The 57671-nt window shown below is 36.6% G+C and carries 49 protein-coding genes and 1 pseudogene (2 of these 50 cut by a window edge); 6 read left to right on the forward strand and 44 right to left on the reverse strand.

Annotation, left to right across the window (positions count from 1 at the left end; genetic code table 11):
* Positions 1–405 carry the 5' portion of a phosphate/phosphite/phosphonate ABC transporter substrate-binding protein gene (locus tag ACIQ38_RS18895; protein ID WP_402826711.1) on the reverse strand. The gene continues 486 nt to the left of window position 1, outside the view, so the window shows 405 of its 891 coding nt (coding positions 1–405); it begins with the start codon at positions 403–405; its stop codon lies off the left edge, out of view.
* Between the two features lie 174 nt (positions 406–579).
* Between ACIQ38_RS18895 and ACIQ38_RS18900 the strand changes: the two genes are divergently transcribed.
* Positions 580–876 (forward strand): phospholipase, encoded by a 297-nt coding sequence (locus ACIQ38_RS18900; RefSeq protein ID WP_402826714.1) that lies wholly within the window; start codon positions 580–582, stop codon positions 874–876.
* Positions 877–926: 50 nt separating this feature from the next.
* Here the strand turns inward: ACIQ38_RS18900 and ACIQ38_RS18905 are convergent, their stop codons facing one another.
* From ACIQ38_RS18905 to ACIQ38_RS18920, 4 genes are all read right to left on the reverse strand, one after another.
* Positions 927–1124 carry a cysteine-rich CWC family protein gene (locus ACIQ38_RS18905; protein WP_402826717.1) on the reverse strand — a complete coding sequence of 66 codons (198 nt, stop codon included), beginning with the start codon at positions 1122–1124 and terminating at the stop codon, positions 927–929.
* A 10-nt stretch (positions 1125–1134) separates the two neighbouring features.
* Positions 1135–2775 (reverse strand): diguanylate cyclase domain-containing protein, encoded by a 1641-nt coding sequence (locus ACIQ38_RS18910; RefSeq protein ID WP_402826720.1) that lies wholly within the window; start codon positions 2773–2775, stop codon positions 1135–1137.
* A 215-nt stretch (positions 2776–2990) separates the two neighbouring features.
* Positions 2991–3899, reverse strand: coding sequence for a hypothetical protein (locus ACIQ38_RS18915; protein WP_402826723.1), 909 nt, complete (start codon positions 3897–3899; stop codon positions 2991–2993).
* Positions 3900–4083: 184 nt separating this feature from the next.
* Entirely contained in the window at positions 4084–4377 is a 294-nt protein-coding gene (locus ACIQ38_RS18920) for an RNA polymerase alpha subunit C-terminal domain-containing protein (RefSeq protein ID WP_402826726.1), read from the reverse strand.
* Between the two features lie 292 nt (positions 4378–4669).
* Here ACIQ38_RS18920 and ACIQ38_RS18925 point away from each other — a divergent pair, with 292 nt between their 5' ends.
* Entirely contained in the window at positions 4670–5044 is a 375-nt protein-coding gene (locus ACIQ38_RS18925) for a helix-turn-helix domain-containing protein (RefSeq protein WP_402826729.1), read from the forward strand.
* Between the two features lie 50 nt (positions 5045–5094).
* Here the strand turns inward: ACIQ38_RS18925 and ACIQ38_RS18930 are convergent, their stop codons facing one another.
* Positions 5095–5601: a GNAT family N-acetyltransferase gene (locus ACIQ38_RS18930; protein WP_402826732.1), complete on the reverse strand. Its 507-nt coding sequence runs from the start codon at positions 5599–5601 to the stop codon at positions 5095–5097.
* 19 nt (positions 5602–5620) lie between these two features.
* Positions 5621–6634, reverse strand: a complete 1014-nt coding sequence (locus ACIQ38_RS18935) for a glutathione S-transferase family protein (protein WP_402826735.1) — start codon at positions 6632–6634, stop codon at positions 5621–5623.
* Positions 6635–6859: 225 nt separating this feature from the next.
* Between ACIQ38_RS18935 and ACIQ38_RS18940 the strand changes: the two genes are divergently transcribed.
* A complete protein-coding gene (locus tag ACIQ38_RS18940) occupies positions 6860–8239 on the forward strand; it encodes a PepSY-associated TM helix domain-containing protein (RefSeq protein WP_402826739.1) in 1380 nt (459 codons plus the stop codon).
* A gap of 94 nt (positions 8240–8333) precedes the next feature.
* Here ACIQ38_RS18940 and ACIQ38_RS18945 read toward each other — a convergent pair whose 3' ends face one another.
* From ACIQ38_RS18945 to ACIQ38_RS19030, 18 genes are all read right to left on the reverse strand, one after another.
* The gene (locus ACIQ38_RS18945; protein ID WP_402826742.1) at positions 8334–9044 is read right to left on the reverse strand and encodes a DUF421 domain-containing protein; all 711 of its coding nucleotides are present in this window, start codon (positions 9042–9044) and stop codon (positions 8334–8336) included.
* A 268-nt stretch (positions 9045–9312) separates the two neighbouring features.
* On the reverse strand, positions 9313–10767 hold the full coding sequence (locus tag ACIQ38_RS18950) for a GntP family permease (protein WP_402826745.1): 1455 nt from the start codon (positions 10765–10767) through the stop codon (positions 9313–9315).
* 16 nt (positions 10768–10783) lie between these two features.
* Positions 10784–11224 (reverse strand): MaoC/PaaZ C-terminal domain-containing protein, encoded by a 441-nt coding sequence (locus tag ACIQ38_RS18955; RefSeq protein WP_402826748.1) that lies wholly within the window; start codon positions 11222–11224, stop codon positions 10784–10786.
* A 159-nt stretch (positions 11225–11383) separates the two neighbouring features.
* Positions 11384–12922 (reverse strand): acyl-CoA carboxylase subunit beta, encoded by a 1539-nt coding sequence (locus ACIQ38_RS18960; RefSeq protein WP_402826751.1) that lies wholly within the window; start codon positions 12920–12922, stop codon positions 11384–11386.
* A 12-nt stretch (positions 12923–12934) separates the two neighbouring features.
* Entirely contained in the window at positions 12935–13729 is a 795-nt protein-coding gene (locus ACIQ38_RS18965) for an enoyl-CoA hydratase (protein ID WP_402826754.1), read from the reverse strand.
* The gene (locus tag ACIQ38_RS18970; protein WP_402826757.1) at positions 13722–14642 is read right to left on the reverse strand and encodes a hydroxymethylglutaryl-CoA lyase; all 921 of its coding nucleotides are present in this window, start codon (positions 14640–14642) and stop codon (positions 13722–13724) included. The genes ACIQ38_RS18965 and ACIQ38_RS18970 overlap by 8 nt, the downstream gene beginning before the upstream one ends.
* A gap of 12 nt (positions 14643–14654) precedes the next feature.
* Positions 14655–14867 carry an acetyl-CoA carboxylase biotin carboxyl carrier protein subunit gene (locus ACIQ38_RS18975; RefSeq protein ID WP_402826760.1) on the reverse strand — a complete coding sequence of 71 codons (213 nt, stop codon included), beginning with the start codon at positions 14865–14867 and terminating at the stop codon, positions 14655–14657.
* 13 nt (positions 14868–14880) lie between these two features.
* Positions 14881–16236 carry an acetyl-CoA carboxylase biotin carboxylase subunit gene (locus ACIQ38_RS18980; RefSeq protein ID WP_402826762.1) on the reverse strand — a complete coding sequence of 452 codons (1356 nt, stop codon included), beginning with the start codon at positions 16234–16236 and terminating at the stop codon, positions 14881–14883.
* 31 nt (positions 16237–16267) lie between these two features.
* Positions 16268–17059: an enoyl-CoA hydratase gene (locus ACIQ38_RS18985; protein WP_402826765.1), complete on the reverse strand. Its 792-nt coding sequence runs from the start codon at positions 17057–17059 to the stop codon at positions 16268–16270.
* Between the two features lie 18 nt (positions 17060–17077).
* Positions 17078–18634, reverse strand: coding sequence for an acyl-CoA synthetase (locus tag ACIQ38_RS18990; RefSeq protein ID WP_402826768.1), 1557 nt, complete (start codon positions 18632–18634; stop codon positions 17078–17080).
* Positions 18635–19602: 968 nt separating this feature from the next.
* Positions 19603–20967: a sigma-54 interaction domain-containing protein gene (locus ACIQ38_RS18995; protein ID WP_402826771.1), complete on the reverse strand. Its 1365-nt coding sequence runs from the start codon at positions 20965–20967 to the stop codon at positions 19603–19605.
* Positions 20968–21058: 91 nt separating this feature from the next.
* Positions 21059–23425: a polyprenyl synthetase family protein gene (locus tag ACIQ38_RS19000; protein WP_402826774.1), complete on the reverse strand. Its 2367-nt coding sequence runs from the start codon at positions 23423–23425 to the stop codon at positions 21059–21061.
* A 172-nt stretch (positions 23426–23597) separates the two neighbouring features.
* Positions 23598–24659 carry an LLM class flavin-dependent oxidoreductase gene (locus ACIQ38_RS19005; protein WP_402826777.1) on the reverse strand — a complete coding sequence of 354 codons (1062 nt, stop codon included), beginning with the start codon at positions 24657–24659 and terminating at the stop codon, positions 23598–23600.
* Between the two features lie 175 nt (positions 24660–24834).
* Positions 24835–25341, reverse strand: coding sequence for a YehS family protein (locus ACIQ38_RS19010; protein WP_402826780.1), 507 nt, complete (start codon positions 25339–25341; stop codon positions 24835–24837).
* Positions 25342–26258: 917 nt separating this feature from the next.
* The gene (gene pstB / locus ACIQ38_RS19015) at positions 26259–27029 is read right to left on the reverse strand and encodes a phosphate ABC transporter ATP-binding protein PstB (RefSeq protein WP_402826783.1); all 771 of its coding nucleotides are present in this window, start codon (positions 27027–27029) and stop codon (positions 26259–26261) included.
* A gap of 62 nt (positions 27030–27091) precedes the next feature.
* A complete protein-coding gene (gene pstA / locus ACIQ38_RS19020; RefSeq protein ID WP_402826786.1) occupies positions 27092–27919 on the reverse strand; it encodes a phosphate ABC transporter permease PstA in 828 nt (275 codons plus the stop codon).
* Between the two features lies 1 nt (position 27920).
* Positions 27921–28835 (reverse strand): phosphate ABC transporter permease subunit PstC, encoded by a 915-nt coding sequence (gene pstC, locus ACIQ38_RS19025; protein ID WP_402826789.1) that lies wholly within the window; start codon positions 28833–28835, stop codon positions 27921–27923.
* Positions 28836–28881: 46 nt separating this feature from the next.
* Positions 28882–29715, reverse strand: coding sequence for a phosphate ABC transporter substrate-binding protein (locus ACIQ38_RS19030; protein WP_402826792.1), 834 nt, complete (start codon positions 29713–29715; stop codon positions 28882–28884).
* 469 nt (positions 29716–30184) lie between these two features.
* On the opposite strand from ACIQ38_RS19030, the gene ACIQ38_RS19035 reads away from it, so the two are divergent.
* Positions 30185–31867, forward strand: a complete 1683-nt coding sequence (locus tag ACIQ38_RS19035) for a methyl-accepting chemotaxis protein (protein WP_402826795.1) — start codon at positions 30185–30187, stop codon at positions 31865–31867.
* Between the two features lie 79 nt (positions 31868–31946).
* On the opposite strand, the gene ACIQ38_RS19040 is transcribed toward ACIQ38_RS19035, so the two are convergent.
* The 8 genes from ACIQ38_RS19040 to ACIQ38_RS19075 form a co-directional block, all read right to left on the reverse strand.
* Positions 31947–33233, reverse strand: coding sequence for a glycosyltransferase family 2 protein (locus ACIQ38_RS19040; RefSeq protein ID WP_402826798.1), 1287 nt, complete (start codon positions 33231–33233; stop codon positions 31947–31949).
* A 1089-nt stretch (positions 33234–34322) separates the two neighbouring features.
* On the reverse strand, positions 34323–34991 hold the full coding sequence (locus tag ACIQ38_RS19045) for a vWA domain-containing protein (protein WP_402826801.1): 669 nt from the start codon (positions 34989–34991) through the stop codon (positions 34323–34325).
* A gap of 351 nt (positions 34992–35342) precedes the next feature.
* Positions 35343–36518, reverse strand: coding sequence for a DHH family phosphoesterase (locus ACIQ38_RS19050; RefSeq protein WP_402826804.1), 1176 nt, complete (start codon positions 36516–36518; stop codon positions 35343–35345).
* Positions 36519–36795: 277 nt separating this feature from the next.
* Entirely contained in the window at positions 36796–38160 is a 1365-nt protein-coding gene (locus tag ACIQ38_RS19055; protein ID WP_402826807.1) for an MFS transporter, read from the reverse strand.
* Between the two features lie 110 nt (positions 38161–38270).
* Positions 38271–39188: a LysR family transcriptional regulator gene (locus ACIQ38_RS19060; RefSeq protein WP_402826810.1), complete on the reverse strand. Its 918-nt coding sequence runs from the start codon at positions 39186–39188 to the stop codon at positions 38271–38273.
* Between the two features lie 1106 nt (positions 39189–40294).
* On the reverse strand, positions 40295–43354 hold the full coding sequence (locus tag ACIQ38_RS19065) for an MMPL family transporter (RefSeq protein ID WP_402826813.1): 3060 nt from the start codon (positions 43352–43354) through the stop codon (positions 40295–40297).
* Positions 43355–43377: 23 nt separating this feature from the next.
* Complete coding sequence (locus ACIQ38_RS19070) at positions 43378–43881, reverse strand: MarR family winged helix-turn-helix transcriptional regulator (protein WP_402826816.1); 504 nt, start codon at positions 43879–43881, stop codon at positions 43378–43380.
* Positions 43882–44074: 193 nt separating this feature from the next.
* On the reverse strand, positions 44075–44350 hold the full coding sequence (locus tag ACIQ38_RS19075; protein WP_402826819.1) for a DUF1450 domain-containing protein: 276 nt from the start codon (positions 44348–44350) through the stop codon (positions 44075–44077).
* 191 nt (positions 44351–44541) lie between these two features.
* Between ACIQ38_RS19075 and ACIQ38_RS19080 the strand changes: the two are divergent.
* A pseudogene (locus tag ACIQ38_RS19080) lies at positions 44542–44863 on the forward strand (transposase); the annotation flags it as partial.
* Positions 44864–44871: 8 nt separating this feature from the next.
* On the opposite strand, the gene ACIQ38_RS19085 reads toward ACIQ38_RS19080, so the two are convergent.
* Together ACIQ38_RS19085 and ACIQ38_RS19090 are read right to left on the reverse strand one after the other, a co-directional pair.
* Positions 44872–45525, reverse strand: a complete 654-nt coding sequence (locus ACIQ38_RS19085; protein ID WP_402826822.1) for a M48 family metallopeptidase — start codon at positions 45523–45525, stop codon at positions 44872–44874.
* A gap of 161 nt (positions 45526–45686) precedes the next feature.
* Positions 45687–46655, reverse strand: a complete 969-nt coding sequence (locus ACIQ38_RS19090) for a tRNA dihydrouridine synthase (protein ID WP_402826825.1) — start codon at positions 46653–46655, stop codon at positions 45687–45689.
* 360 nt (positions 46656–47015) lie between these two features.
* Here ACIQ38_RS19090 and ACIQ38_RS19095 point away from each other — a divergent pair, with 360 nt between their 5' ends.
* On the forward strand, positions 47016–47456 hold the full coding sequence (locus ACIQ38_RS19095; protein WP_402826828.1) for a YtoQ family protein: 441 nt from the start codon (positions 47016–47018) through the stop codon (positions 47454–47456).
* 85 nt (positions 47457–47541) lie between these two features.
* On the opposite strand, the gene ltaS is transcribed toward ACIQ38_RS19095, so the two are convergent.
* The 9 genes from ltaS to ACIQ38_RS19140 form a co-directional block, all read right to left on the reverse strand.
* Entirely contained in the window at positions 47542–49509 is a 1968-nt protein-coding gene (gene ltaS / locus ACIQ38_RS19100; RefSeq protein ID WP_402826830.1) for a lipoteichoic acid synthase, read from the reverse strand.
* Between the two features lie 351 nt (positions 49510–49860).
* Complete coding sequence (locus ACIQ38_RS19105; RefSeq protein WP_402826833.1) at positions 49861–50370, reverse strand: YfiT family bacillithiol transferase; 510 nt, start codon at positions 50368–50370, stop codon at positions 49861–49863.
* A gap of 247 nt (positions 50371–50617) precedes the next feature.
* Entirely contained in the window at positions 50618–51370 is a 753-nt protein-coding gene (locus ACIQ38_RS19110; RefSeq protein WP_402826835.1) for an iron ABC transporter ATP-binding protein, read from the reverse strand.
* Complete coding sequence (locus tag ACIQ38_RS19115) at positions 51367–52431, reverse strand: iron chelate uptake ABC transporter family permease subunit (RefSeq protein WP_402826838.1); 1065 nt, start codon at positions 52429–52431, stop codon at positions 51367–51369. Before ACIQ38_RS19115 ends, ACIQ38_RS19110 begins: the two co-directional genes overlap by 4 nt.
* Positions 52428–53444, reverse strand: coding sequence for an ABC transporter permease (locus ACIQ38_RS19120; protein ID WP_402826841.1), 1017 nt, complete (start codon positions 53442–53444; stop codon positions 52428–52430). The genes ACIQ38_RS19115 and ACIQ38_RS19120 overlap by 4 nt, the downstream gene beginning before the upstream one ends.
* Positions 53445–53463: 19 nt before the next feature.
* Complete coding sequence (locus ACIQ38_RS19125; RefSeq protein WP_402826844.1) at positions 53464–54525, reverse strand: siderophore ABC transporter substrate-binding protein; 1062 nt, start codon at positions 54523–54525, stop codon at positions 53464–53466.
* Positions 54526–55041: 516 nt separating this feature from the next.
* Positions 55042–55923, reverse strand: a complete 882-nt coding sequence (locus ACIQ38_RS19130; RefSeq protein WP_402826847.1) for a nicotianamine synthase family protein — start codon at positions 55921–55923, stop codon at positions 55042–55044.
* 201 nt (positions 55924–56124) lie between these two features.
* Positions 56125–56952, reverse strand: coding sequence for an exodeoxyribonuclease III (locus tag ACIQ38_RS19135; protein ID WP_402826850.1), 828 nt, complete (start codon positions 56950–56952; stop codon positions 56125–56127).
* Positions 56953–57039: 87 nt separating this feature from the next.
* On the reverse strand, positions 57040–57671 hold the end of the coding sequence (locus ACIQ38_RS19140; protein WP_402826853.1) for an MDR family MFS transporter. Its footprint extends 739 nt past the window's final position; 632 of the gene's 1371 nt are visible here — the last part of the coding sequence; the start codon falls outside the window, past its right edge; its stop codon occupies positions 57040–57042.

The raw sequence follows: 57671 nt of genomic DNA on the forward strand, positions 1-57671 counted from the left end.
ATCTTCTAATTCCTCAATTGTATGAATACCAGAATCTTTAAGTGTAATGATAAGAGAATTATAGTAAATACCAGTGTCTTTTCTTTGTTGTACGATTAAAGGAGTCAACTCCATTTCACTCTCAGCGGCTATATAAGAAAAAGCACCGTACCAACCAATATCGATCGTTTCATTCTTCATTCCTTCAATCAAACTAATGTAACTATCAGTAGCGTCCATTTCAATTGGAATGCCTAATTGTTCTTCTAAGTAAAGACGAATAGGTTCAAATTCCTTTTCCATTTCTGTTGCATCTTTTACCGGTATCATACCGATTGTCAATTTTTTAGGTGCTGTATTGCAACTTGTTAATATTAAGCTTACTAAAAAGACACTCCACAAGAACGTGAATTTTCTACTATTCACCTATTCATACACCTCACCTAATAGCCTATTATTATTAGTTACTATTATACTACACGTTTGTTAAGTGTTTGTTAATTTCTTATGTTTTTCCATCAACTGATAGGTAGTAGTTTATACATTTACGTATTTTATTGAATAAATTATAAGAAGTTAAAAGATATATTAAGGGAGGTTATGAATTTGTCACGTAGAAGAAGACAACGTTTTTGCATATTACCAGGATATAACTGGTGTGGACCTGGTTGTAGCGGACCCGGTGCTCCGATAAATGATGTAGATGCAGCGTGCAAAGCACATGACGAATGCTACAGTAAAGGGAGAAATCGATGTGAATGTGATCGTGTGTTTCTTGAGCAGCTACGGCCTCAAATAAACTCATATACACAACAAGGAAGACATGCTCGATTACTTTATAACTATATGAAATTGCAATCCAATTTTACATGTAACTCTTTAAGAAAATACAACTAGTATACAGCTATTTGCCACGAAAAAAATCTGAATACCGTAGAACATGGCGTTCAGATTTTTTGCATCTTCTCTTTAAATTTCGTTACGCAATTATGACAAATACAGTGCTTCCTTCTACTTTCTTCAGGGACTAGTTCAAAGATCCCCTTTGGAAATTGCTCTATCGTACACCAACAACCATTTGGCTCGGTTGCATCGACCATACATTTGTTTTCCTCTCCGCAAAGCGGACAATGAGTATTAGCCATCATAATCCTCCTATTTTGCGAAAACTTTTACTTGATTTCGCCCAGTCGTTTTTGCTTTATATAATTCTTCATCCGCGATTACATACATTTCATCTTTACTTTCAAATTGCTCACACTGGCCGAATGCCCCTCCGATACTAACGGTTACGGGGTAGGCATGCTGTTCCCAACAATATAGCAGCGACATAGTTTCTACTGTAGCCCTTAATTCTTCCGCAATTTGCAGAAATTCATTGTGACTAATATCTTTTAAAAAACCAACAAACTCTTCTCCACCAAATCTTCCTAATATACCTCCGTAATTTTCCAAAACTGTTTTCATACAGTTTCCTACTTGCTGTAAACATTGGTCTCCTGCCAAATGCCCATGAAAATCATTATAACGTTTAAAATAATCAATATCGATCATCAGTAATGCAACTTCCTTATTTGTCTTGCTTTCATCATTCCAAACTTCCGAAAGATACTTGGTAAAGTATCTACGATTCGCTAGCTTTGTTAAATCATCATAGAACACTTCTCCACTTAAATGTTCATTTGTTTGTTCAAGATCCTCTACTATTTTCTTTTGCGTGGAAATTTCATTTTTTAAATGCTCATTCATTTTCGCTATTTCCTCCATTTCTTTTCCAGCAAAAAGTTTATTTAATTCTAGTTTTATAATCTCGAGTTTATGTGACATCGTTGTAGAGCCTATAACCTGTTCTAAAAGATGATATTTTTTATAGTAATTTAATGCTATATCATATTGTCCTTTTGCTTCATAAAAGGTAGACAACTGGTTGTAAATTTTACTCAAATATTGCTTTGCTTGTATTTCTTCCGCATTTTTAATGGCTTCGTCTAAATAATTCAAAAAGGAATGTTCATCCTTTTGTAATTCAAATTCTGCTAAGTTGATAAGCACTTCTATTGTGTAAAATTTGTTTCCTATAGCTTTTAATCTCTCCAAAGCTTGCATATAATACCGTTTGGCTTGATCATAATCTTGCTCTAAATAATAAATTTTACCGATTTTGTTCTCCACTTCTGCAAGTGAAGTAACATCATCCAGTTCCAGTAGCATTTCATAACTTTTTTGATAATAAGAAAAGCTTTCGTCTAAATTATGCTGGTTAAAACAAACCCAACCCATATTCAATAAAATAACCGCTTGATTTCTTTTAATGTTTTCCTTTACCGCTATATATAGGGCTTGTTCATAAGCTGCTAAAGCTTCTTCCGTATTTCCAACTTCCCTATACACTTCTCCCATATTATTGTAAATACGACTTAAAATTGCATCATCATTCGTTACTTTTGCAAATCGTCGTGCGTTTATAAAGTTTTCAAGTGATTGCTCATACATTCCATTATAAAAATAGACAACACCGATTAAATTTAGTGCAGAGGCAATGCCTGCATGGTCATCTAGTTCCTCATATATTAGGTATGCATCATAAGCGTAATCATAGCAGCTCTCTAATTTTGTCATTGATCTGCATGCTAATGCCATGACAAACAAGGAAGCGGCCTCTTCTTTTTTCTCTTTTGATATGCGCGCTTCCTTATAAGTAGAAGAAGCTATTTCAAATGCTTCAGACGGGTATTTTAAAGCTATTTCTTTAGCTCCATTAATTTTTTTTATTAATGTTTTCGACTCCGAAATCACATCCGTCTCCCCCTGCTCTTATGAACTATTGGTAGATTTTTTCCTTCCTGGCAATCTATTTATAATTTTATATTCTGATTTTTTAAATAGCAACAAAGAAAGATACTACTTATTGAATTGTATGAGTGACTGTCACTCACTATTTATTATTAAATAGCAAAAAGCGACTGAAATTATCTTCAGCCGCTTTTTTGATTAGTTATTCTTTGTCAGTTTTAATCCACTTCCAATGGTTTACTTTCTAAAATTTGTTCTACTTCTTCATATCCGGTTGGAAATGCGAAATTGTAGCGAGCAGGAAGAGCAAAAACATACTGTTCGTTGCGATTTAGCTCTGTTGGTCCTATAGGTGCTGCACCTATATGAAATTTCTCTTGTTGCAGTAAATCCCATTGTTCTAATGTGAAAATCATAATTGGTATATCCTGACGAGGATTTTCGGCAGTCCACTCAGGATGACGAATAGAAATCATTGGACCAGTTTCAATTACTTTTTCAGCACCAGATGTTGGTATGGATAACCCTTCCCATTCTTCCGTCACAATAGAATAATTTTCCCAAGTCTTTGGCAACTTGAATGCAAAACGATACTCTTTATTTTGATAAATGATCGAATTATTTTGTTCTTCCCCACCAAGCATAACTTTGGTAATAAGCCACTGCTCCTCCACTTTTTCAACTACAAGACTAATCGGTATTTCATTAACAGCTTCATCACCGTTTGCTATTTCGATTATATTGCCGTTTAGCTCATACATATTAGCAGAAAGTTTCTCCGTATTTTCTAAATCGATTCGGTCTGGCCAAGGACTAGAAGTTAGTCTTCCAGGTGCTGCTAATGGTTCTGAAAGCCATTGTTCTATTAGCTCGTCAGAAACTAAATCACCATAATTGTCGTGCATATCTTTTTCTAATTGTTCTTCTGGCCCTAATAATGACACATTTTGAAGGACATTTCCGAATTTTTCCGCCACCTCTTCTACTATCGCCACTTCTTCTTCATCAGTCTGGGCTGTTTCCGTCGCCCCTTTCACCTGTGATTGTGCTTCGCTTGCACTTTCTTCGTTCATACATCCGAATAACGAAACACTCAGTAAAAGGAGTAAACCTACTAATTTTGTCATTTTCTTCTCCTCCCCAAAAATAATGTATATAATTAGTCGTTTTTCACTGGGATATTGTTACAGTTCACATAAAAATCGTGGCTTGGAAAAAGAAGAAACCAACAACAATAACTTAGAAGTCATTGAAGCTGGTTCATCTTAGAATATACATTTGAAAGTACTAATTATTATCTTCCCTTTAACATCAATTTTTAAACGAAAACCCTTCTGCTTCTAACGCAGCTCTTAGTTTAGGTAGCGAGGCTGGTCCCATTCCGTGAAATTTCAGAATGTCTTTTTCACTATAAGTAGATAGTTTTTCTAAGGAAATGATGCCGTTATTCTCTAACGCTCGTCTTGCGGGTGCAGAAAGGAGGGAAAGAAACCCGCTTTCTGGTTTCCGTTCCTGTTCACACGTCGGGCATGTAGGACAGTCCGTACTTTTGTAGTACTTATGCCCTTTTTCGCAAGTTCGTAAGTTTTTTGGTGAAGTTGTCATAATGGTTTCTCCTTTTCTTTGCGGTCACAAAAATTAGATGGTGATGCTCAATTGTAGTTTAGTTATATCCTATTTTAGCATTCCTAAAATTTAAGTGAAACTGACTGGAATACCGCTCTCTATATGTTTAAAGAAGATAAGTCTTTTATTTTCATGTACAACTCCAGTTCCTATTTTATTATTTTTAACTCACAAGCACTGTTATATCAGTACTTTTATAAATTAAATCAATGTATTAGTATCTACTTCAATAAGAGAACTGAATAGCCTTTTTATATAGAGGTGATCATAGTTGTCAAACTTTTTAAAACTAGTAGGAGCACAACTAAGAACGATTAGAAAAGCAAGAGGATTAACACAAGAAGAGCTCGCAGAAAAAACAGGCAAAATAGGCGTTAGTAAATCTCGCATTTCTGATATAGAACGTGGAGAAGCAAATATTACGTTGGAAACACTGGAGATGCTTATGAATGCCCTTGAAATCCACCCTAACGAACTATTCAATTTTCAAAGGCTTGCTACTACAACAGATTTTGAAGAAAAATCTTATATGTTAGATTTACATCTTTCTGTTCTTCGTGACAGGGATATAGATGAAGTCAAATACGTATTGAATACAACGAAGGATTTTTTAGATACAGTAGATAACAAAATGAAGAAACAATAAAAACCAGCTACAATGACTTTTAAGTTGTTGTAGCCGGTTTTAGCTTTTCACTAAAAACGAATGTGAAACGCTTTGACGATAATTCCATCATTTGCCGGTTCAAAGTCAAACTGTGGCAACCGCTCAAAACCTAGATGTCCATATAATTTTATAGCATCTTCCATAAAGTCTGCTGTATGAAGACCCATTTCAGTAAAACCTGTTTCTTTTGCACGTTTTATACATTCTTTAATAAGCAAAGTTGCCACACCTTTTCCTCTCGCCTTGGGAGAGATAGCAAGCATTCGTAATTCTGGATAACCAAGTTCCTCTTCCAAAAGTCCATCATATGCTTTTATATCGGGAGAAAACAATGCAACACTGCCTAGAATTTCTCCATCACCTTCTGCTACGATGCGTTCTACCCCATTTTGTATATCCCCATCTGATAAGATGGATTTTCTTAAAGCTTGCCAGTGGGCTTCTGGGATTTTTGTTGCATGTTCCTCATATGCAGCTAATCTTAGTTCCCTAATATAAGCTAGTTCTTCCTCTACAGCATTTCTGATGATTGCCATTACTCCAACTCCTTATGCCTTATTTACTTTCGTGAACAAGAAACTTTTCTTTTCTTCCACTTAAAGCTTCGCGGTTATGCGCGGAATTGAAGTTAGACGTATCCGGACCTTTTGGTAAAATATTTAGGCTTTTTTGATCATCGCTCGCGATATGATTGGATAAATGATAATGTATTTTAATCGCCTCAAAATCTGTCGTATCTCCAAAACCAGGTGTTTGATATAAATCTCTTAAATATCCCCATAAGTTTGGAAAATCTAAGATACGATTTCGATTCGCTTTAAAAGCAGCATAATATGCAACATCAAATCGGACTAGTGTCGCATACAAGCGAACATCTGAATCTGTAATAAAGTCTCCAAATAAAAAGCGTCTCGTTGCTAAACGTTGTTCCAATTCATCTAAACGCTCAAACAGCACATCATACGCCTCTTCATACGCTCCCTGGGAACGAGCAAATCCACATTTATACACACCATTATTCACTTCATGGAAAATAACATCACTTAAAGCGTCTATTTCTTCGCGCAAATGTTCCGGATATAAATCTGGTGCATTTTCTTTATGAAATGGTGCCCAAGCCGTTTCCAAATGATTCGTTAATCTAAAATAATCATTATTCACTGCTTTTTGTTCCTTTATATCAACGATGACAGGCACTGTTGGTCGTCCTACATATTCTGGGTCTGCATTTTTATACACTTCACTTATATATTGAATACCTAATACGGGATCTACCCCATCTTTATCTAAAGAGAATTCCCAATCTACGCGGTCGATATTAGGACGCATTGGGCTAGCAGTACCTAAACTAATGACATTTTCTAAGCCTAGTATACTTCGCACAATAACGGAGCGATGTGCCCATGGACAAACAGCCGCCCACAGAAGACGATATCGTCCTGCTTCGACTGGAAGTTCATCTTGGTTATTTCCGAATGGAGTATTAAACTGGTTTTTTTGACGGTTAAATTTCCCTTTTTCATCGACTTCTGTTGGAGCTTGCTTCTGCGTCTTTTCCACTTTTATCATCCTCTTCTATTAAATAATTTATTAATCCATAGTTTTCTTCTTGGTTTAATTTAGTTTATTGGTTTATTACCTTGAAGTCAAGATAATAAATTTTAAGAAAGGATGGATTATTTTTAAGCTAACTTATGAAAAAAACTTTTGTGATAGCTTTACATTTCAATCAAATTTCACAACCATTTTATAAAATGAAATCCAGGTTGGAAATTCAAACATGGGGGGAAAAATTTGAAAAATAAAAAGCACTTTTATAACATTTTTTGGCGCTGGCACTTTTATGCAGGTATATTTATTGCGCCATTACTAATAACACTTACAATTAGTGGTATTGGATACTTATTTTATACAGATGTTGAAAATCAACTTTACGATGATTTATTTTTTGGCGACAGTAACAATAGTGAAAGTGTAACTATAGACGAAGCAATAAAGAATGCAGAAAATCATTATGATGGTTATAGTGTAACAAAAGTCAGTGTCTTGAAAGATGATTACAATACAAGATTTACAATGACCAATACGGAAGGCAATCAAAAATATGTCTTCATTGATGATCATAACCAGCTAGTAGGCAGTCAAAATGCAGCAACTACTTATTCGAATTTTATGAGAGGTTTACACAGTTCTTTATTTGTAGGGGGAACCGTTGTAAACTACATGGTTGAATTAGCAGCATGTTGGGCTATATTTTTACTTATTTCAGGAGTTTATATGTCCTTTAAAGGAAAGGTCTTTAAAAGACAGAAAGGAACCAAGAATAAGAGACAGAGATATAAAAAACTTCATGCAATTACTGGTACTATAATTGCTATTCCAATGGTTATTTTGATCTTTACTGGTTTGCCTTGGTCTGCTCTTATGGGGAATTTCATATATTCAGCTGCACAGTCCCATCCATCCATTGGTATTCCAGAATTACAACAAGTTCCACCAACATCAGAGATCAACGAAATTCCTTGGGCTACTCGTAAAAACGAAGCACCTACATCAAGGGATGCACATGCTCACCATAATGGTATGGCAGGTATGTCTCACATGACGGATAACAGTCATATGATCAGTGTGCAACAACTAATGGAGAAAGTAGATGAGTCGCATATCTCCAAACCTTATTCTATTGTCTTTCCACTGAGTGAAGACGGTGTATATACCGTATCAAAAGGGAGTAATACAGGGATCACTGGTTTAGATGTTAGCCCATATGAAGAAGTAACTAACTATTTTGATCAATATAGCGGCAAGCTGATTTCAAAAGTTGGTTACGAGGAGTATGGTATTTTAGGGAAATGGTTTACATGGGGTATTCCATTGCATGAAGGACATTTATTTGGTTGGCCAAATAAAATAATCAATCTACTCGTTTGCTTAGCATTTTTAACAATTATTATTTGGGGATACAAGATGTGGTTGGATAGAAAAGTAAAAGGAAAATTATCCGCACCGCCAAAAACATCAATGGGTAAAAGTTTAGGGGGATTCATCGTTCTATTAGTAATACTCGGAATAATAATGCCACTTTTCGGCTTGTCGTTAATAGTAATTACCTTTATAGAATTAATAGTTTATCTGCTACAAAAGAAGAAAAACAGTAGTACAAATCCTCTATAAGATTTGTACTACTGCTTTTTATTTGATCAGTTGAATTCTTCAAAGCCTCGGATCTACCGGGTCAGATTCCAACGCCAGTGTAGCGAGCACACATTCATGCACGCTTTCGATCGAATGATGAAGGTTTATCCTGGAGAAGCTGAACAAAAAGCCCATCTCCTTCTAACCATTCTGCGATAAGTATTTCTTTATCGCTTGAAATGCCTTTCGCATTAAGTTGACTGGTTAGCCATGCCTCGTCAAAACCTAAATCCTCTATCTCGTCCCATAGAATTTTGCCGTCTCTTATTAGTGTTACTGGCGCATAAACAGTTTTAGAAACTAGATGGAAATCCTCTTGTGTAGTCTTTTGATATTTGGATTTCTTCAATATGCTTAGTGATCCATTTGCTTCTAGATAGCAATATGCGACTTCTCGGATAGAAAATGTTTCACTTTGTCTAAGTAAGCTTTGAAGCTGATTCAGATTCATCCTATTTTTCTTTAACTCTTCTCGGTCCACTATACCATTTTTTATCAATGCGGATGGTTTTCCTTCAAAAAATCCACGAACCGCTAAAAACTTTTGCCCAAGAAATTCCACGATAAAAAGTAAAATACTCCATAATGCCATCGTGTAAAAAATATAAAATAATCCTACATCATCATGATACAATCCATTTCCTAGCAATTCACCTAATACTATTGCTGCAATGAACGTAAATGGGCTTATTTGTTTGATAATTTTCTTCCCAACAAACTTAACGATAAAGAAGAGAAGAAAAAACCCGACGATTAGTTCGATTGTAATATTTATAACATGCATGCACCTAACAACCCCATTCCACCTATTCTCCCAATTAGTTATCTCCAAATGCCTGAAGATATAAAACTCCATTGAAAGAACTAGATATTACTGGATTGTTTATCACGATATTCTTTCCATTAATTTACTATTACAACTAAATCGCTAATTATTACAACTAAATGCTTCATTTTTCCAACTAACCCTTCCATTTCTCCAACTAAAAAATTTCAGAAAAAAATAACCGCCAACCCCTATAGGATTTGGCGGTTATTTCTAAATATGATTCTTAAACAAGTCCAGTCAATAGATACACACCAATGACAAAGAAACAAGCTATTGTTTTAATGATTGTAATCGCAAAGATATCTTTATAGGCTTGGCGATGAGTGAGTCCACAAACCATTAGTAATGTAAGAACTGCTCCATTATGTGGTAAAGTATCCATCCCACCAGCTGCCATCGCAATAACACGGTGCATAACTTCTAAAGGAATTCCTGCAGCATTTGCAGCCTCTACATACTTTTCCGCCATAAGGCCGAGTGTAATACTTATCCCACCGGACCCAGAACCCGTAATCCCTGCAAGTGCATTCGTTAATACAGCCCCATTCACTAAAGGATGCGTAAAAGTGGTAGCTAGGAAATTCTGAACGACAGCAAAACCTGGTAAAGCTGCAATAATTCCTCCGAAACCAAACTCAGAAGCCGTATTCATCGTAGCAAGCAAAGCACCACTTATACCGACACTTAAACTATCCTTGAAACTCAATTTAACTGCTTGGAAATTCAAAGCAATTGCCGTAAAAATACCTACGAGAAGTGCAAGTTCCACTGACCAAAGCGAAAGTTGCTGATTCATATTAACAGTTCCGTACTGTTCTAAATTAATATTGGCAAAATCGAATCCATCTGCATACCATTTCGGAATATAAGTAGTGAATAACTTATTCATCACTCCGACTAATATAAGCGGAAGAAACGCCAACCAATCCTTCACTTCTATTTTTGTATTCAACAGAGAAATTGGAGCAGCAATAGCTTCACTTGTAGCAGCCATTTCACTAGCGGCAGGTGACTCCGTAATCGCATTTTTCCCTATACCAAAATAACCTTCACCGTTCTTAGCTGCTTTCCGGCGACGACTTTCTAAATACATCATACCAACTACAAAGATAAATAGTGCACCTATTATACCTAAAGTTTTTCCCGCATAAACGGTCGTATCAAAAAAGGTGGTCGGAATAACATTTTGAATCTGTGGCGATCCAGGAATTGCATCCATCGAAAAAGTAAAAGCACTAAATGCAATGGTAGCCGGAATCAGTCGTTTCGGAATGTTCGCTTCACGGAACAACTGATTAGCAAATGGATAAATCGCAAATACAGCTACGAATAAACTTACTCCACTATAAGTTAGAATAGCTCCCAATATTACGACAGTAAGAATAGCTTGTCTAACTCCAATGAATCGAATAATTACTTTTGCAATTCTTGCTGCGATACCGGACATCTCAATTACTTTACCGAAAATCGCTCCTAGTAAAAATACTGGAAAATAAGATTTAATGAAGCCGACCATTTTTTCCATAAATATATTAGAAAAGAACGGTAATACGTGGCTCGGATCCGTTAAAAATACTGCAAGTAAAGCACATATCGGAGCAATGATAATAACGGAAAAGCCGCGATAAGCTAAAAACATAAGTAGTCCTAGTGCTAATAGTATAATAATTAGATCCATAAAAGTTCTCCCTTATTTAGTCTAAAGTCTTTTGGTTCACCAAAAGCTTCATTTCGAAAACCGCCACTGTTTCATCTGTTTGCTTTTTCACTTCTTGTAATACGGTCACAATCCCTTGGTTCGACCCCTTGCTTTTCAAATCAATTACTTTCCCCTCAAGATGAATCGTATCTCCGATAAAAGTTGGATTTGTAAATCTTACTTTATCCATCCCGTAAAAAGCTACGACAACTCCTGGTTCAAAATGTACCAATCCGGTCGTAATAGAAAGTACTAGCATCCCGTGTGCAATTCGTTGTTTATATTGGGTTTCTTTCGCATATTCAATATTCGTGTGAAGAGGGAACCAATCCCCACTTAAAGCGGAGAACATAACGATATCGGCTTCTGTTATCGTTCTCCCTTTCGATTCCCAAACATCCCCAAGTTGGTAATCTTCAAAGTATTTATCGAACATTTCTACATCCCCTTTGATAATAAATACTAATAGAATAATTATGCCTCTGCGGAGTTGCGTCCAGATTTCGAATCGCACAAGGGCAATTCAAAATCTGTGACATCCGCCGCACCGGGGGCTTAACTTTACCCAGTAGAGTGTTTTAACCGCTAGGTCAAGTTAAACTGGATATACCCCGTGCTTGCGATCAGTGAAAACTAAATACTTAGACATGTAAACGTCTAAACGCGATGCAAGTTCTTCACGTAAACGATTTGGCTCAACCACATCGTCAATGATTAGATCTGAAGCTAGACGATAAATATCAATGTCTTCCCGATATTCTTCACGCTTTTCAGCAATGAACGCAGCTCTCTCTTCTTCTGGAAGGGAAGCAATTTTATTTGCATATACTGCATTCACTGCAGCTTCTGGTCCCATTACCGCAATCGAAGCAGTTGGAAGTGCGATACAGCAATCTGGCTCGAATGCCGGGCCCGCCATTGCATACAATCCAGCACCATATGCTTTACGTACAATTACCGTCATTTTAGGAACAGTCGCTTCACTCATTGCCGAAATCATTTTAGCACCATGTCTAATGATTCCTGCTCTTTCTACATTCGTTCCAATCATGAAGCCTGGTACGTCTGCAAGGAACAGTAGTGGAATATGATAAGCATCACAAAGATTAATGAATTTTGCTGCTTTATCCGCACTATCATGGAATAGTACCCCACCTTTCACACGTGGTTGGTTTGCTATTATTCCGATTGGCTGACCGTTGATTCTTCCAAGACATGTGATAAGTTCAGGTGCAAAAAGCTTCTTAATCTCACACATAGAGTCTTCGTCGATAAGACGTTCGATCAGTTGATACATATCAAATGGTGCATTTTGGTTTTTCGGTATTAACTGTTCAATGCTTTTTTCAAAAAAAGCTGGTTCTTTTGCTTCTGCTTTAGCTGGTTTTTCCGTATAGTTTTCTGGAAAATACGTTAAATACTTTCGAGCGTACGCAATCGCTTCTTCTTCACTTGGAACGAGTACGTCTCCACATCCAGAAACGGAACAATGCATTTTCGCTCCGCCCATTTCTTCCAGAGACACTTTTTCACCGATAACCATTTCTGCCATTCGAGGGGACCCTAAATACATGGAAGCATTCCCGTCCACCATTACAACAACATCACAGAAGGCTGGAATATATGCCCCACCTGCCGCAGATGGTCCAAATAGAAGGCAAATTTGTGGAACTTTTCCTGACATTTTAACTTGGTTGTAGAAAATTCGTCCTGCCCCTCTACGACCAGGGAACATCTCTAATTGGTCTGTTATACGAGCACCAGCAGAGTCAACAAGATACAACATTGGACAGCGTAGCTTTTCAGCTGTTTCTTGAATGCGAATAATTTTTTCTACAGTACGTTGTCCCCAAGAGCCTGCCTTAATAGTAGAATCATTAGCCATCACGCAAACCGTACGGCCATGAATTTTACCAATCCCAGTAACTACTCCATCTGCTGGAAGATCACCCGCCAATAAATTCGCAAACATTCCATCTTCTGCTTTTAAGCCATCGTCAAACAGCAAATTCAATCTGTCACGAACGAACATTTTCGCTTGTTCTTGATTTTTTTTATGATACTTTTCTTGCCCACCTTGCAAGATAGAGTCTTTTTTAAGTTGGTAATCTGTTTGTGAAACTGTCGTTGTCATACTGTTTCCTCCTTATTTGCCCGTATATTGTGGTGCACGTTTTTCCGCAAATGCACGTAAACCTTCTAATCTATCTTCCGTTGGTAGCAATTCGTTGTACGCAAGCTCTTCTATTTTTAGTCCCGTGTTCAGGTCTACTTCTATCCCATTATTAATGGCAGCCTTTGCTTGAATTAATGAAAGCGGAGCATTCTTCGCCATAGCTGTTGCGATTTCTAGTGCTTTATCTAGCAGGCTTTCACGAGGAACTACATATTCTAGTATGCCAATACCTTCTGCTTCATCAGCTGAAAGTCGTTTTGCGCTGTAAATAAGTTCTTTCGCTTTTCCAACGCCGATCAAACGAGGAAGACGTTGCGTTCCTCCTGCTCCAGGGATAATACCTAAAGAAGTTTCTGTTAAACCTACTTTGGCCTCTTCCGCTCCAATGCGGATATCACATGCCAATGCCAGCTCAAGTCCACCTCCAAATGCCACCCCATTCAATGCAGCGATAACTGGTTGTGGAAGATTGGCCACTTCATTTACAGCTTCTCCAATAGATCGAACAGCTTGTCTTACTTCGTTCTCTGTCATTGTTTTACGCTCTTTTAAATCAGCACCTGCGCAAAAAGCTTTTTCTCCCGCACCTGTTAAAATGATTACCCGTACTTCCCGATTATTTCTTAAGTCATTGGTAGCCGTTTTTAAATCGTCAAGCATCTGTTTGGATAAAGCATTTGCTGCTTCCATCCGATTTAAAGTAATAATCGCAATTCCATCGCTACGCTTTTCCACTTGTACATTAGTTAATATCGTTTCAACCATTGCAAGCAGCTCCTTCTTCCGCATTCAAAATATCCATTTGTCGACTATTAAGCTTTTTCCCTCTTACTTTTTCAATAAGCTGAGCTGATTTCATCACTGCATTTATATCGATACCAGTTTCAATCCCCATCTCATGGAGCATATACAATAAATCCTCGGTCGCCACATTTCCAGATGCTCCTTTTGCGTAAGGACAACCGCCTAAACCGCCCAGAGCACTGTCAAAAATAGTAATTCCCATTTCAAGTGATTTCACAATGTTTGCAAGAGCTGTTCCTCTCGTATCATGGAAATGCATAGCAAGCTTGTTTGCTTCAAAATGAGGGAGTAGTTCCTCTAGCAATTGTTCTACTTGATTTGGCACGCCAACACCGATTGTGTCTCCCAGCGAAAGCTCATCTATTCCCATAGAAAATAGATGATCACTTACTTTCCTTACTTGTGAAGCTGCAATTGGCCCATCATATGGACAGGCAATCACTGTCGATACATAACCTCTGACTGTTTTCCCAGCTGCTTTTGCTTCCTTCACAACTTCACTTAAAATTGGGTACGTTTCTTCGATTGATTTATTAATATTATTTTTATTATGCGCTTCGCTTGCTGACATGAAGACGCTCACTTCGTCTACATTTGCTGCTAATGCACGCTCAAGCCCTCTTAAGTTAGGAACAAGGGCCGCATACGTGATCCCTTGTTCTCGTTGAATTTTCCCGAGTACTTCCGAAGCGTCTGCTAACTGTGGAATCCACTTCGGATGTACAAAGGAGCTCACTTCTATATAAGATAGACCTGTTTTTGAAAGTGAGTCGATCCAAGTAATCTTATCTTCTGTTGAAATAGTTTGTTTCTCATTTTGCAACCCGTCTCTTGGTCCAACTTCTTTAATCGTTACACTTTTTGGTAGTTTCAAAGTTTTAACCTCCTATTCAACATCAATGAGTACATCTTCATCATTCACGAAGTCGCCTTCTTTAATATGAATTTTCTTTACAACGCCTGTTGTCTCAGCTGCAATCGGGATTTCCATTTTCATCGATTCAAGAATTACTACATCTTGCCCTTCTTTTACTTCTTCCCCTTCTGCTACTAATACTTTCCATACACTACCTGCCATGCTTGCTACGATGTTTGTCATATTCATTTCCTCCTTATTTAGTTGCTTTTTCAGCTAAGTAATATTTGTTTACAAAATCAGTTGTTGTATAACCACTTAAAAATTGTTCGTGGCTAACTGTCTCAATAAGCATTGGGATATTCGTTTTGATACCTTCTACTTTGTAATTTTCAAGCGCTTCTTTCATTCTTGCGCATGCTTCACTTCGTGTTTCTCCCCATGTGATTAGTTTGCCAATCATCGGATCGTAAAATGGCGTCACTTGTGACCCAGCTTCTATTGAACACTCGTTGCGGACACCTTCTCCTTGCGGCAACTGAAACTCTGTTATCTTTCCAGGTGAAGGGAAAAATGTTTTAGGATCTTCTGCATAAATACGCACTTCAATTGCGTGTCCTTTTCGCTCGACATCTTCTCGTTTAAGAGACAAACGTTCTCCGTACGCCACTTTCAACTGTTGTTCTACTAGATCAAGACCAGTAATTTCTTCCGTAACTGGATGTTCCACTTGTAGTCTTGTATTCATCTCTAAGAAGTAGAAATTTTGCTCACGATCGACTAAAAACTCAATCGTCCCTGCATTGGAATATCCAATATGCTTTGCCGCTTGAACAGCTGCATCGAGCATCTTTTGACGTGTTTCTTCACTAATGAATGGAGATGGTGCTTCTTCCACTACTTTTTGATTTCGACGTTGAATAGAGCATTCTCTTTCCCAGAGAGGAATAACATTTCCATGCGTGTCAGCTAAAATTTGTACTTCAATATGATGCGGTTCTGAGATATATTTTTCTAAAAACATTGTTCCATCCCCGAAAAATGATTCCGCTCGTTTTTTATTTCCTTCGAAAGCTTTTACTAATTCTTCCTCAGAGTTAACGAGTTGCATTCCGATTCCACCGCCTCCAGCAGATGCCTTAAGCATAAGTGGATAGCCGATTTTTCTTCCTGCTTCTTTTGCTTGTTCTTCATTATCCAAAGCCGTATCGATACCTTCTACAACTGGTACACCAGCCTCTTTCATCATTTTACGCGCTTCGATTTTACTTCCCATAGAAGCGATAATATCTGATGAAGGTCCAATAAATACAAGACCGGCTTCTACACATTTCCTAGCAAATCCTGCGTTTTCTGATAAAAGTCCGTAGCCTGGATGTACTGCCTCTGCTCCACTCTCTTTTGCAATGCGAATAATTTCTTCGATATTTAAATAACTTTGATTGACCGGTGGCTTCCCGACGCAATATGCTTCATCAGCTTGACGAACAAACAGGGAGTCAGCATCCGCTTCTGAATAGATTGCGACTGTTTGAATACCTAGGCTTTTACAAGTTCGGATAACTCTTAAGGCAATTTCCCCACGATTGGCGATAATAATTTTAGAAAACATATATGTCACTCCTTCTTTAAAGTAAAATTGTTTATTGGTTGGTAAAATTCGGTTTCCGTTTTTCAATGAATGCTTCTACACCTTCTTGAACATCCTTCGTTTGGAAAACATGACCGAAATAAGTTGCTTCGGTAACTAGCCCTTTTTCAAGCGCTTGTTCATATCCAACGTCAATCGCTTGCTTAGCAAAAGTTATAGGAAGAGAAGAATAATTAGTTATTTTACTTGCGATTTCTATCGCCTTCTCGACAGATTTACCTTTTGCAACAACATGATTAACAAGTCCGATTCGTTCTGCTTCTTCTGCTGAAATAGGCTCACCAGTGAAAATCATTTCTTTCGCTCTCGCCTTTCCAATTAGACGAGGTAGTCTTTGTGTTCCGCCAGCACCAGGAAATAATCCCAATTTAACTTCTGGAAGTCCAATCTTTATATGTTCCTCTGCAATTCGTATGTCACAACTTAATGCAAGTTCGCAGCCCCCGCCTAGGGCAAGTCCATTAATAGCCGCAATAGTCGGATGAGGTAACTGTTCGATTTTATTCAATGGTTGTTGAAGCCAAAGTGAATTTTGCTTCGCTTCTTCCACTCCATTTCCTATCCATGCCGGAAACCCTTTAATATCACCGCCTGCTACAAATGCCTTTTCTCCTGCACCTGTAATGATAACGACCTTGACGTTTGGATCTTTTTCAATTTCATCCACGACTAAGTTCAATTGTTCGATAACATCGGCGCTTAAGATGTTCACTGGTGGATTATCGATGACAATTTGTGCAATATTCTGTTGTAAAGACCAGGAAACAACTTGGACTTTCTGCATCGTTCTATCACCTCATTTTTATATTTTTACTTCGCTATAATCTTGTCGTAAAACAAACTTTTGAATTTTCCCGGAAGGTGTTCGTGGTAATTCATCTACGAAAATTACTTTTCTAGGCTTTTTATAGCTTGCTAGATTTTGCACACAATGATTTACTATATCTTCTTCTGTCAGATTGGATCCTTCCTTTTTCACGACAACAGCGCAAACAGCTTCAATGAATTTGGAGTCCGGAATACCAATGATGGAAACTTCCTTTATCTCTTCATGTCGATATAAAACATCTTCAATTTCAGCGGCGTAAATATTTTCTCCACCGCTTCGAATCATATCTTTTTTCCTGCCTGCAATCGTTAAGTATCCATCTTGGTCGAACACCCCTAAATCGCCAGTTTTACACCAGCCATTTACAAACGTCTCCATCGTAGCTTCCGGTTTTCGCCAATACCCTACCGAAACTGCTGGACTTTTAATAGCAATTTCACCAACCTCACCTGCTGGTAGGGGATATCCTTCGTCATCCAAAATGTGAATCTCGGTGAGTGGCATTGGTTTTCCAACAGTTTGTCCTTTTGTAAAAGCATCTTGTGGATCTAGTGATGCTGCGATTGGTGTTCCTTCTGTCAACCCGTATACTTGCACAACCCCTACATGTGGGTATTTCTTTTTTAGTTGTTCCAGCGCAGAAGGCAATAATGGATCGCCCCCCGTATAGATTGTTTTTAAATTTTTCAATTGATACGTATCGAGATTATCGTAATTCAACATTTCATAAATCATAAAAGGGAATAAGAAACAATCAGTCACTTTTTCTTTTTCAATTACGGATAGAATTCTATCAATCTGGAAACCTTGGCTTTTTGTAATAACAAGTGTTCCACCCATTAATAGTATTGGAAGTCCAATGTCTTCCATCGCACCTACATGGTAAAGAGGACCTGTCGTCATGCCAATTTCTTGACCTGTAAATTTCCATTTCAATGATTGCATAGTAGAAAACCAAAGTGTCATGTCATGCGTCCAAATCGCACCTTTTGGTCTACCTGTAGTACCTGACGTATACATCAACATAACCGGATCACTCAATTTAATATTATTATCCGGTACTTCATCCGCAGGACCGCTTTCTAAAAGACTCCATGGTTTGGACCAATCTGGAATTACATCCTCTTCATTTTTTAGGCAGATGTATTGTTCTATGGAGACAGACCCTTGAATTTTTTCCAATTCACTTGCCAAATTAGAATGGAAGCAAAGTACTTTCGTTTCGGAATCTTTTAATGCATATTCCAATTCTTCACTCGAAAGTCGGAAATTAAGACGAACCGCAATTGCACCGATTTTCGCAACAGCAAAATATAGTGCGAAATATTCTAGGCAATTGTAAAGCAAGACGCCAACTCGATCTCCTTTTTGTACTCCTAATTCAAGAAGCTTGTTGGCGTATGTATTTGATATCGTATGGAGTTCTTTGTACGTCCAAGCTCTCCCCATTTCTTCTTTTATCGCTATTTTTATTTGATGATCTTCATTTAACGTATTTGCCATTTTCCTAGTAATAAGTCCAACGTCCATTGAAATTCCTCCTTTCGTTCCTCCCTTTTCTATAAGCAAGATTCATGCCAAGTATTGAAAACGTGATTTTACAGTACTTAGCACATTCTGTATCGACTCATCCTATAAAATATTTCCGAATTATCGGAATACACTTTTGTTTCTTTGGTGTAATCTTTTAGAGATTCTGCAAAAGAACTAGCGTGAAAATGCATACCTCCACGCCGATGTAGCAAAGGGGAAAGAAGAATCGCATAGTAGGGAATGGGTGTCTTAGATAGTTCTTATTAGGTGACCGCTGAGATTTTCGCTGCAGGTCGGACGCTTTCCGTGGGGTGAGTGATGAGCCTTCACCGCCGCTTAGGCGTACGTTGTGAAGTCTCATCTTACTTACTTAATCCCTTCGGAGTCGCCGCCCTGCAGCGAAAATCAATGAAAAAATACTAACTTACCAGTGTCCGAAACTAACAATAACTGGTGAACGAGATAATATACACTGCGAACCCTACAAACTAGTCGAGCAGATGCTGGTCAGGCAAGTTCGGTGGGCTTTTAGGCATATTATTCCTATAATATGCCTAAATCATAATCGTCTCACTTCAAGTGAACTTGCTATTGTAATAAATTAGTTGCTCTCATCTACATTTTAGTTGCTTTCATGCTGATTTTAATTGCTTTCGTGCTAAAATTAGTTGCTTTCAATAGCTTTTTAATTGCCCTTAGCCATTCTTTGGAATTTTGCTCGTAGTTGTGAGACCCTGTAAGAGCGTTAGCGACATAGTGGCTCGTCAATCGCTCGGCGGAAATATAGCAGACTCCTTATTGAGCATACTACGACGCATTATCCCTATATCACACACAGTAAAAAAATTGACTTACCTAATGTGAATTTAATAAAGCTATTAACATGTCTAGATTATTTTATTTTCTTGGGCAAGAAAAAAATCCAGAATATCGGAGTCCTTTCCGAGATTCTGGATTTTATTGAATTACACAGTAATTCCATACTTTTTAATCTTTTCATATATAGTTGAATTGCTAATTCCAAGTGCTTCTGCTGCTCGATTCTTATCGAATTTACAAGACTTTAACATTCTTTCAATTTCTTTTTTTTCCGTTTCTTCCACTATTTCTTTTAACGTTTTGTTTTGGATTTTCTCAGAATCCCTTTTTATATATTCCGGTAATGCATCAATTTCCATTACATCCTCATTAGATAAATGGACACCCGCATCCATTACATTTTCTAGTTCCCTAATATTTCCTGGCCAACTATAATTTCTTAGCAATTGGTATACATCATCATGTATGGAATTCACCCGTTTTCCGATTCGTGCTTTTGCTTTTTCAAAAAAATGATGGATCAGTAGCGGGATATCCTCCTTTCTCTCGCGAAGGGGAGGACTGACTAATTGAATTGCGTTTATTCTATAATATAGGTCTTCCCGAAATTCCCTGTTTTCGATCATTTTCTCTAATGGTCGATTAGTTGCAGCTATTACACGAACATTTACCTTTTTAGGTTGTGCTGCTCCTACAGGTTCATACTCTCTCTCCTGTAACACTCTGAGTAATTTGACTTGCATATGCTGCGGCATATCCCCAATTTCATCTAGAAAGATAGTTCCTCCATCCGCGCTTTGGAACTTCCCTACTTTTCCACCCTTTTTAGCACCTGTAAATGCGCCTTCTTCATAGCCGAACAACTCCGATTCGATGAGATGTTCTGGAATCGATCCACAATTCACACTGACAAAGGGTTTGCTACTACGAAGGCTTAGTTGATGAATACTTTGTGCAATTATTTCTTTTCCCGTTCCGCTTTCGCCTCTTATTAACACGGAGATGTCTCCTCCAGCCACTCTTTTTACACGCTCTTTTAGCTCGTTCATCTCATAAGAATTGCCGATTAAATCATGTAAAGAATACCTTGCCCCATTTGCTTGAATTACTTCAGGTGTATATAGATTATTTCTTGCTAATAGCTCTTTAATATTACTATTCATTTTTTTCCAATCATCTAAGTCGCGAAAAATAATCGTCCCAATCGCACCGATTATCTCCTTATTTTCAAAGATCGGGATTCGATTTGCAATAACAAAACTTCCCCTTAGAAATTGTAAATCTGACATTTCCGGTTTTCCCGTTTGAACGACCAAATGTAATCTCGTATTTTCAATATGATTGACGATATATCCCCCAATGATATCATCTCTCTCTACTTCCAGAAACTCGCAATATTTATTGCTTATATATTGTATTTTCCCATTATTATCAATGATAATTGTTCCATAGTTTGCATTCTCGAATACTACATCTAGAAGTTTATGATTAAATAGGTTTCCAGATACCAAGATTACTTCCCCCTTTTTTCATCTCCCCTCTTATATGATAACCGAATTTTCGAAATCAGAGAACCTTGCCTTATTTTATGAGAATGACTATTTAATAATCTCTATTTATAATATAATTTAAAAAATGTTTTAAAAATGCCATATTACGTGGTACTTCTCCCAACGTTTCCATTGCAATACAGTAATTTTCCCACATCTCTTTTTTAGCTTCTTCAATACCTAATATGGAAACAAATGTGGAATTTTTATTTTCCTTATCTTTGCCAATGGATTTTCCAAGTAAATTAGTATCCCCTTCCACATCTAAAAGATCATCTTTAATCTGAAATGCTATACCTGCGTGACGAGCAAACTTTTTCAATGCGTCCATTTCTAATTCTTCTGCCCCGGCGAGAATTGCTGGCATTAGGAGGGAAGCTTCAAATCCTAGACCAGTTTTATAAAAGCACATCGTACTTAATTGTTCTATCGTCAATTGTTTGCCTTTGGAATTTAAATCCATCGCTTGCCCTCTAGTCATATTCGCTGTTGCTTGCGCGGAATAGCGAATTAACCTAAGGACAGTATCCGAATCGAACTGATCAAGAAATGTTTGTTCCTCTAGAGCTTTTTGCGTTAGGAAAAGGCCAGTCAATTCAGCAACGGCAATGTTATGCTCCTCATGTACGGTGGAACGTCCTCTGCGAGTAGATGCATTATCTTGGGACGGCAAATCATCAAAGATCAAAGAGGCAGTATGCAAATATTCCAATGATTTTAATAGCGGTTCGATTGCTGAATGTTGTAGTCCATATGCGTTTACACCTATGAACCAAGTAATAATCGGTCTTAATCGCTTTCCTTCCCCTTCTAAGCTGTAATTTGCCGCTTCTACTATAGACTCTTCCATCAACGACATATTTTCTTTTTGAGGAATAGATAGGTTTTCGTTAATCTGCTGGCGTACCTTTTTAATGGTACTTGAAAAGTCGTCTTGTTCTTTTCGTTCATTTTTCAATGTAGTAATTATATGGTCTCGAAGTAGTTTATCAAAGAAATCCACATCATCTGCTCTACGAACCATGTCTTGAATCAGTTTATTGAATGAAGGATTCCCAGAAGCAAATAAATTTATGATTTCATCGTATTTTTCAGTGCCCACTCGTTCTTTAAATCGTTTTAATCCGTTTATGGCACGATCTAAAATTACTTCACGAGTCTTTTCATCTGAGGCATATACATGATGAATCAAATTTGATATAACTGTCCAGTACATTTCAAAGGGGTTTATTAAATCAGAACGTTTATCATGGTATTTCAAGTAATAGGTATAAGGTGTAACCGCACCTTCTTCCATGTCATCAAACATATCCGCAAAGTCATCCGCCAATTGATTGTAAATGCCATAAAAGAATGTCCGATTATCAAACTCTTTATCTTCCGAAGCACCGATTACAGAACGAACTATCAAACGGGAAGAAGAGGATTTTAAAATGACAGGGATATAAATTTCTTCATTCGTGTAATTTGCATTCGATAAATCTTTTACTCTATCCACTTCTTGGGAATTAAAAAATATATAAGATTGCTCGAAAAAGTTTTCTCTTGTTTCTTGTCGCTGATGATCCTTAATATACTCATAAGCTTCACGAAGTTCTGAATGAATATATGTAATTAAATCAATATTATTTTCGGGCCATTCTCCTAATTCCGGAACCGTTCCTGTTAAGAGTGTGCTACGAATCAAATTGGAATATTGTTGTTCTTCTTTATCGGTTAGAATTTTGGCATCTAATAGATCATCAATAAACGGATAAGTCAGACCATAGGAATAACCAAGCCTAATAGCCTTACCAAGTCTCAAAGTACGTTCTTCAGCAGATGTTTCATCGTCCATCTCTTCCAGCTCTTGCATGAGTACGCCTGCAATAATTTTAATAAGTTTACGCTGGGCATGCTCAGCATCCATCCCATTTGGAATATTCGCAGATACTTTCCTCAGTTTGTTGATCAACCAAATTAAGCTAGATTCAATTCCCTCCTTCTGAGCAATCCGATATAATTTGGCCATGCTAAACGGCTCGTCTGTATCACCTTTTGTTAGATGGCTTTTTAAACTATCCACTACACGTCCAATCCTTTTCCCCGTATCGGGTGAATCAAGTGCTTTTCCCAAATCTCGCATAAAAATATAAGAAATACTCCGGTCGAGGTAGCTATCTAGTTTGCCAGTGTACTTTAGCCATTGAATATAACTGTGGTACCCATGAGTAGTAGATTTGCCCTTTCTACGAGAAAACAAGGAAAACCAAGAAGGATGATGAATATGATTATGCTTCCATAATTGTATATCTTCTGTAAGAGTTGACACATATGTCTTTTCTTTTACTTGTTCATCAAGTGATTTAAAATAATGGGCAGCTTTCTGTTCTGCCTGCCTATAGCATTCATCGGCATTTATTACTATTACCTCGTTCATACCATAACTCACCTTCAATTCCTGTTCTATTTCATACTTGCCTGAAAAGTTTTGACCTCTAATTAACAATCTATTCTATTGAAATTTCTTAAATTCCTATTTTATTTTTCTTAAGCAGTGAAAAAAAAACAGAATGAAGTCTGCTTTCCCCACTCTGTTTTTCGATTTATCATTATAAGGTATTTTCTGTTTCTGCTTCCCACCGAGCAATTTCAGCTCTGACAATTGGTGCTACTTCTGTTCCAAGCAACTCAATAGCTCTCAATACATCTTCATGGGGCATAGAACCTACCGGCGTATGTAACATAAAACGTGTAATACCAACATTTTTACGAAGGAAAATAATTTTTTCCGCTACGGTTGCTACGTCTCCTACATATAATGCACCTTCTAAACTTCTTGCTGCATCAAAAGTTTGACGCGTATATGGTCCCCAACCACGTTCTTTTCCTAAAACATTCATCGCTTGCGCGGTCGGTGGATAAAACTTTTCAATTGCACTATCTGTCGTATCCCCTACAAAACCATGTGAATGGGAAGCTACTTTTAGTTTCGAAACATCATGTCCAGCCTGTTCTGCTGCTTGCTTATACAGATTGACAATTGGTGCAAACTGTAACGGGCTTCCACCAATAATCGCCAACACAAGCGGCAATCCAAGAAGACCAGCACGCACAGCAGATTGTGGCGTTCCACCACTAGCTATCCAAATAGGTATTTGGTCTTGGACAGGTCGAGGATATACGCCAAGATTATTAATAGAAGGACGATGCTTCCCACTCCAACTTACTTTTTCCGATTCATTAATTTTCAATAACAAATCTAGTTTTTCATCGAATAACTCATCATAATCTTGTAAGTCATAACCGAAAAGCGGAAATGATTCGATAAACGACCCACGACCAGCCATAATTTCTGCTCGCCCATTGGAAATAGCATCGACAGTTGAAAACTCTTGGTATAACCGCACTGGATCGTCCGATGATAATACCGAAACAGCGCTAGTTAGTTTAATGTGCTTCGTTTGTGATGCAGCTGCCGCAAGCAAAACAGCCGGCGCAGAACAAGCATAATCCGCACGATGATGTTCTCCCACACCAAAAACATCCAATCCTATTTTATCTGCTAGCACGATTTCCTCTACCACTTCCCGTATACGCTCCGCATGGCTGATCACTTTTCCAGTTTCTACATCTGCTGTTGTTTCTACAAATGTCGTGATACCGATTTCCATTATGAGTCCTCCTCTTAAAAGTTCAATGTAATTTATATATGCAAAGTTAATGATACATTTTTGAAAAATGATTCTCAATTTTCGTGATTTGAGTTGATTGACCTTTAAGATATTTACCCTTCAAAGAACCGAAAAGAACTAAGAAAGTAGCCCCTTCTTAGTTCAATTCCACTCATTATTGTCTATATTTCAATGCCAATCCTCGTAAAAACTTACGTGCAAAATTATCTCCGCACACTTTATAGTTTCGATGACCTTCTTTGCGCAAAATAGCTCCTAACTCACCTTTCGATACTGCAATGCCGCCTTCATCCAATATATCGAGCATATCTTCGGTCGTTAATTGCAAGGCTACTTTCAATTTCTTCAGCAGCATATTATTAGCACTTCTTTCAGGTTGTGTAGGAGCTTCAGGTTGTCCTGGTCTTGGTTCTTGCTTACCTCTTTTAAATGTAACTAGGCCATTCAAAAAGACATCTAACATTTTATGTGTGCATTTTATTTGATCTTCAGTGCCCTCTTCATCCACTTCATCATCGTATTCATCTTTTGTTTTTGTTAGTATCTTTGGTAGTTCTTCTTTCGTTACTTCCATACCACCAAGTTTAAAAATCTCAATCATGTCGCTGTTTTTTATATCCAGTGCGTATCTTAGTCGAATTAATATATCGTTGTTATCCATTTATAAGCCTCCTAATATTACCTAATAACTCGCCTTCTCACTAATCTGTTAGCAGTTACTAAATTATAGCAGAGATACGGTAAATTCACCTATACAAACAGCAAGAACATGTGTAATTAGTATAAGAACAAATAGGCAAGCACCTGTCTTTGCCCCAATGTAGCAAATAGAAATAATTAGTGTTAATGGGATGTCACACATAATAGTGATACTGCGAGGTAGTTACCGCTATATTTCCGCCGGGCGAGTGACGAGACGCAACATCGCTAACGCTCTTGTAGGGTTTCACACCGGCGTCCAAAATCCCAAAGAATGGCTAAGGGCAATCAAAAAGCTATTATAAGCAACTAATTTTAGTATTAAAGCAACTAAAATCAGTATGAGAGCAACTAAACTGCAGTTGAAAGCAACTAATTTCTCACAATAGCAAGTTTACTTGGATTGAGTCGGCCATGATTTAGGCGTATTATAGGAATAATATGCCTAAAAGCCCGTCGAACCTGGTTGGTCGGCATCTGCTCGACTAGTTTATCGTGTTCAAAGGCAAGATTGTCTCGTTCGACCATTCAGTGTTAATTTCGGACACTAATAAGTAAGTTTTTTCCGTTGATTTTCGCTGCAGGACGGCGACTCCGAAGGGATCAAGTGAGTAAGATGAGACTTCACAACGTACGCCTAAGCGGCGGTGAAGGCTCATCACTCACCCCACGGAAAGCGTCCGTCCTGCAGCGAAAATCACAGTGGATCCTAAGAGAGCAATATACCGCGCAGTATCCCTATACTGCGCTCGATTTTAAGAATTGGCTTAACTTACTTATGTTTCATGCAATTAGTTATCCACTTGTATTGAATTTTCTAATTACCTAAGCAGAAATAAAACTGGAGAAGAAAATCATTCATTTCCCCTCCAGTTTTGGTTATCCAAATCGGCCGGATATATAGTCTTCCGTTCTTTGATCTTGCGGTGTAGAAAAAATAGTATCGGTATCATCGTATTCAACTATTTCTCCATTTAAGAAAAATGCTGTTTTGTCAGAGACTCTTGCAGCTTGTTGCATGTTATGTGTAACAATGACAATCGTATAATCTTTTTTCATATTTGTGATCAGTTCTTCTATTTTTAACGTAGAAATTGGGTCTAATGCAGATGTAGGCTCATCCATTAAAATAATATCTGGTTTCATCGCAATAGCCCGAGCAATACACACCCGTTGTTGCTGACCGCCTGACAATCCAAGCGCTGATGTTTTAAGACGATCGTGTACTTCATCCCAAATCGCTGCACTGCGCAGACTCTCTTCTACAATTTTATTTAATTCTTTTTTATTTTTAATGCCTTGCATTCTTGGACCGTAGGCAACATTGTCATAAATGCTCATTGGGAATAAATTTGGTTTTTGAAATACCATTCCTACTCTTGTTCGTAATTTGATGACATCATTTGATTTGTAAATGTCTTCGTTATTAATAACAATATTACCTGTAATTTTCACACCATCAATTAAATCATTCATGCGGTTTAATGTGCGTAAAAAAGTTGATTTACCACAGCCTGAAGGGCCAATCAAAGCAGTAACCTCTTTTTCATGAATAGCAAGATCTAATCCAAATAGCGCTTGTTTCTCCCCATAAAATAAATTTAAATCCTTAACATTAATAATTGATGTACCTTCTTTACGTTGCTCCATCTGCTAAAATACCTTCCCTACTTGAGTTATTTTGGTCGTTAGCTCAGCATGTTCTCATACGCTTATTTATTCGTTGCTTTGTTAAATTTTTTCGAGATATATGTTGCTGAAAGATTGATCGCTAAAATAATTACGATTAAGACAATACCTACTGCAGCAGCAAGTTCAATGTCACCAGACTCTTGTGTTACTAAATAAGAATGGACAGTTAAAGTTCTAGCTGATGATAAAATACCCTCTGGCATAGCTGCTACTGTACCAGCAGTTAAAAATATTGCAGCTGACTCTCCAACTATTCGTCCAACTGAAAGAATGATTCCAGATAAAATCCCTGGCATAGAACTTGGCAAAATTACTTTATACAATGTTTGTAATTTTGTCGTTCCAAGCGCCAAGGAACCTTCACGATAGGAACGTGGTACTGTTTTTAATGCTTCTTCTGTTGTTCGAATGATGACAGGTAACACGATAATCGTTAAGGTTAAGGAAGCTGCTAAAATGGACATACCTAATTTTAAAGTTGTTACAAAGAATACCGCTCCAAACAAACCATATATGATCGAAGGAATCCCTGTTAAACTTTCCGTTGCAAAGCGTATTAGACTAACTAATCGTCCTTGTTTCGCATATTCCTGTAAATACACAGCCGCTAAAATTCCGATAGGTGTTGCAATGACCAATGAAATAAGGACTGTATATACAGTTGTTACAATCATCGGCCAAATGCCACCATCACCAGCTGGAGAATAATCTCCAAAGATGAAATCAAAGCTGATCAAGCCCATCCCTTTATAAAAGATAAATCCAACAATCATAAGGAGGACGGCAACCGATAAGAAAGCTGATAACCATAACAGTGCACGTAACAAGTTATCTTTAAATTGTCTCATCTTAGTTACCTCCCTTAGCACTTATTTTTGCTAGCACAAAATTCAAAATCAAAATAAATGAGAATAAAACGATTCCAGTTGCAAATAACATTTCTTGATGAGTACCGAATGCATAACCCATTTCTAATGCAATGTTTGTTGTTAGGGGACGTACACTATCTGTGAGACTAGTTGGAACGATTAAACTATTTCCAGCTACTAAAATAACAGCCATCGTTTCTCCTATTGCTCGTCCTAACCCTAATACGATTGCAGTCATAATACCTGATTTAGCTGCTGGTACAATGACTTTAAAAATTGTCCCAATTTGCGATACTCCTAAGGCATATGAACCTTCTCTATATGTTTGTGGCACTGCACGAATCGCCGTTTCTGCTACAGTTACAATGGTTGGTAACATCATGATTGCGAGCACAAGAATAACTGCGAGTAAGCTTTGTCCTTTCACTAGACCAAACGTATCTTGTAAAAATGGAATAATGATCGCTAATCCAAATACACCGTATAATACAGATGGGATACCTGCTAGTAACTGAATTGCTGGTGAAATAATTCTGGCTATCCTTTTAGAAGCAATTTCGGCTAAGAAAATCGCTGTGAATAAGCCGATAGGAACTCCAATAATTAAAGCGCCAATTGTTGCGAAAATAGATGCAACAATCATTGGGAATATACCGAATTTATCTTCACTCGGTACCCAATCAGTTCCAAAAATAAAGTTTATAAAGCTATAGCCCTCTGCAACAAAGGGATGAGCTCCTTTATAAAATACAAATCCAATGATTAACAATAAAGTGATGACAGAGAGAAGTGCACAAATCAAGAATACTCTTTGTGATAGTTTCTCTAACATATACTTCCTTTTATTAGCTTTGCCGATTTCTACGGATTGCTTGTTAGTTGTTGGGATAGACACCTTATACCTCCAAAATTATGTCGTTGTCTTCCTTATCACTCGTGATCTACTTTACTGGAATAGCTCCTGCTTCTGCTGCAATGAGTTGTCCCTCTTCACTTAGGATAAAATCTATAAATCGTTGTCCAGCATCTGTTAATTGTCCTTCTTTATAGACAAACAAGAATGGTCTAGACAAACTGTATTTTTCTTGTAGCACATTTTCTGCAGTTGCTTCTACGCCATTAATATCGATTGTTGATATCGTTTCATCAATATATTCAAACGAGATAAAGCCGACTGCATGTTTATTGTTTGCAACTGTTGTTTTAATATTTCCATTACCACTCGCGATAATTGCGTTTCTTATTAATTTACCGGAACTGTAGTCTACAATTTCTTGAAATGCATCACGTGATCCTGATCCATCCTCACGAGAGACTACTACGATTTCCATGTCGTCTCCGTCAAGTTCGCTCCAGTTCGTCACTTCACCAGTAAAAATTTTCCTTACTTGTTCCATCGTCAGATCTTTCACCTTATTAGTTGGATGGGTAACTACTACAATTCCATCGTAAGCAATCACAACTTCTTTCAAACCATTCGCTAATTCTTCTTCTTTTAAGTCTCGCGAAGACATGCCTATCTCAGATACTCCACTAGTGGCGTTGGTAATTCCTGCAGAAGACCCAATTTGATTTATTTCAATATTTGTATCAACTTCCTCTGTATATTTGTGCGCTAACTTTTCAGCAAGCGGTCCTACCGACGTAGATCCCGAAATAGATACTGTACTACCACCTGACTTTTGCGTATCATCACTGCTAGTCGTACATGCTGATAGGATAGTAAATATAGACAGCATTAATAATCCTATTTTTACTTTTTTAAAACTAATCATTTCTTACCTCCAAGAAATATGTTAGGAATTTTCTATGTCGCATTTTGTCTAATAATAGAATAATGGTGTAGTGTAAATTTTCATTAGGACATTTGTAAAGGTTTTGTAAATTTTATTAAAAACAACATACTTAATGTTAAAAATATTTAAAATTTTAGTAAATGGAAGTTAACTTAGGATGAGTTTAAATCGCTCATCTATGACTTTCCATTTATTTCCTAATCGCTCTTTATCCAACGCACAGGCATAATAAAAAACAGCAAAAATTATCAGTGATTTTTACTGTTTTTCATTCATACATAATTTTCTTCTCTACTTCTCTGGCCAACAAGTACTTATAGACAGAACTTTCAATCTTATAAAATTTGGTTGGTAATAATACTTGAATTCGAACTAAATCATCCGATAGTAACTTAGTATACTTAAATATCAGGTATGAAGAAGACTAGAGAGAGAAGGATGTAGTAAAATGTTTAACTTCAAAAGTATCAAAAGCAAGTTATTAGCCGCGTTTTCGCTAGTAATAGTGCTTGTCCTATTATTAGGGATATATAATATTTCTGTTGTCTTGAAGAGTAATCGAGATGCGGAACAAGTTGTGGAAAAAGAACTGCCACTATTAATCGCTAATGAGCAAATGGCGTTGACAATGGCAAATAGGATATCTACTGCCCGCGGTTATGTATTATTCGGCGGGGATTATAAAGATCGTTTCAATGCTTATACGGAACAAGGTAAAGCATATGAAGCGGTTATCAGGGAGATACGAGATACTGAGGAATTCGATCAATTAATCAAGGAGACAATTGCTTGGAGAACGATGATTGATAAAGATGTCTTTCAGGAGTATGACAAAGGCAATAAAGAGGTCGCTCTAAGCAATTTAAATACATCTACCGAACAGGTCCGTGAAATCATGGCCGGTTATGAAAAAATGGCCAAAGATAGTGAAACAACGATAAATGAGATTGAACAATCCATTATCGAAGGTGGAGAAACAACATTCCGTACAGTCATTATTGTTACTGTTTTAGTAATCTTACTGAGTATGGGAGCAGCAATCACAACTGCAAACACAATTACTAAACCACTCAAAACCGTAACAAATCGCTTGAACAGGATAGCCAAAGGAGATTTAACTGGAGAAGCTCTCGACATACGTTCTAAAGACGAAGCCGGACAACTTGTCCGTGCAACCAATGAATTGATCGATAATAATCGCCAATTATTAAACGAAATCAATGTCGTCTCCAAAACGGTAACGGGTCAAAGTGAAGAACTGATTCAATCCGCAACTGAAGTGAAAGCAGCCACTTATCAAATTGCGACAACGATGTATGAATTGGCTGCTGGCTCAGAATCACAAGCCAAACATGCGAGCAGCTTATCCGAAGTAATGGAGTCATTCACTGTTAAGGTAGAAGAAGCGAATGAAAAAGGAGAAAACATTCAACAATCGTCCGAAGAGGTTTTAAAGATGACTGCAGAGGGCGGCCGTTTAATGTCTGCATCCAATGAACAAATGGTCAAAATCGATCAAATCGTGCAGCAATCTGTAGAGAAAATCCGAGGACTGGATGTGCAAACCCAAGAAATCTCCAAGTTAGTTGAAGTAACAAAAGGTATCGCCGACCAAACAAATCTATTGGCGTTAAATGCAGCTATTGAAGCGGCGAGAGCAGGAGAACACGGAAAAGGCTTTGCTGTGGTCGCTGAAGAAGTGAAAAAACTAGCCGAACAAGTTTCCATTTCAGTCACAGATATTACAAGCATCGTGGGGAGTATCCAACAAGAGTCTAGTTCTGTAGCAGAATCACTACTAGTTGGTTATGAAGAAGTAGAAAAAGGAACAGAGCAAATTCAACGCACGAATGAGACATTTACTAACATCAATCACGCTATAACGGCAATGGCTGAGCATATTCAGACTGTTTCCGAGAACTTAGCGGACATCGCAGCAAACAGCCAAGAAATGAGAGGATCGATTGAGGAAATTGCCTCTATCACCGAAGAAGCAGTCGCTGGAGTAGAGCAAACTTCCGCTTCATCCCAACAAACAAGTGGTTCCATGGAGGAAGTCGCTGGCAGCGCCGAGCAACTTGCCAAATTGGCCGAAGAGTTAAATGGCTTAATACTTCGATACAAATTATAACAACGAAGAGACCCATGGATAGGAGAATCCATGGGTCTTTCCTTTATTCACGGGAGAAGTGCCATCATCCTTTTAGCCATTAGCGTACATCATCCAACGATTTCACTACTGTATGAGCAATTGGTTTCCATTCAACTTTCTTAAAAAGAGCAACGATAGAAATCGGAATATAAGTAAACATAAAGAATGGAAAAGTAAATGTATAAGCAATCTTTTTCCAGCCCGAACAATGGATTTTTTTCCATTCTGTCAAAGTGGTAATAAATCCAAGTGTAAACAGAATTCCATAATACCAGCCGAAGGAATTTAATAACACCATTGTAGTTGCATGGATAATCTCTTTCCCATCAAAAAATCCTAGTATACCAGTTAGGTAGAATAAGCCATTTACCATCATACTAAAACTGGAAACGAGCATTGCCGGCATAATCGTCATCGTCATATCGAAACATGAAAACCGATTATGTTGCCCTCGAAAAGTATTTCTAAGCAAACTACTTCCGTATTTAGCAAAGACCTGGTAAAACCCTTTTGCCCAACGTAGCCTCTGATGCCAGGACTGATCAAAGGTGACCGGTTGCTCATCATAAAACATAGCATTTCTGCTGTATCCAATCTTTTCACCTTTAATTATTTGAGAAACGGAAAACTCAATGTCTTCTGTAAGGAGATGGTGAATCCAACCTCCATTGCCTTTGATCAAATCAGCATGTACCAAAAACCCTGTTCCAGATATTGCACAACTAGTGTTAAGAGCCATTCTTGGAAGGTTGAGATATTCAGCTTCATGTAGGAACCAGAGTGCATAACCTGCCGAAATCCAATTTTGGTCATAATTTTTGGAGTTTCTATAACTGGTTATTACCCTATAACCTTTATTAAACGTTTTATTCATTTCTCCTATATAATTCTCATCAAGGAGATTATCGGCATCAAACACAAAATAACCTTCATACTTTTTGAATGAATATTCCCTTTCGATAATTTTGATCATAAAGTCGAGAGCATATCCCTTTCCAATGTTAACCTTATTGAAGCGCTCCTTAACGATTGCCCCAGCACTCTTTGCAACCTTGGCTGTATCATCCGTGCAATTGTCTGCTACAACGAAAATATCAATCAATTCCTTGGGATACTTCTGGTTTTTTATGCTTTTGATCAGTTGTCCAATGACGAGTTCTTCATTTCGAGCAGCGATGATTACTGCGTATTTGTTGGGATGACTATTCTCCATTACAGTTTTTTTATTTTTTTTGTTCTTAAATGCAACAATCATATAAACAAACTGATACGAATACATCAATGCGAATAGTAAGAACATGAAAAAATTAAAATCATTAATAAAAGTTAATAATTGAGAGCCCAATCCGATCCCTCCATGAGGTTATCATTTTATTTTTAACATACTTCGGCTTTTTTGCCTAAACTTTGTGTAGTTAAAAGGCATCAAGCGTAACTTACTATCCTTTAAAAAATAAGTATATTACATCAATTTACAGCTCCAATTAAAAATATGTAAATTTTCCGTAAATTCTTGTCGTTTAGTGAAGAGTTTAGTTACTAAACCAAATCCACCATAAAATCTATAAGCTAAATATGATATACCCTCCTGCTCTATTTAATAAACTATTAAACGGGATAGATGGTCGAAAGATTGATAGAGAGATATGTCATACTCTCATCCCCTATTGATCTTTTCCATGTACCCTAATGAAACATATTAAGGCCAGTATTCTCCTAAAAACTGAAAACTAGACATGCTCATCACAATCAATTTGCTTATACACCAGGTGAACATTATCTACTTATTTTCTCGAAAAGAATCCAGAGAGGTTAGCAAGCCAAAGAATGAATAGAAATAGGCGTTTTATCGTTAACGAGCTGTTTCTCTTAGGACAATAAGCGGCTCATATTTACGCTTGCAAATTTGCTAGATGCCAAACAAAGGATTTACATCAAGATGCGACAGAGTAGTTAATAGCGGTTAAATTATTACTACACTTTGGGAGGAAGGGATTGATGTTGTTATCTATATTGTCCATGAGGATATTACTTCATCTACGGTTATGAAGTTTAAACACTTCTATCATCGGATAAATGATTTGTGGAAGAATGACTTTTGGAGACGTGATAAGACGAGTGGCGTAACCTAAACGCTGAATATATGGGGCTTTTAGGGGTAGTAAAGATATAATAAAGAACTGCACATTGGCATAAATGCATGTATAAGGGGAGTAATCATATTACTAACAGTTTCTTTTACAAGACGCCTTTTCATTGGCAATTATTATAATCTTATATGTTACATTTTATTAAAAGTATTAAATAGTGAATTGGAAGTACAAAGTAAAGAGTAAATAGAAGTGTCTTCATAATATTAAAGATGCACCAATGTACACTGCTAAAAGGAAATTGTGTATCCGAGAGTTCGTCAAAGTCTCTCGGATACACAAACTTATTTTAATACCTTCTTTTCTCTTGCCTCTTTCAACCACATCGGAAACTCGTTAAGCAATTCGTTGTATAAATCATCATCAGACATTTTCTCTATTTCCAAAATGTGAAAGAAACTTGCATTATCGATAAAACGTCCTTCCATTACATCCAATTTTTTTAAGACTTCAAAATTGGAATCTCCCACTCCAACAAATTGCCAAAATATCGGTTTGTCTGATGATTGCACTATTGGCTTTTTTATCCCTGTCTTACATCCACCATCATTAATAAATACAAGAAACACTGGTTCCTCACTAGAGTCTTCCCGGATATATTTTTGAATAACGTCCTCCATGACTCTTGGCTCATCATTCCTGCCAAATTTATGCACGGATTCATTTTTTAAGATATATTGATCAACGTATCCATCAAAGTTCTTTTCCGTCGCGGCAGGAAGACGCGAAAACTCATTATCATACACCCAAACATCTAGTGCCCCGTCATCATCGAATTGACTCGCCACAGCTAATACACGTTCTACAACCTTTTGTACTTCACCACTTTTATATAAACTTCTCATAGAGCCTGAGATATCTAAAACTAAGCCAACTCTCGCCTTCTCGTTCACTAACTTTTTCTTTTCAAGAATAATGCCTACTTTCTCTTTCCTTAATGATATTGATGACAATTGAATCACTCCTTCTTTGATTTTTACCCTAAAATAAATCATCACTTATGCCTTCTATTTTCACCCCTTTTCTCATTTAAAGAATTATTCTAAATTATTTTTCAGAATATTAAATCTAGTAATTTTTCTTTTAGTTTATCATAATACGGTCTGGGAAGAGTACAAAATGCCATTTTATATTTTCGTCATGTATGTGTTAATTATTTTTACTCGTAATTTTAGTCCAATGTAATAGATAATCTTCCTACATAAAAAAGCCCTGAAATCTAATTTAGATTTCAGGACTTAATTAAAATATCTCCTTCAAGTTCAATTACATACCAGATTAGTGGTAACTCTTATTAATTCTCGTTACCTTTTTACCTCATTCATTAAATACTCGACAAAATGTTCATCCCTTACAAGCCAAGCTTCATAATTTCGCTTTAGAAATTGCTCGGCTTCTTCAAAATTTGTAAAGGTTTGTTCCATTATGGCTTTATTTTTTTCAATCATCCAGCTCTGATCATTTATTGGATAAAGAAGAAAAACATCTTCCCTTCTATTTTTGTACAACGAACCAAATAAAGACTGTTTCAAATTATAACGATTTCTACTCGCATCTTCTTGTATTGGCTCTAAATGAAATGTATCTAATACAAACTGCTTATATGCTTCATCTGTTAAAGAACAACCGGATGCTTTCTGATGTCCGCCACCACCGAAATATCCTGCAACTTCAGATACATCTATATGATTATGAATCGTACGCAATGATACTCGTTTTGCCCCCATATTTAATATTGCGATATAGTCGAGATGAGGATTTTCTTTCCCTAGTTCGTTTCCTAACTCGGAATGATAGGATTCTGCATAAACAATACCAGCCATATACTTCTCAGTTTCTAACTGTACGATTTCCCTTTTTTTCCGACGAATGTAACGATCTATTTTATCTTCTTCCATATTCAGCAATTTCTTTTCAAATTCATCAAAATCAAAATGTTCACTTGTAAGAAGGCGCTCTATCATTTTTTCTTCAAAATCATCAATAGACACTAAATAGAAGAGCGAATTTAGCGAATGAGCTTGATGGTTCTCATTCTTTTCCCACTCCCATGTATCATACTGCCGAACTAACTCCACAAATTCACTAATAGCATCCGTTGCTTCTAACAGTTTATTCTTAACAAGATATTGATAATATAAGGATGTAGCTGAAGTTAATTTTCCTTCATCATCTTCAACTAATACATAACCCCATTCATAATCATTAAAATGTAAAGCCGTTTTGTGATGATCAAGTAGTTGAACTTTCCCTTTTGCACCATAAAAATCATGGAGCCTCTTTTCATTTTCTTTATTCGGAGACAAATCAGTAATAAATAAAAACGTATCTGGATGATCATTTTCTAAAAAAAATTCTATCTCACGATTTAGCGATGCTACCGAATTATATCGCACCTTCACTTGCTTACCAAAAGCAAGCTTTGCTAAAATGCCACATCCTACCCCATCTAAATCATTATGAGACAATAATTTATACATTCACTTCACCTCCATCTTAGTATGGTTATGAAACGAGTATTTTATAAGGAAAAAACGTATTGAGCATTTTGCATGTAATTATTATTGATTACATATAAAGAGGAATCAGCGTGAATAAGTCTCACTCTAATTCCTTTAAACCAACTATCATTCAGATGTCATTTGGTCCTTTTTATAAAGGTCCATTAAATACTTTATTAAATATGCCTCGGCGTATTTGCTTTTGCTTCCCTTCGTTCAGCTCCGTAGAAATTATCTGCTGAATGTAGCGAAGTCTTTATAATCTATTTGCAAAAGATTTTAAGGTTGGGATTTTATTAGAAGTTACTTGTTTCTCTACTGCATAGTCTGCCTTGTCTTCACGAATGAAGCTCATTGCGATTGCACCAAAAATCGCAGCAATACCAATCGCAAAGAAGTTAAACTGAGGTTGAAGATTAAAAGTTAATAGAATTCCCATATAAGTTGGAGCAACAATGGAACCGATTCGTCCGAATGCCATTGTACTACCGAGTGCTGCTGCTCGTACATCGACTGAGTAATACTCCGCCACATAGGCATTAGACATATTTTGTAAACCTATTGTAGAAGCCCCTATAAGTGCAATTAGCCCATAAGCTATATAAATATTTTCCGAGTAGCCGATAAACACCAATGATACAGCCCCTACTATATAAAGTGGGATAAGCACACGTTTGAAACCAAATAATTGAATAAGGTTTCCGAATATCATTGTTCCAATAATAGCCCCTACTTGTAGTACCGCTACAAACAATAGACTTGATTTTAGATCATAGCCAACATTCATCATTAATGTCGGAAGCCATGTATTTAAAGAATACATCAGTATAAATGTACAGAAACAAGAGAGCCAGAACATCATCGTACTTAAAGCAAGCTTGTTTTTAAAAAGATCACGAACCGAAGATTTTTGTAGCTGTTCCTGTTGGACATATGTAAATTGGACGTCTTTCGAAAGCGTTGGATCTATTTTTCTAAGTACAGCAACAAGACGTTTTGGATCCTTTTGTTTCATTAAAGAACTAATCGATTCTGGAAGGATACGTATAACAAATGGCAATAAAAGTAGTGGTAATCCACCAATCCAATAAACTGGCTGCCAACCTAATTTTTCAAGAAATACTTGACCGCTAAATGATGCAATTATTGCACCAATAGAGTAGCCACAAAAAATAAATGAAATAATAGCGACACGGTATTTTGTCGGAGCATATTCTGAGATTAAAGCCGCGATATTAGGCATAACCCCACCAAATCCTAACCCCGCAATAACACGACAAATGACAAAGAATACAGGCGTCGATGCAAATCCAGATAATAATGTAAAGAAACTGAATAAGAAAGTTGTAAAAATAATAATGCGTTTTTTCCCGAAACGATCTGCATATAGTCCGAACAAAACAGCACCAATTGCCGTACCAATTGTCGTATAACTACCGATTGACCCTGCTACTATATCCGAAATTCCCCAATCTGCTTTTAAAAGAGGAATGGTCGCCCCATAAATAACAACATCGTAGCCGTCGAACATCATGATAAAAAATAAACAAACAATCACAATATAATGAAAGCCCTTTAATCTACTCTGATTAACTATTTCAATAGGGTTCACTTTATTCATGGTAACCTCTCCAATGCAAATTGAATTTGATTTGTAATGTAAAGAGATTGTAGCATGATAAAACTGCTCATATATAACACATAAAATGTATCACTAGCTATAGTTTAAAACTATAGACGGACTTGTTCTTCCGCAATGGTTTCTTTTAAATACTCAATATAAATGCTCGCTAATGGACTTTGTTTGACGTTTTTATGTGTAATATACCCAACCGTAATCCGTTCATCTACATGTAAAGGAATTGAGACGATATCTTTACTATTTAGTTCATGACTAATCACACCCGTAGAAATTGTATAACCATTTAATCCAATTAGTAAATTAAAGAGTGTGGCCCGATCACTGACAGTAATATTTTTAGGTCTGGAAATCGTACTTAAAATTTCCTCCGAAAAGTAAAAAGAATTATAATCGCCTTGTTCGAAAGAAAGATACGGATAAGGGAGTAAATCTGTTAACGTCACAAAGTCTTGCTTGGCGAGTGGATTTCGCGAGCTAATAAATACATGCGGCTTTGCTTCAAATAGCTCATGAAAAAGAAGATTACCTTCTCTAAGAAATTTATGAATGACTTTATTATTGAAGTCATTTACATATAAAATGCCAATTTCACTACGAAGGTTTTTCACATCTTCAATTATTTCATAAGTCTTTGTTTCTCTTAAAGTGAATTCATACTCATCCCGATTGTATTCTTTTAGTAAGCGTACAAATGCACTTACTGCAAATGCATAATGCTGAGCCGATACAGAAAAATGCTGTTGCAATGATTGCGTATTGGAATATCGATTTTCCAATAGTTCAGCTTGTTCAACTACTTGCCTCGCATATCCTAAAAACTCGGCCCCTTCAGATGTAATAATAATTCCTTTATTCGTCCTCAAAAAAATGACTATGCCAATTTCAGTTTCCAACTCTTTCAACGCATTCGAAAGACTCGGCTGACTAATAAATAAATTTTGTGCAGCCTTACTGATGGAACGACTTCTTGCAACTTCAATTACGTACTTTAATTGTTGTAATGTCATTGATTTATGCCTCATTCCAATACAATTTTCTAATCTTCAATGTACTCAATTAGTGCAATTCTTGCAACCTCAAAACACATAACGGGTTTTATAGATCTCTTAAACCGACCAAAATGAAAGCACCTGTCACTAATGGATATGACATGAGGAACAATGAAGGGAATGTTCTACATTATAGGGAAAATGCGTCTTAGTGAGTTGTATAAAGTGTCCGCAGGGATTTTCGCAGCAGGGTGGACGCTTTCCGTAGGGGGAGCGATGAGCCTTCACCGCCGCGCCTACGCGCGTACGTTGTGAAGGCTCATTTTACTCACTTGATCCTACTGGAGTCGCCTCCCTGCTGCGAAAATCCAATGGAGTTTGCTTACTTACTCCGTATTGACTTGCAAAAAAATAAAACCAACTACAATTTTTCGGTTACTTTAACCCAATAAATAGCTTAGGGCAACAAATCGTTCATTGAAAGCAACTAATTCTGCTCCGAAAGCTACCAAACCAGCGCGAGAGCAACTAAATTGCCATTGAAAGCAACTAATTTCTTACAATAGCAAGTTTACTTAGATTGAGACGACTATGATTTCGGCATATTATAGGGATAATAAGCCTAAAAGCCCGCCGAACTCGCCTGGCCGGCATCTGCTCGACTAGTTTGTCGTGTTCAAAGACTAGTTTATCTCGTTGGCGGTGGGTATTGTCTCATTCAACCATATATTGTAAGATTTGAAGCTGATTAGCAATCAAATATTGAATAAGCAAGTGATTTCCATTGATTTTCGCTGCAAGCGTCGACTCCAGCCGGATAAGTGAGCAAAATGAGACAGCCCAACGTACGCCTAAGCGGCGGGGATGGCTCATCGCTTACCCAGCGGAAAGCGTACGATTGTAGCGAAAATCTTAGCGGCCACCTAATAGGGCTTTACGACGCATTATCCCTATATTGCACATGAACTGATGATAAATCTAACGCGTTAGCTCCAATGAACTAAATATCCTATATTATAAAAAGTTTTATCGCTTATAACATATATTTTATTATTTCCTAAAGCAAAAAAAGAAAGAAATGAATCATTTAGTAAAAATGATTCATTCCCTTCTTTATTACAATCTTATATCCTCTTTTTTTCCTTAGAAAATAAATTTGCTAGTGCATCTGGTAAAGCCATCAATGCCGGAACAAAGAGCGGCAATAAAATAAAGCATAGCACAATCAGCCCTGTAATGACCGCAATTGCTAATTCCGTTAACAAGATAATTCCGGCTGGTATTAATGTTGCAAAAGTACCGCCAAGTATTATTACTGCTGAGATGATAACACCACCAGTATGCTTAGATGCTAACACAATGGCTTCTTTTGGAGATAGATCCGGATATTCCTTAAAGCGCATCATCAAGAATATGCTATAGTCCACTCCAAGTGCCACAATGATAATAAAGGAGAAGAACGGTACAAAGGAAGAAATCCCCGCATATCCTAACAGATTTAGGAAAATGAAATTGATAATGAACATCGCTGTATAGTAAGCTCCAACAAGAGATGCCGTAATAAATACCGGTGTCCAGAAAGAGCGAATAACCAAGAACAAGACAAGCAATACACCAATAATTACGATTACCGTTGTTCTGCTTAAATCTCTTGATAAAACATCATTCATATCATTCGTAGTCGCACTTGTTCCCACTGTTCCACTTTTCGCATCTGAAAGTACAGTACCTTTTAATCCATCTGAGAGTGTATCATTGATTTGATTAATCGTTGCCAATGCTTCGTCAGAATAAGGATCATCTTTTAAAACAATGGTCATTTTGGTAATTTTACGATCTTCCGACATGAATGCATCCAACGATTTTTTAAATTCCTCGTTAGTTAATGCTTCCTCTGGTATAAAAAATGTCTTATTGGTATTTAACTGAGTTAAATAACCATTTGTTTGCCCAAGTCCATCTGAAATACCTTGTAATCCATCGTTTACATCTGTTAATTTTTTACCGAATTCACCGAATCCACTTAGACCTGCTATTAGCTGCTCTTGACCAGCCTTCATTTGACCAAGTCCAGTATTGACAGCATTCATATTCGTAACGATTGTGTTAATGCCTGAAGATGCTTGTCCAAGACCAGTCTTTAACTTTTTCAAACCATCTGCCATCTGAGTTAAACCGTTACTAATGTTTGCAAGATTTTTATTTGCATTATTAAAGCCTGCAGTGACCGTATTATAATTTTCATTTAATGCAGCTATACTTTCTGGCGTAATTTGGTTTAAGGAGTTTGATAGCTGATCAATCGTTTGTTTCAACGCCTGGAAATTTGCATCACTACTAGAATCTGCATAACTACTAGCTAATGCATCAGTCATAGATTTCATTTGTGTTAATGCATCTTTAACCCCAAGTAATGCCTTTGCTGCATCTTGATAATGTGTTCCCATCTCAGCGTAGCCAGCTTGCATTTTTTCATAACTGTCGGCTAGTACGGATACACCACTACTCATAGCTGAGAGATTCGTTTCGATAGTAGACAATCCATTATTAATCGTTTGTGGATTGCTTGTCCCATCATCGATTCCCGCTTGGATTTGTTTTAATCCACTTGTTAATGCTGTCATACCATCTTGGAGTTTTGCAGTGCCGTCGACCATTTTATTTACTTCAGAAAAGTCGGCTGATTCAAGACCTTTTTGAGCTTCTGCCAACCCATTATAAATTTGGTCAACTCCATTTTGCGTTTGGGAAATTCCTTCTGTTACACTTCCCATTTGGCTGTCGACATAAAAGTCAGCAATTTGTTCCCCTTGAGGCTGCGTCACGGAAGAAACCATTTTGACACCTTTTAACGCCTTCAATCTTTCTGCTATATTATCAAGTACAGCAAGCGTTTCATTTTGATCAAGTGCTTCATCGTTTTCAATAACTACCGTAGCCGGCATCGCTTGCCCTTTCCCAAAATGATCGGCTACTAGATTAATAGCTTTTGAGGAAGGATAGCTATCTCCAAGTTCTCCGACCGTATCAAAGTTCAATTTCTCTTCATGAAAGAAGATCATTGGACCAATGATTAAAAGAATAATCACCGTGACAAGAATGGGATGTTTTATACCAAAGGAAGAGGTTTTCTCCCAGAATTTATTTTCTTTATGTCCACCAGCATTTTTAGATGGCCAGAAAATTTTCTTACCTAACACTTTCATAATAAAAGGTGTTAATGTCAAAATTTCTAATAATAATATGGTGACGCCAATGACGACGACAACACCAGATTTATAGATTGGTGACTCAGAGAAAACAAGCGCCAGGAATGCAATGAATACAGTAAGAATACTATATGCAATTGTTTTACCTGCTGTTTTATACGTATTGATGATCGAGTCATCTATTGAGTGCCCTTGCCCCAGTTCTTCCTTAAATCGGTTAAATAAAAGGATATTATAATCCGTTCCAATCCCAAAAAGAATCAGCACTAATAGCATTTGTGTAAGACTCGTTATTGGGAAATCTGCTTTATCAATTAATTGCGCGGCAATCCCCATTGAAACAAGATATGAAAACGCCACCGCTATTAGGGAGATAAATGGTGTAACAACAGATCTAAAAGCAATAATCAGTACTACTAGAATAAAGATTACTGTCAATGCAGCACTTTTTTCAACACCAGCTTGCGATGCCTTTAAATAGTCATTATTAATAAAATCTTCCCCGCTAAGATAATACTCAACTGGTAGACTTTCCAGTTTTCTTTCAAACAGTTCTTTAATATCGTCTATTTCTCGGCCTTTTTTATCAAGCTTATAGCTTACCATTAAGGTTGTACCATCATCTGAAACTAAAGAGCTTTTTGCATCAGGCATACTGAATGGGTCAATCATGTCGGTAACACCAAGTTCTGCACTACTATCACGAATTGACTCTACTGCATCTCCTATTTGCTTCATTTCTTCATCAGATATTTTTTGTTCATCGTAAAAAACTATTAGATTGTCTGTACCCTCAGTAGTATTCATCTTGTCCAAAATTTCCCCTGCCATTACAGAGGGACTGCTACTGCTTGTACCTTCTTGCCCTTGTTGCCGTAGTATCGCATTAATATCAGGCTGAATGACTGTTAATAATATTGTCGCGATAAGCCAAATGGAAAAGATGGCCCAACGCCCTTTTATAATACTTTTCACCTTATATCCTCCATTATTAAATGTTATTTCCCACGTTTATCCTTTTCGGAGAAGTACAAGATGTCGATGAAATCATAGTTATCCATTCCTTCAGCAATCATTTTTTCTTTAACTGCTGTAACTAATAATTTCATTCCTTTCTCTACCGTTTCCTGTTCGCTAGGATTTAAAAGATCCAATACTCCAATCAATGACTGATTCGTCAGTTCTGATATGCTCTCATCAATATCTTCAGCTAATCTAGGAGATAAAGAAATATCTACTAGACGTTTATCTTTTTGATTTGGCATTTTCACAAGTAGTTTTTTAGCAATAAGCCTATCTACAATATCTGAAACCGTACTTTGGGTCATTTTCAAATTTTGAGAGAGTTGCTTTATACTAACGGTTTTATGAGAATACACATCTCCAATTACCCTAATTTGCGGAATTGTTACGCCATGCTCCTCCGCAGTTTTCTGTAGACTTTTCATCGTATATTTATGTAGAAAATCAATGGATTCCCCTATAAACTCAGCTCTATTCAATAGTAAATCCCCTTTCGCAATTAAATCGCACACGATACATCGTGTACGATTCATTTTATTTTAATTAGGTTTCTTTGTCAATAAAGAAGCAAACAAAAATAGCGCCCACCTATCAAACAGGGAGCGCTTGTCTGGAGCTTTATTTAGATTTTAAGTGTATACAATATGTGATGGCACTTGCCTTTTCGTATATTTAAGAAATAATCGAGTTTTGTTCCAATTCCTCATCAATTTGCTCTAATAATTCAGGTGCACTATTTGCACATAATACTTCTCCATTTACAATTGCATAATAGCCAATATCACAAACTTCACATTGTGAATTGCAGCCTACCTCGTGAAGTTCAATATCTTCACTATTTAATAATATATCAATCTCTTGGCTATCATAAATTCGATTTGATACACATAGCTCTACCTGATTTTTTAATTGCGATGGTTGTGATTTTTGAAATAGCTTTTTAAACATCTCTGCACCTCTTTATCAATTAGTAAAGTTAAACCATATATCATTGGACAACAGCATTTATTATTCATCTACTCAATTTTAAAATTGATTTCTATTAGAATATATCCGACTATAGAATGAGAAAAGCTTAGCGTTTTCACAATACTACCAAGATTAAGGACTATTTAGCTACGATAGATTGGTTGATTGGATACCAATCGAACCCAACTCATTGTGTAAACTGTTCCTTACTAGATTAATGTTCAAATAGTAAGGATCATCAAAAAAATTGAACGCCATATTTGATCGCGGTATGATGAAGAAGCGGATCCTCCTTATCATCAAAATGATATCAAACAAATATATGCGAGACGTAAAGAAACGATAGAGCGTGTTTTTGTAGGCAAAGGAATAGCATAATATGCGTTGACCACCCTACGTGGAATTAAAAAATTATCTATGGCAATGCTTATTTTTGCTGCCCAAAATCTAAAGAGCACAAAAAAAATCGGTTACATTTCCCTCGAAATGTAACCGAATTATTAAAGTAACATGGAATGTCCGTGTCTTGCTAAAAACGCTTCTTTTTCTTTATAGTCTGGCATAATACTTCCAACACGTCTCCAAAATGATCGATCATGGTTCATGTGAATTAAATGACATAACTCATGGATTATCACATAATCGATAACTTCAACCGGAGCCATAGCTAAACGATAATTAAAGGTTAGCCTTCTATCCGAACTACAACTACCCCACTTGCTTTTAGACTCTACTATTTCAATGATCTTAGGTTTTACCTTCAGTTGTTTTTGATATATTTTTATCCGTTCTCCTACAATCGATTTACATCTATTCATATAGAACTTCTTTAGATTTCTTTTAAGTGCCTCTTCATTTAACTCACTACAATCTATTAATTCATGAAGAAGACACTCTTTTCCAAGGTATAAAAACTTTCCTTGAGCGTGATACTCTCTTGCCTTAGGAGTTTCTCGAGCTACTTCAATTTCATGGATTTTCTCTAATATCCACTGCCCTTTACTTTCTATTGCACTAGCAATAATTTCTTCACTTGTGCCTTTGGGTACTTTAACAGTTATGAAACCCACCGAATCTATATGAATAGATAGCTTCTCTCTGTTTCCGTACTGAACATTAAATTCTATCATGTTCTGTTGAATTTTAACTTTCATAACAAGCATCATATTTATTCATTTATTTCCGACCCTTACTATTCAATAAAATCATCTTCTTTTTAAACTTACCCACCGTATTCTTTCTATATCTAGTACCCCTAATTTACTGCTTAATTAACTCTAACTTTTTTGCCTTTACATCATTTTACCAACCATTTTCAATCAACATTGTTTGATTCAAAATTATCAAGCAGCGCACGCACTTCATCTGTGGATTTGGTGCTCATTAATTGATTTCTTAATTCACCAGCTCCGCGGAATCCTTTAACGTAAATTTTGAAAAAGCGATGCAGTGCTGTGATGGAACGTGGCAATTCTGCTGAATAGTGATCTTGAAGATCCAATTGCAATCTTAGAAGATCTAGGTATTCCGTAGTGCTATGCTCTTTCGGCTCTTTTTCAAAAGCAAAAGGATTTTTAAAAATACCTCGACCGATCATAACTCCATCAATACCATATTTTTCAACAAGCTCGAGCCCAGTTTGACGGTCAGGAATATCTCCATTGATTGTTAGCAGCGTATTTGGGGCAATTTCATCACGTAACTTTTTAATTTCCGGAATTAGCTCCCAATGCGCATCTACTTGGCTCATTTCTTTTCTTGTACGTAAATGAATAGAAAGGTTGGCAATATTCTGCTTTAAAATATGCTTTAACCACTCTTTCCACTCGTCTACTTCTGTGTAACCGAGCCTTGTCTTAACACTGACAGGTAGTCCTCCCGCTTTAGCTGCTTCAATAAGTTCTGCCGCAACATCTGGATGCAAGATTAGACCGCTACCTTTCCCTCTTGTTGCTACATTCGGTACAGGACAGCCCATATTAATGTCAATTCCTTTAAAACCTAGCTCTGCCATGCCTATACTCATTCTACGGAAATATTCGGGATTATCCCCCCATATATGGGCTACCATCGGTTGTTCATCTTCTGTAAAAATCAAACGGCCACGTACACTTTTCATACCCTCTGGATGACAATAGCTATCCGAGTTTGTAAACTCTGTGAAAAACACATCCGGTCTACCTGCTTTACTCACTACATGACGAAAAACAACATCTGTTACATCTTCCATTGGCGCTAGTACAAAAAATGGTCGTGGTAAATCACGCCAAAAATTATCTATCATGTCAAACTCAAATCCTCTCAATATGGATATTACTTTAAATTCTCTTCGAAAATAATGTTTCTACTTCTTTTACACTTATACCATGCTAAATATCTTACTAACAAACACAAGTATATTTAGACATTTATAATTTATACAAAACTACCTGTTAAAATCGGCAATGTTTATTTTAACGTATATCGGTCCTGAATGGTATTTTTATAAACCAAAAAGCAAAGGACTTAGATTTTTTCTTGTTCAACTGCTTTTCTATTATATCAGCTCAAACCATATGACCGCTCCTATAACCGTGATTACTTTGAAAACTCCATCAAGTTAGGTAATATATAAATAAGTTCAAATAGTATTGGAGGAATCAGAATGGAACTTATTGTTTATTTAGCTGGTCAGATTCATGATGATTGGAGAGATGAAGTTGCACAAAAAGCAAAGTCAAAAAATCTTCCGCTTCGATTTGTAGCCCCGCAAACAAATCATGATCGTTCAGACAATATCGGCGAAGAGATTATAGGAAAACAGCCATCTAACCTATATAAAGATGATGCAGCATCAGATATTAATAATTTCAGAACACAAGTTTTAATGCAGAAAGCAGATATCGTCATAGCCTTATTCGGAGAAAAATATAAACAATGGAATACTGCAATGGACGCTAGCATGGCCATTGCCATGAACAAGCCTACGATTATCATTAGACCTGAATCATTAATTCACCCATTAAAAGAACTTTCAAACAAAGCAAATGTAACCGTAGAGACCGTTGATCAGGCGATCGAAGTTATCAGTTATATTTTTGATTGACATATAACAAATAAAAAAATGAAAATTAATAAGGAGTAGGCTAACAAAAAATACTTTTGTTAGCTTACTCCTCTTTTTAATGAATTTACTGTTCTTCGTTATCGGTTTTTTCTGTCAGATCCTTATTGTAGTTGTATTGAGAAGGATCGACTTTAGTAAATCCTGTCGGTGTATAGAATCTCAATAAGTCACCATTCACAACTCTATCAGAAATCTGTAATTTATTGTCTACTTCTTGTTTGTACTCGTTGGCTTTTTCTAATTGATTTGCATCATCTATTGGTAAACCAGTTGTAGCATCATAAAACTTGTCATCAATTGAATAAATAGTAGGACTGACATAATCATCATTTCTAAAGGCAACTACTTCATTATGCTCTTTTGATAATATGTCGCTACCAAATTGAACGTAATTTTGTGAGTTAACTCCAAGTAAATGTAATAAGGTTGGAAGAAGGTCTATTTGCCCTCCGTAAGTATGATTAACCCCGCCTTGCATACCTGGAACGTGAATAATTAATGGTACACGTTGCAAATTAGCACTTTCATAAGGGGTAATTTCTTTTCCAATGATTTTTTCCATTGCCTTATTATGATTTTCTGAAATACCGTAATGGTCGCCATAAAAAACAAGCATACTGTTATCATATAAGCCAGACTGTTTTAATTCATCCATAAACTGTTCAATCGCTTCATCCGCATAACGAGCAGTTTGGAAATAATTATCTACACTTGCATCGCCAGTATCCGCTTTACTAATTGTTGTTAAATCTTGATTCATTTTATATGGATAATGGTTCGCAACCGTTATAAATTTCGAATAAAAAGGTTGAGGTAAAGTCTTCATAAGATCCACTGATTGTTCAAAGAATGGCTTATCCAATAAACCATATTCAGCCATATCTTCTGGAGAACTAGTGTCATAATAATTAGCATCAAAGAAATGATCATAGCCGAATGCTTTATAGATCTCATTTCGGTTCCAGAAACTTCCGCTGTTACCGTGAAACACAGCAGATGCATAGCCATTCTCTTTTAATATTGCTGGAGCTGCTTGATAAGTATTTTGACCTTTTGTAATATAAGCAGATCCTTGTGGTAAACCAAATAAAGAGTTTTCAAGCATAAATTCAGCATCTGAAGTTTTACCTTGAGCCGTCTGATGGAAGAAGTTATCAAAGTATAATGTGTTAGGATCTTTAATTAATGAATTTAAGAATGGTGTTACTTCTTCACCGTTTAATTTATAGTTCATTAAAAAGTTTTGGAACGACTCTAGATGGATATAGATGACGTTCATATCTTTAGCTGCGCCAAAATATTCTTTATTTGGTTCCGCATAGTTAGATTTAGTAAAGTTAATAACTTCAGTTATATCATCACTATCAGCTAAAGCCCTTTTTGAAGACGCCTTAATAGTTTCAGTAGCGTCATATATCGTATAGTTATACATTCCTAAATACTTAACTATATAGTTTCTATCAAAACCACGAGTTAATAGCTGCGGACGATCCGCGTTAGCTAGCCCTAAATTTAAAGCAGATATTGCTAGAGCAAAAGCAATCACTGGAATTGCTTTTTTGTATTTAACTCTACTATTATCTTTTTGTATTTTTTTAGATAACGATAGGTAAATCAACAACAATACATCCACAAAGAACAATACATCATAAGGTTTCAATAAAGAGATAATGCTACCGCCTAAGTCTCCAAAGTTTTGCGTTTGAGAAATCGTTGGCAATGTAATATAGTCACTAAAAAATCTATAATAAACTGCATTCGCATATAAAAGTATGGACATAAGCGTGTAAATTACAATAAGTGATGTATATTTCCTCGGTCCTTTGAAAATGAATGAAAATCCAAGAAACAACATAGCTGAACCCAATGGATTTATTAGTAAAAGGAATTGTTGTAGGGATCCTTCTACCCCTAAGTTAAACTGTGTGACTTGTGTAATATATGTTTTAATCCATAACATGAAAACGGCAAATAAATAAAAACCAAAAAACTTATTTAAAAAGGCACCCTTTTTAATATTTAAACTAACCATTTTTTCACCTTCCTATTACTTTAATATCAATGATTCACATTAAAATATTAATTTGGTAAAATATAGTTTTTCTATATTTTTTAAAGCTTTTATAGCCTACCTCTTCTTCGCACTTCTGTCAAGTAAACACCTCTAAAGTGCCTACAGAATTGAACTATTACTATTACAATCTTTGCTTGTTTCATTCATAAAACAACAGAAAAAAGCAGACGGCCAATTAGAGGTGCCTTATAGCACTTCTAAACCGTCTGCTCTCTATGTTTGACCCAATAATTAAGTTAGGGTATTCATAAGATGCAGCCTAATAAAACCACGCCACTGCTTCCCCGTAACAACTCTTTACATATTATATCATTTCGATAATGCAATTTTTATATGAGCTAAATGATGCTCTTCGTGCCAAGCTAATTTTGCAACTTTTGTTGCCACAGTTATTTCACCATTTGTTTGGTGAGTAAAAGCTCGCCCTAATTGCTCTGCCGTTAAACTCTGCCCTAAAGACACAATACGCTCATTTATACCTTCTAACATTTTAATAGAACTTTCTACAGGAAGCTTCGTATCCGATAGAATAGCCCACTTTTCTTCATCAAATGCAGGTACAGTTGGATTTTCATCAGTTAAAGCCAACTTCAAACGCTGATACATATTCAATTGAGAATCTGCAATGTGATGAACAAGTTGACGAACAGTCCAGGCACCTTCCCGATAAGTTTTGCTTAAATCCTCATCACTTAATGTATCAACAGTCTCTCTTAGTCGAATCGTATAAGTTTCGATTTCTTTTAACCATTCTTGAATATTTTCTGATTTTACTTTTTCAGGAACTTGCAATTTGCCAATTGGGTATTTTACATCCATTTTTCAAACCTCTTTTCCCTATTTTTTTAATTCTTGGTATTATCAATTAATATATCAATCGGTTTGGTTATTGTAAACTTCAATAACTATAAACATACTTTTCGTCAATCCCTTTATTAATACCTTCTTTAAATAAAAAAGAACCGCCCAAGGATTTTCTCCCTCGAGCGGCGGTTCATATTTCCACTTATCTACCTATATTAACCTAAATGATTTTTAAGCATACTTTTTTTTAATAATGTTGAATCTAATAAACCGCTATTGGCCCATAAGGACCTTCGATAATTTCTATTTTCGTTTCAAAAATATCGGTTAAAATTTTGGAATCCATAATCTCTTCTACTGTTCCAAAAGCGGCAATTTGTCCATCTTTCATAGCACAAATTCTATCCGAATATTTGGCTGCAAAATTTATATCATGCATAACAGTCAGAATTGTTCTTCCGAATTCATTGGCGGCATGCCGCAAATGCTCCATCATTTGAACAGAACGAGCAACATCTAGATTGTTCAGTGGCTCGTCCAGTAGTACGTATTCAGTTTCTTGGCACAAAACCATTGCTACATATGCCCTTTGCCTTTGACCACCAGAAAGCTCATCTAAATATCTATTTTCAAGATCAGTTAAGTCTAAGAAATCGATATATTTAGAAATAATAGCCTCATCCTCTTTCGTTAATCTTCCCTTTGAATAAGGAAAACGCCCAAAACCAGCTAATTGTCTAACAGTAAGCCTCGTTACAAAATGATTTTCTTGTCGCAAAATAGTCAAAACTTTTGCTAAGTCTTTTGATTTAGATGCAGAAACATCCATATTTGCGACTTGAATACGGCCTTCATCCATATCCAAAAGTCTTCCAATCATCAAAAGTGTCGTAGATTTTCCAGCTCCATTCGGTCCAATTAAAGAAGTAAGACCCGCTTTTGGTATTTCAATATTCAAAGGACCTATTTTTACCTCATCCGTATACAACTTTCTAGTATTCTCAATTTTTATCATAAAGCCCTCTTCCTTAAAATTACGATTAAAAATATTATTCCACCAAACAGTTCAATAATAACTGAGACTACACCTTGAGCATTGAATACATGATACATTAAAAAGTATGCACCAGTTATTATCACAAACCCTATAGCCAGAGCCATTGGGAAAATATATCGGTGATCATAAGTTGGCGCCGCTTGATAACTCAAAGTTGCCACTAAAAATCCATAGAAAGTAAGTGGTCCAACTAAAGCAGTAGAAATTGACATCAAAATAGAAACTAATATAAGCGTATAAATGATACTTGATTGATGTTTAACGCCAAAAGAAGTAGAAACATCTTTTCCAAGTGACAATACATTTAAATTTTTAGAATTAGCAAGAAGTAGTGATGCTACAATGATTACCATTGGAATTACAATAGGAAAATATTCAACATCCGCATTATTGACAGAACCAAACAATTTTGCCTGTAAAATATCAAACTCAGACGGCGCTAGAAGTCTTCTCATAAAAGTGGACACTGAACCCAATCCAGTTCCAATAATAATTCCTACTAATAGCATCAATTGTAAGTTTCCATACTTTCCAGAAAGCAACCATCCATAAAGTATCAAACTCATCATGACCATAGCAATAACTTGAAATACAAATGATCCAATACCACTAAAATTTATCAATGCACTGGCACCTAAGAAAAATATTGTACTAGTCTGAATCGTTGAGTAAAGTGATTCAAATCCTAAAAGTGAAGGAGTTATAATCCTGTTATTCGTAATCGATTGGAAAGCAACGGTCGACAAAGCATGACAAATTGCGGCAATAATCATTGCTACAATTGCTACTATCCTTCTTTTAACAACTGGGATAAAAGAAGGGGAATCTATTGGAACAGGATTGTTATAAACTAAAAGTCCATAGGAAGAAAGAACGCCCAAAGCAATCAGTGTTATTAGCAAAATCCAATAACGTTTTTCTTCTTTCTTAGAACGAAAAGCTCTAGCTGATCTTTTTTCACTAGGAATGCTAGGAGCGATTTCAACATTTTCTCTATTTCTATATTCCAATGCGTTCATCTTAGCCTCCTAGGTTTTCTTTGTCTCATTAATATAGTAATAAATACAACGGCCCCCACTGTTCCAAGTATTAAAGAAACAGGTACTTCAAAAGGCATGATAATTGTTCGAGAAATTATGTCACAAACAGTTATAGTCCCCATTCCTATCACACATACCCAAGGCAAATTACTTCTAAGATCATCTCCTCTAAACATGGAAACAATATTAGGGACAATTAAACCTAAAAAAGGTAAGTTTCCAATCACAGCGGCAACAATTCCAACTGCTATAGAAATAAGTCCTGTCCCCAAAAGAACGATCCTATTATAATTTACTCCAAGACTTGTAGCTACATCTTCCCCTAGTCCAGCTAAAGTCAATCTATTAGCATACATAAAAATAAGAATAGTCACGATAACAATTATCCATAAATATTCATATCTACCAACTTGAACAGCTGCAAAAGAACCTACAAACCAACTTTCAATATTTTGGGTCATTTGAAAAAGGAGTCCAATAAAAGTCGAAACTGCAGAAATGACTGCTCCAAGCATCAGCCCTATAATCGGGACAATTAAAGACGAACGAAGTTTAACTCTTCTTAAAAATAAAAAGAAGATCATCGTTCCGATAAAAGAAAAAAGGATTGCACCAGTCATTCTTACAACTAAGGTTGGTGCAGGAAATAATAAGTAAACGGTAAGAAGTCCCAAACCTGCCCATTCAATCGTTCCTGTTGTGGTAGGTTCCACTAAACGATTCTGTGTAATAAGTTGCATTACAAGTCCTGCCATTGCCATGGCAGCTCCAGTAAGCATTAGGGCAGCAGTCCTTGGAACACGAGTGATGAAAAACATCTCTCTTCCATCCTCATGTCCGCGTATATCATAAACTCCAGTAAACAGCGATATAATGCCTAAAATAATAACAACTATAATCGCTACTATAAAAGATTTTGTCCATATCTTGTTTTGACTATAAAACTGGGGTTGAGAATTACTCTCAACCCCGGCAAGTACATTTTTCCGCACTATGTTATACTCCTTTACACTACTTAGCTAAAGTATTTGCAAGGTTTCCAAATAACTCTATATAAGTTTGGATTGATTCATTTGTGTAAGTGTCATCTGGTGCATAAACGATCTGACCTTTAGAAATAGCAGTTACGTTTTGAAGAGCTGGTGAATTATCAATAACGTCCTGAGCAGGAACTGCATCCGCTGTAGAAGATACTGCAGCATCACGGTCTAGTACAAAAATCCAATCAGGATTACTTTGTGCAATAGCTTCAACAGAAACTTCATCCCCTTGATGATCGGAAGAAGTTTTGTCAATTTCTAATGCCGGAACCCAATCAAAAATTTCATACATTGGTCCCCAAACACGTCCAGAGTGAGGAGCGGCAAAACCAATATTTCCACCAGAAACTATAACACTCATAATTGTATCCGTTCCATTATAAGCAGACTTAGCACTTTCGATAGCTTGTTCAAAATCAGCTACCAATTGTTCTGCTTCAGTATTCTTATCAAAAATCTGTCCCAAAGCAATTGTATTATCCTTAAATCCATTTACAAAGTTTTCTCCTGGTGTTGCAGCTTCCTCAGAAACATCAAAGTTTAAATCAATAACAGTTGCATTTGGCACTAATTTTTTTATTTCTTCATAATAGCTAGCAAATCTTTGTCCAACAATTACAAGTTCAGGATCTACAGCTGCTAAAATTTCAAGATTTGGTTCACGATGATTTCCAATATCTTGAACTGATTCATTAGCTACATATGGTGAATCCGCAGGCATTACAGCTTTTGGAGCAGCCGCTAATTCAATTCCCCAATCTGATAAAGTTTCAAATGTTCTATTATCTAAAGCAACTACATTCTTTGGATTTACAGGAACAGTAACAGTTCCATGAGCATCAGTGATTTCTACCGAGGTAGGTTTTTCTTCCGCTGAATCATCTGCCTCTTCAGTAGATTTATCTACAGTTTCAGTAGACTCAGTTGCTTGCTCATTACTTTCAGTTTTATCCGTTTCATTACTTGAATTCGAGCAAGCTGCCAACATCAAAACAAAAATTGCTAAAATAAGAGTTAATTTAAATTTACCCATTTCTAGTATCTCTCTCCTTATATATATGTTTTATAGACAAACAGGTTATTGAATTGATAAAATTAATATGTATGTATTTTTATGCATGATTTAAATAATAAACTCTACTTCACATAGTGCATTGCAACAACACATAAACAACATAATTGATTATGATTATCATTATCAATAACCACCTTAAGTATATCAATTAAAAAAATAGTGTCAACTGTTCTTTTATAACTTTTTTACTAAAAAAGTGGCTTTTGCGTATTTACACCAAGTTCTTAACTGCTTAATGAATAGATTAAGTCAATTTATATAATAAAAGTAAAAGCAGATTAATTAGAGTATCGGACCTTTAAATCAAAAAAGGTGCCAGGTTCTAAAACAATTTAGAACCTGGCACCTTCAATCTCTTATGTTGTTAGAATACTCATATCTACCAGTTCTATTAATTTTTTCAATGTTTCAATCTGCTCGTCAAATGATATTTTAAAAGTTGGCATTGACGCTGGTTCTCCTTGTGATCCGATATTAATTGGGCACAGAAGAATTAGTTACACGTTCAAGAAGCAAGGTTGAATTGACGACCAGCTTTTCTTCAGGACAAGTTCTCTTCAGAATCCTCCACCCCTCTTTATTCAACTTAGATTCATCAATCGCTTCATACATGATTCTCCTCATCCCCTCTGCTGTACGGACAGCTACTAAAGGATTTGCGGAAGTCCTGCTAATTGTTTCAAGCACCGCCTGCTTGTTTCGAACGAGACTAGCGACAAAGATCCGGCTATAAGAGCTGTAGTCGAACTCAGATCCATCCTTCAATACGACAGTAACTTTATCTCCTAAGCCTAAGTGCTCCAGCAAATAGCATGATGCGTCATAGGCAACAGCATTCATTTCCAAACAGATAACCTCCGCATCACTGAGCAGGTGTAGAATAATAGCACTTATCGGCATTGGACCGCTACCTACAAAAATAATGGGTGACTTTTCTGTGTTACAATCTTGCAGCACGTACTGTAATTCCTGACTTACTAGGGAAAAGTAACTGTTCCAATTAGGCAAACTTTTTACGATATCTAAGACGGATCCTTCTAATTTGCAAATCTCATGAGAATCTCTAAGTTCTACAAGAAATTCGATTTCTGACAACTTATCCCGCAACTTTTGTTGATTTTTTTGAATATACTCGTTGTTTAAAATAGCTTGTATTTCTATTGGAGAAAAATAGGATCGCAACTGAAGTAAAAGATGGTTGAATACATCCGATACCAATTGATTCGCAGGTGAAACATCTGTTTCTTTCTGAAGAAGCTCATTTGCTTCACGGAAAAAAGCGATAAAGTTATCAACTCTTTGCATACTTGGCGCTTTCCTTGTATCTAGTAAAGAACCAGTTGAAGAATCCTTCATGTTCTCAATTCCTCCCATACTCTACACATGATTAAATACTATGAAATATATTCATGTGGTCAAGGATATAGAAGAAATAGTTTGGTCCCTGTATTAGGCGTAATTCCAAACCAATTCCGAATAGTGTCAAAGTTGTGTCTAACAAAACGACAAGAAAATGGCCACTTGTTTCAAACGAATCAAGTGGCCTTCCCAATATAACTACAAATCTATTTCGAATAGTAATGGCGCGTGATCTTGTCTTGGACCTGAATCAATCATTTCAGATTTAAGTACTTTCTCTGCCATGCGATCACTCACTAGCCAGTAATCAATTCTCCAGCCAGAATTATTTATTTTACTTGTTTTAGCACGCTGAGCCCACCAAGAATAAATACCTGGCACATCACCGTGAATATAGCGAAAAGTATCTGTAAATCCTTTTGCTAAAAGATTTGTAAAACCTTCTCTTTCTTCATCCGTAAAGCCGGCTGAACGACGGTTATTATCGGGGTGGGCTAAGTCTATTTCTTTATGCGCTACATTAAAATCACCTGTTGCAATAACCTGCTTCTCTTTATCTAAAGCAGCTAGATAATCAGCATATTTTATATCCCAAATTTGACGTTCTGCTAAACGCTTCAAACCATCGCCAGCATTCGGTGTATAAACTTGTGTTAAGTAGAAATCATCAAATTCTAATGTGATGATGCGACCTTCCTCATCCATCGTGCTTGGTGCTCCAATCTTTGGGAAGGTGACAGACGGTGACAGGTAATTTTTATATAAAAACATTGTACCTGCATAACTCTTGCGTGCTGGTTCTACTGAACTGTTCCAAACAATTTCGTAATCGGGAAACTTTTCCCCAAGAATTTCTAAATGCTTTTTAGTAGGACCGTTACTCGATAATTTTGTTTCTTGTATAGCAATAATCTCTGGGTTATTTTCAATAATTGTATTTAAGACTGCTTGAGACAATAACGCACGAGCTGAATCACTCGTTAATGCCGCATTTAGTGAATCAATATTCCATGAAATTAATTTCAATGTGTTTCCTCCTGTTCTTGTTTTATCAATTTTAAAAGTAGTCTCTACACATCTAGTAAACAGGGAACAAACGAAAAGAGCTATTTATTATTCTACTAAGGAAGACTCTTTTTCTCTTAGTAGGAATCCTGTTACTACAAAGGAACATACTGCTAGGACAACTAGAAGGATAAAAACTGAATGCAGACTTGTTTCTAAAGCATTACCATGTAATTCATCACTTAATAATAGTCCCGATACCGCAATCCCAATAACCTGTCCTAGATTCCTCATGAGATTATTAGACCCCATCGCTGCACCTCGCATATTCCAGTCCACCGCTGATTGGACGGCAACTGTATAAGCAGTAAAGGTTAAACCGAAACCGAAACCAATCACTCCAGTAACCACCATCATCCACGAAACTGGGGTATCCGCGTTAAAGAATACAAAGCCACTACAGGCCATAATAATAAAGCCGACACCAACTAACGTTATGCTACCGATGGATCTCTTACTCATCAATCTGCCTGATAATATCGCACCAATCGGCCATGTGACCGACATTGGCAACATCGCAACTCCTGAGAATGTTGCATTCAAACCTGTAACCCCTTGAACCCATAGCGGTATATAAAAAGTTATAGCGACGAGGATGAATCCCAATAAAAATCCAGCGATATTTGAAATCGTAATAAAGCCATTTTTAAATAGAGCTAATGGCAACATCGGTTCTCTTC

The sequence above is a fragment of the Psychrobacillus sp. NPDC096389 genome, assembly GCF_044762855.1.
Lineage (GTDB): Bacteria > Bacillota > Bacilli > Bacillales_A > Planococcaceae > Psychrobacillus.

Excerpts from the sequence above, each read along its gene's own strand:
- ACIQ38_RS18900 (WP_402826714.1), top strand. The coding sequence starts at position 580 with ATGAATTTGTCACGTAGAAGAAGACAACGTTTTTGCATATTACCAGGA.
- ACIQ38_RS18905 (WP_402826717.1), bottom strand. The coding sequence starts at position 1,124 with ATGGCTAATACTCATTGTCCGCTTTGCGGAGAGGAAAACAAATGTATG.
- ACIQ38_RS18915 (WP_402826723.1), bottom strand. The coding sequence starts at position 3,899 with ATGACAAAATTAGTAGGTTTACTCCTTTTACTGAGTGTTTCGTTATTC.
- ACIQ38_RS18920 (WP_402826726.1), bottom strand. The coding sequence starts at position 4,377 with ATGACAACTTCACCAAAAAACTTACGAACTTGCGAAAAAGGGCATAAG.
- ACIQ38_RS18930 (WP_402826732.1), bottom strand. The coding sequence starts at position 5,601 with ATGGCAATCATCAGAAATGCTGTAGAGGAAGAACTAGCTTATATTAGG.
- ACIQ38_RS18935 (WP_402826735.1), bottom strand. The coding sequence starts at position 6,634 with ATGATAAAAGTGGAAAAGACGCAGAAGCAAGCTCCAACAGAAGTCGAT.
- ACIQ38_RS18945 (WP_402826742.1), bottom strand. The coding sequence starts at position 9,044 with ATGCATGTTATAAATATTACAATCGAACTAATCGTCGGGTTTTTTCTT.
- ACIQ38_RS18950 (WP_402826745.1), bottom strand. The coding sequence starts at position 10,767 with ATGGATCTAATTATTATACTATTAGCACTAGGACTACTTATGTTTTTA.
- ACIQ38_RS18955 (WP_402826748.1), bottom strand. The coding sequence starts at position 11,224 with ATGTTCGATAAATACTTTGAAGATTACCAACTTGGGGATGTTTGGGAA.
- ACIQ38_RS18960 (WP_402826751.1), bottom strand. The coding sequence starts at position 12,922 with ATGACAACGACAGTTTCACAAACAGATTACCAACTTAAAAAAGACTCT.
- ACIQ38_RS18965 (WP_402826754.1), bottom strand. The coding sequence starts at position 13,729 with ATGGTTGAAACGATATTAACTAATGTACAAGTGGAAAAGCGTAGCGAT.
- ACIQ38_RS18975 (WP_402826760.1), bottom strand. The coding sequence starts at position 14,867 with ATGACAAACATCGTAGCAAGCATGGCAGGTAGTGTATGGAAAGTATTA.
- ACIQ38_RS18980 (WP_402826762.1), bottom strand. The coding sequence starts at position 16,236 with ATGTTTTCTAAAATTATTATCGCCAATCGTGGGGAAATTGCCTTAAGA.
- ACIQ38_RS18985 (WP_402826765.1), bottom strand. The coding sequence starts at position 17,059 with ATGCAGAAAGTCCAAGTTGTTTCCTGGTCTTTACAACAGAATATTGCA.
- ACIQ38_RS18990 (WP_402826768.1), bottom strand. The coding sequence starts at position 18,634 with ATGGACGTTGGACTTATTACTAGGAAAATGGCAAATACGTTAAATGAA.
- ACIQ38_RS19000 (WP_402826774.1), bottom strand. The coding sequence starts at position 23,425 with ATGAACGAGGTAATAGTAATAAATGCCGATGAATGCTATAGGCAGGCA.
- ACIQ38_RS19005 (WP_402826777.1), bottom strand. The coding sequence starts at position 24,659 with ATGGAAATCGGTATCACGACATTTGTAGAAACAACAGCAGATGTAGAA.
- ACIQ38_RS19010 (WP_402826780.1), bottom strand. The coding sequence starts at position 25,341 with ATGGATAACAACGATATATTAATTCGACTAAGATACGCACTGGATATA.
- pstB (WP_402826783.1), bottom strand. The coding sequence starts at position 27,029 with ATGGAGCAACGTAAAGAAGGTACATCAATTATTAATGTTAAGGATTTA.
- pstA (WP_402826786.1), bottom strand. The coding sequence starts at position 27,919 with ATGAGACAATTTAAAGATAACTTGTTACGTGCACTGTTATGGTTATCA.
- ACIQ38_RS19030 (WP_402826792.1), bottom strand. The coding sequence starts at position 29,715 with ATGATTAGTTTTAAAAAAGTAAAAATAGGATTATTAATGCTGTCTATA.
- ACIQ38_RS19035 (WP_402826795.1), top strand. The coding sequence starts at position 30,185 with ATGTTTAACTTCAAAAGTATCAAAAGCAAGTTATTAGCCGCGTTTTCG.
- ACIQ38_RS19050 (WP_402826804.1), bottom strand. The coding sequence starts at position 36,518 with ATGTATAAATTATTGTCTCATAATGATTTAGATGGGGTAGGATGTGGC.
- ACIQ38_RS19055 (WP_402826807.1), bottom strand. The coding sequence starts at position 38,160 with ATGAATAAAGTGAACCCTATTGAAATAGTTAATCAGAGTAGATTAAAG.
- ACIQ38_RS19060 (WP_402826810.1), bottom strand. The coding sequence starts at position 39,188 with ATGACATTACAACAATTAAAGTACGTAATTGAAGTTGCAAGAAGTCGT.
- ACIQ38_RS19075 (WP_402826819.1), bottom strand. The coding sequence starts at position 44,350 with ATGTTTAAAAAGCTATTTCAAAAATCACAACCATCGCAATTAAAAAAT.
- ACIQ38_RS19085 (WP_402826822.1), bottom strand. The coding sequence starts at position 45,525 with ATGAAAGTTAAAATTCAACAGAACATGATAGAATTTAATGTTCAGTAC.
- ACIQ38_RS19090 (WP_402826825.1), bottom strand. The coding sequence starts at position 46,655 with ATGATAGATAATTTTTGGCGTGATTTACCACGACCATTTTTTGTACTA.
- ACIQ38_RS19095 (WP_402826828.1), top strand. The coding sequence starts at position 47,016 with ATGGAACTTATTGTTTATTTAGCTGGTCAGATTCATGATGATTGGAGA.
- ltaS (WP_402826830.1), bottom strand. The coding sequence starts at position 49,509 with ATGGTTAGTTTAAATATTAAAAAGGGTGCCTTTTTAAATAAGTTTTTT.
- ACIQ38_RS19105 (WP_402826833.1), bottom strand. The coding sequence starts at position 50,370 with ATGGATGTAAAATACCCAATTGGCAAATTGCAAGTTCCTGAAAAAGTA.
- ACIQ38_RS19110 (WP_402826835.1), bottom strand. The coding sequence starts at position 51,370 with ATGATAAAAATTGAGAATACTAGAAAGTTGTATACGGATGAGGTAAAA.
- ACIQ38_RS19115 (WP_402826838.1), bottom strand. The coding sequence starts at position 52,431 with ATGAACGCATTGGAATATAGAAATAGAGAAAATGTTGAAATCGCTCCT.
- ACIQ38_RS19125 (WP_402826844.1), bottom strand. The coding sequence starts at position 54,525 with ATGGGTAAATTTAAATTAACTCTTATTTTAGCAATTTTTGTTTTGATG.
- ACIQ38_RS19130 (WP_402826847.1), bottom strand. The coding sequence starts at position 55,923 with ATGAAGGATTCTTCAACTGGTTCTTTACTAGATACAAGGAAAGCGCCA.